This window comes from Sphingobium sp. S6 (assembly GCF_905120495.1).
Lineage (GTDB): Bacteria > Pseudomonadota > Alphaproteobacteria > Sphingomonadales > Sphingomonadaceae > Sphingobium > Sphingobium agri.
The window spans coordinates 1,300,270-1,357,940 of record NZ_CAJHOG010000001.1; the positions used below are offsets into that span (position 1 = coordinate 1,300,270).

The following is a 57,671-nucleotide window of genomic DNA, read 5'->3' on the forward strand; positions in this document are numbered from 1 at the left end:
CCAGGGTCGAACAAGGCGCAAGCCGCGCCGTCAACTGCCTCTGCATCAAGACGAGCTGTTTTCCCCGGCAAACTTCCCCATTGATACGTTATAACATTTAAGCTAGGCGCGACCCGCAAACCGTTTTAATCGAGGCTTTCCTTCATGAATTCCCCCCTGCCGCTCCTGCGAGCCAGCTGCGCCCTCGCCCCGATCTGCCTTGCTTTCCCCGCCATCTCCCAAACCACATCCCTGCAACAGTCCGCCTATCACGACCAGCAGGCTGATATCGTCGTCACCGCCATCATCCCCCGGCGTCAGGGCGACATATTGTCGGGAACGTCGATCCTCTCCGGCGCGGAACTGACCCGCGACCTGCGGCCCACCATCGGCGAGACGTTGGCGCGCCAGCCCGGCGTGTCCGCGACATCCTTCGGCCCCAACGCCTCCCGCCCCGTCCTCCGCGGCTTTCAGGGCGAACGCGTGCGCATCCTGACCGACGGCATCGGCAGTTTCGACGTGTCGAACACCTCGGTCGATCACGCCGTCGCGATCAATCCGCTGACCGCCGACCGAATCGAAATCCTGCGCGGCCCTTCGGCGCTGCTCTACGGCTCGTCCGCGATTGGCGGCGTGGTCAATGTGATCGACAGCCGCATTCCCCGCCGCGTCCCCGACGAACCGGTGCATGTGGACGGCATCGCCACCTATGGCAGCGCAGCCGACGAGCGGACTGTCGCTGGCGAGATCGAAGTGCCGATCGGCGGAGGCCTGGTCGCACATGCCGATGGCAGCTACACCAAGACCGGCGACTTGCGGACCGGCGGCTATATCCTCTCCGCTCCGCTGCGCGCGATCGCCGCCGCGTCTGACGAGGAGGAAATCCGGGAGGATGGCCGGCTGCGCGGCAAGCTGCCGAATACGGCGGCGGAAACCTGGGAAGTGGCAGGCGGCATCGCCTATGTCGGGGACCGAGGCAATCTGGGCTTCTCCGTCTCCCACAGTGAAAATCGATATGGCGTCCCATCGCGTATCGACGTGACGGAGGCGCACGACCATGACCATGATCATGACCATGATCATGGCGATGAGGATGATCATGATCACGGCCATTCCCACGAGGATGTGACGCTCGCCATGCGGCAGACGCGCGCCGACCTGCGCGGCGAAGTCGCGGTGAACGGCCCCTTCCTCGACAGCATCCGCCTGCGGGCGGGCTGGGCAACCTATCGGCATGATGAAATCGAGCCGACAGGCGAAATCGGCACGACCTTCCGCAACCAATCGATGGAAAGCCGACTGGAATTCATCCAGTCCCGCCGTGGCGTCTGGGATGGTGCGACCGGCGTGCAATATTTCACCCGCCGCTTTTCAGCAGATGGCGAGGAAAAGTTCCTGCCCCGGAACCAGACAGAGCAGCTGGGCTTCTTCACGCTCCAGTCGATCGATCTGGGTGATACCCGGCTCGAGGCTGGGGCACGCTATGAAAAGACGCGCCTGCGCTCGGACCCGGACGCCGACCTGTTCATCGCAGGGCAGCGCCGCAGCTTCGACGCGGTGTCCGCATCCATCGGCGCAAGCCAGCAGGTCGTCCCCGGCTGGCGGCTAGGCCTGAACCTCGCCCGCACCGAACGCGCCCCATCCGCCGAAGAACTGTTCGCGCGGGGCAATCACGCGGGCACGCAGGCATTCGAGCTTGGCAATCCCGACTTCGGCCTGGAAAAGAGCTGGGGCGTGGAAGGATCGCTGCGCGGTCAGGGCAACGGTTACACCCTCTCCCTGTCCGCCTATCACAACTGGTTCGACGGTTATATCTATGACGCGATCGTCGAAGACAGCGTGTGCCAGGCGGCCAATGGAGGCGCAGAGCTCGAATTCCCCTGCTTCCAATATGCCCAGGCTGACGCGCGCTATTGGGGCATCGAAGTGGAGGGGTCGGTGAAGCTGGCGCAGCTGGGCCGCTATGCCCTCAACCTCGATGGCGTAGCCGATTATGTCCGTGCAACCATCACCGGATCGGGGCCTGCGCCGCGCATCCCGCCGCTCCGCCTTCTCGGCGGGCTGCAGTTGCAGGACGATCGGCTGACACTGCGCGGCGAGGTGGAGCATAGTTTCGCGCAGGATCGCATCGCCTCATCGGAAACACGCACAGGCGGTTTCACGCTGGTCAACGCATCACTGTCATTCAAGCCGTTCAGCGGCAACGACCGCACCAGCATCACGGTTAGCGCCAACAATATCTTCGATGTGGAAGCGCGGCGCCATGCCAGCGTGCTCAAGGACTTCGCGCCGCTCGCCGGGCGAGACATCCGCGTGACGGCGCGCCTGGCCATCTGACCAACCTGGTTGATTGCGCAATGTGACGATTTCGTTACAAGGCGCGCATGAACCGGGAGCGGCCAGAAGCGCGGCGGGCGTTGGGAGGGGGTGACTGATGCGTCAGATCGCCGCCCTTCCCTACGCCACCGCCGATGACGGCTCCATGCGCATCCTGCTGATCACGTCGCGCGAAACCCGCCGGTGGGTGATCCCCAAGGGCAATCGTATCAAGGGCATGGCCTCGCACCGGGCCGCGGAGCTCGAAGCCTATGAAGAGGCGGGCATCCACGGCATCGCCTGCCCCGCCCCCCTGGGCCGCTACCGCTATGACAAACGCCGCCGCAAAGGTGGCTCGCGCGAAGCCACGGTGGAGGTTTTTCCGCTTGCGGTGACGGGCCAGTTGTCGCAATGGCCCGAACAGGGGCAGAGGGAACTGCGCTGGTTTCCGGTCGCCGAGGCCGCGAAGGCAGTCGACGAACCTGATCTTCAAACCATTATCGCGGCCTTTCGCGAACCGCCGCGTGATCCCGGCTTGTTCATCCGAATGCTGCTGCGGGTCAAGGAATGGCAAAGCGAAAGGACTGGAATGCTGCGGTGGTTTCACGCGCTGATGCCCAAGCAGGGGCGCTTCTTCGAACAGTTCGAAGATCATGCGGCAACCCTGGTTGCGGGGGCTGACGCGCTCGCCAAGCTGCTGAAGGGCGGGCCGGACATGGACGCGCATATTCAGGAGATTTCGGCGCGGGAACATGAAGCGGACGATATCATCCGCGAGGTCTTGCAGGACGTCCGCCGCATCTTCGTCACCCCGTTCGACCGCAGCGCCATAACTGGCCTGATCGGCGTGATGGACGACGCCATCGACCAGATGAACCAGACCGCCAAGGCGATCGCCCTGTTCGAGGTCAAGGATTTCGCTCCGCAGATGCAGGATATGAGCGCGCTGATCGTCGAATGCGCCCGCATCACCGCCGAAGCAATGCCACTGTTGCGCTCGCTCAGCCTCAACTCAGTGCGGCTCCACGATCTGACGGAGCGGCTGGTGAAGCTGGAAGGCCATGCCGACATATTGCACGAAGCGGGACTGAAGGCGCTCTACAATCAAGCGCGCCAAGGCAATCCCATGGACTTTGTCGTCGGCAATGAAATCTACGCCCATCTGGAAAAGGTGACTGATCGGTTTGAGGATGTCGCCAATGAAATCTCCGGCCTTGTGATCGATCACGCCTGACGCCTCTCGCTTCCTCCGCTTGAGCAGAGCCCGGAAAAAGGGCAGCACGCATATGCCGTTTCTCGATCACGCTCGAAGCGAACCGAAGTAGGACGCCTCCATCCATGCAGGACAAAGCATAACCCGCCATGGAAGCCCATCTCGCCTTTCCGCTGCTTGTCGCCCTTATCGGGGTGGCGCTTGCATTCGACTTCCTGAACGGCCTGCATGACGCGGCGAACTCGATCGCCACGATCGTATCGACGCGCGTGTTGAAGCCTCAATATGCCGTGGCCTGGGCGGCCTTTTTCAATTTCATCGCCTTCCTTTTCTTCGGCCTTCATGTCGCGGAGACGGTCGGCAAGGGCATTGTCGATGCGAGCATCATCGATCCGCAGGTGATCTTCGGGGCTTTGATGGGCGCGATCGCGTGGAACCTCATCACCTGGGGGCTGGGCATCCCCTCCTCCAGCAGCCACGCCCTGATCGGAGGCCTGCTGGGCGCGGGCACGGCCAAAGCGGGTTTGAGCGCAGTGGTCTGGAGCGGCGTGTTCAAGACCAGCGCCGCTATTGTGATGTCTCCCGCCATCGGCCTGCTGCTCGCGCTGCTACTGGTGCTGATCGTCAGTTGGATCTTCCGCCGCTTCACTCCGCAGGGCGCGGACCGCGTCTTCCGCAAGCTGCAACTCGTCTCCGCCTCGCTCTACTCGCTCGGCCATGGCGGCAACGACGCGCAAAAGACGATGGGGATCATCGCTGTCCTTCTTTATTCGCAGGGCATGCTTGAAGGCGGCTTCCACGTTCCTTTCTGGGTCGTGATTTCCTGTCAGGCCGCGATGGGCATCGGCACACTGCTGGGCGGATGGAAAATCGTGCACACCATGGGATCGAAGATCACGCGCCTCACTCCCGCCCAGGGCTTCTGCGCGGAAACCGGCGGCGCGATCACGCTGTTCATGGCGACGCATCTTGGCGTCCCGGTATCGACGACCCACACCATCACTGGTGCGATCGTCGGCGTTGGCGCTTCCCGCCGCCTGTCCGCAGTCCGCTGGAACGTCGCCTCAAGCATTGTCATCGCCTGGGTGGTGACTCTCCCGGCGGCGGCGCTGATCGGTGCGGGTTTTTACGAACTGACCAGGCTGTTCTGACGTTCGCCCCTTCACAAGCGGCCGCCTTGTCTCTATATGGCGTTTTGAAAATCCGGTCCTTGCAAGCTTTCCGGCAAGCGTGGACCGTCCCCTGGATCGCCCGGGGACCGGCTTCGAATAGCGCGCGAAACCGGCGGGATTGGGCGACATTAGTGGGTCACAAGGTGCTGACAGTGCGGATCGGACAGTCCCGGCCCGCACTTTTTTGCGTGGCGGCATAGGCGCGAATCAGCGCTTGGGCCCGTCTCGTCAGGCTGAATTTTCGCTGTGATGCGAATAAATGCGACGAACTACAGGCAGGAAACGCAATGGCGACCAAAGCTCTCCCCCCGATCAGCAATACCGGCGCGAAGAAGCGCATCAGAAAGGTATTCGGCGACATTCACGAAGTGGTGCAGATGCCGAACCTGATCGAGGTCCAGCGGGAGAGCTATGAACAGTTCCTCCGCTCCGATCCGAAGACCGGCTATGTCTCGGGCCTGGAAAAGACCCTGCGCTCGGTCTTTCCGATCCGCGATTTCGCGGGCACGGCCGAAATGGACTTCGTTCATTATGAACTGGAAGATCCGAAGTACGACGTCGAAGAATGCCGTCAGCGCGGCATCACCTACGCCGCCCCGATGCGCGTTACGCTGCGCCTGATCGTGTTCGAGGTCGACCAGGACACCGAAACCCGCTCCGTGCTCGATATCAAGGAGCAGGACGTCTACATGGGCGACATGCCGCTCATGACGCAGAACGGCACCTTTATCGTCAATGGTACAGAGCGCGTCATTGTGTCGCAGATGCACCGCTCGCCGGGCGTCCTGTTCGACCATGACCGTGGCAAGACCCACTCGTCGGGCAAATATCTGTTCGCTGCTCGCGTGATTCCGTATCGCGGTTCGTGGCTCGACTTCGAATTCGACGCCAAGGACATCGTCAACGTCCGTATCGACCGCAAGCGCAAACTGCCGGTTACGGCGCTGCTCTATGCGCTCGGCCTCAATGCCGAGGACATTCTCGGCTATTTCTACAACAAGGTGACCTTCCTGCGCGGCGAAGGCGGCTGGCAGATCCCCTATACCGCCGAAGCATGGCGCGGTCAGAAGCCGGCGTTCGACATTGTCGATGCAAAGTCGGGCGAAGTCGTGTTCGCCGCCGGTCACAAGATTTCCCCCCGCGCCGCCAACAAGGCGGAAAAGGACGGGCTCGAAACGCTGCTGATCCCGACCGAGGAAGTCTATGGCCGCTACAGCGCCTACGACCTCATTAACGAAAGCACTGGCGAAATCTACATCGAGGCTGGCGACGAAGTATCACCGGAAAATCTCGAAAAGCTCGACAAGGCGGGCATCGACCGCCTTGAACTGCTCGACATTGATCATGTCACCACCGGTCCCTGGATCCGCAACACGCTGAAAGCCGACAAGGCTGAAGAGCGCGACCAGGCGCTGTCCGATATCTATCGCGTCATGCGCCCCGGCGAACCGCCGACGAAGGAAACTGCCGAAGCCCTCTTCGCTGGCCTCTTCTTCGATCCCGAGCGCTATGACCTGTCGGCCGTGGGCCGCGTGAAGCTGAACATGCGCCTCGACCTCGATGCCGAGGACACCGTCACCACGCTCCGCACCGAGGACATTCTCGCCGTGGTAAAGGAACTGGTGAACCTGAAGGACGGCAAGGGCGAGATCGACGATATCGACAATCTCGGCAATCGCCGCGTCCGTTCGGTGGGCGAGTTGCTGGAAAACCAGTATCGCGTCGGCCTTCTCCGCATGGAGCGCGCCGTCAAGGAACGCATGTCGAGCGTCGATGTATCGACCGTGATGCCGAACGATCTCATCAACGCAAAGCCCGCCGTGGCTGCGGTGCGTGAATTCTTCGGCTCCTCGCAGCTCTCGCAATTCATGGACCAGACCAATCCGCTTTCGGAAGTCACCCACAAGCGCCGCGTGTCGGCACTTGGACCGGGCGGTCTGACGCGTGAGCGCGCAGGCTTCGAAGTCCGCGACGTTCACCCGACCCATTATGGCCGTATCTGCCCGATCGAAACGCCTGAAGGCCCGAACATCGGTCTGATCAACTCGCTGGCCACATTCAGCCGTGTCAACAAGTATGGCTTCATCGAAACGCCTTACCGCAAGGTGATCGACGGCAAGGTGACCAATGAGGTCGTCTATCTGTCGGCGATGGAAGAAGCCAAGCACACGATCGCACAGGCGAACGCTGAGCTGAACGCCGATGGCACGCTGGCCGAAGACCTGATCTCGGCGCGTGAAGCGGGCGAATTCCTGATGGCGCCCAAGGACCACATCACCCTGATGGACGTCAGCCCCAAGCAGCTGGTGTCGGTCGCGGCCTCGCTCATCCCGTTCCTGGAAAACGATGACGCCAACCGCGCGCTCATGGGATCGAACATGCAGCGTCAGGCCGTGCCGCTCGTCAATGCCGAGGCGCCGTTCGTCGGCACCGGCATGGAAGGTACGGTTGCGCGTGACTCCGGCGCAGCCATCGCGGCCAAACGTCCCGGCATCGTTGACCAGGTCGACGCGACCCGTATCGTTATCCGCGCGACCGGCGATATCGAACCCGGCCAGTCGGGCGTCGACATCTACACGCTCCAGAAGTTCCAGCGTTCGAACCAGGACACCTGCATCAACCAGCGTCCGCTGGTGAAGGTGGGCGACCTGATCGAGGGCGGCGACGTGATCGCCGACGGCCCGTCGACCGAGTTCGGCGAACTGGCGCTGGGCCGGAACACGCTGGTCGCGTTCATGCCTTGGAACGGCTACAACTACGAAGACTCCATCCTGATCTCCGAGCGGATCGTGAAGGATGACGTCTTCACCTCGATCCATATCGAGGAGTTCGAGGTCATGGCCCGCGATACCAAGCTCGGGCCGGAAGACATCACCCGCGACATTCCGAACGTCGGTGAAGAAGCGCTGCGCAACCTCGACGAAGCGGGCATCGTCTACATCGGCGCCGAAGTGGAGCCGGGCGACATTCTGGTCGGCAAGATCACCCCCAAGGGTGAATCGCCGATGACCCCGGAAGAAAAGCTGCTCCGTGCGATCTTCGGTGAAAAGGCGAGCGATGTGCGCGACACCTCGCTGCGTCTACCGCCGGGCGTTGCGGGTACGGTCGTGGAAGTCCGCGTCTTCAACCGCCACGGCATCGACAAGGACGAGCGCGCCATGGCGATCGAGCGGGAGGAAATCGACCGCCTCGCCAAGGACCGGGAAGACGAACGCGCTATCCTCAACCGCGCGACCTTCAACCGCCTCCAGGAAATGCTGCTTGGCCAGACCGCCACGGCTGCTCCCAAAGGCGTCAAGAAGGGCGTCGAGATCGACGAGGCTCTGCTGGGTGAAGTCGAGCGTCATGAATGGTGGAAGTTCGCGGTTGCGGACGACGCCCGCCAGGCCGGCATCGAAGCCGTCAAGGCGCAGTATGACGAAGCGGTGAAGCTGATCGTCGAGAAGTTCGAGGATCGCGTCGACAAGCTGCAGCGCGGCGACGAACTGCCCCCGGGCGTGCTGAAGATGGTCAAGGTCTTCGTCGCGGTGAAGCGCAAGCTGCAGCCGGGCGACAAGATGGCCGGCCGTCACGGCAACAAGGGTGTCATCTCTCGCATCCTGCCCATCGAGGACATGCCGTTCCTTGAGGACGGCACCCATGTCGACATCGTGCTCAACCCGCTGGGCGTGCCATCGCGCATGAACGTCGGGCAGATCTTCGAAACGCACCTCGGCTGGGCCGCGCGCGGCCTTGGCCAGCAGCTCAAGCATGCGCTGGAGGAATGGCGTGACGCCAATCCCAATGCGCAGGGCGGCGAGATGCCGGACGCGGTGAAGACCCGTCTGCTCGAAACCTACGGGCCGCAATATGCCGACCAGATCGAAGGCCGCACGGCCGAGCAGATCGTTGACTTGGCTCAACATCTTACACGCGGCGTGCCGATGGCGACCCCGGTGTTCGACGGTGCCCGCGAAGCCGACGTTTCGGCGATGCTGGAGCTGGCGGGCCTGCACTCGTCGGGTCAGTCGGACCTGTACGACGGCCGGACTGGCGATCGGTTCGACCGAAAGGTGACCGTCGGCATCATCTACATGCTGAAGCTGCACCACCTGGTCGACGACAAGATCCACGCACGTTCCATCGGCCCCTACTCGCTTGTTACCCAGCAGCCGCTGGGCGGTAAGGCGCAGTTTGGTGGCCAGCGCTTCGGTGAAATGGAGGTGTGGGCGCTCCAGGCCTATGGTGCCGCCTACACGCTGCAGGAAATGCTGACGGTGAAGTCCGACGACGTGGTCGGCCGTACCAAGGTCTATGAAGCGATCGTCAAGGGTGACGACACTTTCGAGGCCGGTATTCCCGAAAGCTTCAACGTGCTGGTCAAGGAAATGCGCTCGCTGGGCCTCAACGTCGAACTCGCGTCGATGGACGAGATCGAGGAAGACGGCGACGGCTTCGCGCAGGCGGCGGAATAAGGGAACCTCGGAGCGCTGTCTCCCGAAGGCAGCGCTCTCTCCCCTCTCCTCGCTCCGAAAATTTACCCTCTAGAGGGAATGAGAAATGAACGAACTGACGAACTTCGCGAACCCGGTCCAGAAGCCGGAAACCTTCGACCAGATCCAGATCGGCCTCGCCTCTCCCGAGCGCATCCGCAGCTGGTCGTTCGGCGAGATCAAGAAGCCGGAAACCATCAACTATCGTACGTTCAAGCCCGAGCGTGACGGCCTGTTCTGCGCGCGCATCTTTGGTCCGATCAAGGACTATGAGTGCCTGTGCGGCAAGTATAAGCGCATGAAGTACAAGGGCATCGTCTGCGAAAAGTGCGGTGTCGAAGTTACGGTGTCGAAGGTCCGCCGCGAGCGGATGGGCCATATCGAACTGGCAGCGCCCGTTGCGCACATCTGGTTCCTGAAGTCGCTGCCCTCGCGCATCGGCCTGCTCCTCGACATGCAGCTCAAGCAGCTTGAGCGCGTGCTGTATTTCGAAAGCTACATCGTCACCGAGCCGGGCCTGACCCCGCTCGAAAAGTTCCAGCTTCTGACTGAAGACGAACTGCTCGACGCGCAGGACGAATATGGCGAAGACGCCTTCTCCGCCGGGATTGGCGCCGAGGCCGTCAAGCAGATGCTGATGGACCTCGACCTTGAAGGTGAAAAGGTCGCGCTGCTGGACGAACTGGCGACCACCAAATCGGAACTGAAGCCAAAGAAGATCATCAAGCGCCTGAAGGTGGTTGAGAGCTTCCTGGAATCGGGCAACCGCCCCGAATGGATGATCCTGGACGTCGTTCCGGTCATCCCGCCGGAACTGCGTCCGCTGGTGCCGCTGGACGGCGGCCGCTTCGCCACGTCGGACCTCAACGACCTCTATCGCCGCGTCATCAACCGTAACAACCGGTTGAAGCGCCTGATGGAACTGCGCGCGCCGGACATCATCGTCCGCAACGAAAAGCGCATGTTGCAGGAGGCCGTCGACGCCCTGTTCGACAATGGCCGCCGCGGCCGTGTCATCACCGGCGCCAACAAGCGTCCGCTCAAGTCGCTGTCTGACATGCTCAAGGGTAAGCAGGGCCGCTTCCGTCAGAACCTGCTCGGCAAGCGCGTCGACTATTCGGGCCGTTCGGTGATCGTGACCGGTCCGGAACTCAAGCTGCACCAGTGCGGCTTGCCCAAGAAGATGGCGCTCGAACTGTTCAAGCCCTTCATCTACGCCCGCCTCGACGCCAAGGGTCTGTCCATGACCCTGAAGCAGGCCAAGAAGTGGGTCGAGAAGGAGCGCAAGGAAGTCTGGGACATTCTCGACGAAGTCATTCGCGAACACCCGGTCATGCTGAACCGCGCGCCGACGCTTCACCGCCTCGGCATCCAGGCGTTCGAACCCGTGCTGATCGAAGGCAAGGCGATCCAGCTGCACCCGCTCGTCTGCTCGGCCTTCAACGCCGACTTCGACGGTGACCAGATGGCCGTCCACGTGCCTCTCTCGCTGGAAGCCCAGCTCGAAGCGCGCGTGCTGATGATGTCGACCAACAACATCCTCTCGCCCGCGAACGGCAAGCCGATCATCGTTCCTTCGCAGGACATGGTTCTGGGTATCTATTACCTGTCCATGGAGCGCGAAGGCGAGCCGGGCGAAGGCATGCTGCTGGCCGACATGCAGGAGGTCCACCAGGCTCTCTATGCCAAGGCCGTGACGCTTCACTCGAAGATCATCAGCCGCGTGCCGCAGACAGACGAAGCCGGTCAGCAGTATATGAAGCGCTTCGAGACGACCCCGGGCCGCATGCTGCTCGGCGAATGTCTGCCCAAGTCGCACAAGGTGCCGTTCGACGTGGTCAACCGCCTTCTCACCAAGAAGGAAATCGGTGACGTCATCGACCAGGTCTATCGTCACACCGGTCAGAAGGACACGGTGCTGTTCGCCGACGCCATCATGGCGCTGGGCTTCCGCCACGCGTTCCAGGCCGGTATCTCGTTCGGCAAGGACGACATGGTGATCCCGGATTCGAAGACCGCGATGGTCGACGAAACCAAGGCGCTGGTGGCCGACTATGAGCAGCAATATCAGGACGGCCTGATCACCCAGCAGGAAAAGTACAACAAGGTGATCGACGCCTGGAGCCGTTGCGGCGACCAGGTCGCGAACGCCATGATGGACGAAATCCGCGCCCAGCCCAAGGACCCGCAGACCGGTCGCATGGCCCAGATCAACTCGATCTACATGATGGCGCACTCCGGTGCCCGTGGTTCGCAGGCCCAGATGAAGCAGCTTGCCGGTATGCGCGGCCTGATGGCCAAGCCGAGCGGCGAGATCATCGAAACGCCGATCATCTCGAACTTCAAGGAAGGTCTGACCGTCCTTGAGTACTTCAACTCAACCCACGGCGCGCGTAAGGGTCTGGCCGACACCGCGCTCAAGACGGCGAACTCGGGTTACCTGACCCGCCGTCTGGTCGATGTGTCGCAGGATTGCACGGTCGTCGAAGAGGATTGCGGCACCGAAAAGGCGCTGGAGATGAAGGCCATCGTTCAGGGTGGTTCGGTCATCGCCTCGCTTGGCGAGCGTATCCTGGGCCGCACCACGGCGCAGGACATCGTCGACAGCAAGGACGGTTCGGTCATCGTTCCGATCGGCACGCTGCTCGACGAAGCGCTGGTGGCGCAGATCGAGGCGATCGGCACGCAGGCCGTGAAGATCCGCTCACCCCTCATCTGCGAAAGCAAAATGGGTGTCTGCGGCAAGTGCTACGGCCGTGACCTCGCCCGTGGTACGCCGGTGAATATCGGTGAAGCGGTCGGCGTCATCGCGGCACAGTCCATCGGTGAACCGGGTACGCAGCTCACCATGCGTACCTTCCACATCGGCGGCGCGGCGAACTTCAACGAAACGTCGAACCTGGAAGCCCTGTCGGACGGCACGATCGAGCTGCGCGACATGCCAACCATCACCGACAAGAATGGCCGCCGCCTCAGCCTCGCCCGCAACGGCGAAATCGCGATCATCGACTCCGAAGGCCGCGAGCGCGAAACGCACCGCCTGCCTTACGGCGCCACCATCCTGTTCGCAGATGGCGATGCCGTGAAGAAGGGCGACCGCTTCGCTGAGTGGGATCCGTTCACCATGCCGGTGATCACGGAAAAGCCGGGCATCGTGAAGTATCAGGACCTGATCGACGGCAAGACGCTGACCGAGCAGACCGACGAAGCCACGGGCATCGCCCAGCGCGTCGTCACGGAGCATCGCGGTTCCGCCCGTACGAAGGAGGATCTGCGTCCCCGCCTCACCCTGCTCGACGATCAGTCGGGCGAAGCTGCCCGCTACATGCTGGCGGTGGGTGCGACCCTGTCGGTCGATGATGGTGCGCAGGTGCAGGCTGGTGACGTGCTGGCGCGTGTTTCTCGCGAAGCCGCGAAGACCCGCGACATCACCGGCGGTCTGCCGCGCGTCGCCGAACTGTTCGAAGCCCGCAAGCCCAAGGACAATGCGATCATTGCCAAGGTGTCGGGCCGCGTCCAGTTCCTCAAGGATTACAAGGCGAAGCGCAAGATCGCCATCAATCCCGAGGATGGCGGCGAGCCGGTCGAATATCTGATCCCCAAGAGCAAGGTGATCGACGTTCAGGAAGGCGACTTCGTGAAGCGCGGCGATAACCTGATCGGTGGTTCACCCGACCCGCATGACATCCTGGAAGTGCTCGGCATCGAGCCGCTGGCCGAATATCTGGTCGCGGAAATCCAGGAAGTTTATCGCTTGCAGGGCGTGAAGATCAACGACAAGCACATCGAAACGATCGTTCGTCAGATGCTGCAAAAAGTCGAGATCACCGTGTCCGGCGACACCACTTTGCTGGTGGGCGAGCAGGTCGATCGCGAGGAAATGGACGAGATCAACGCGAAGCTTCCGGCCGGCTACCAGCCTGCCGAAGGCAAGCCGGTACTGCTCGGCATCACCAAGGCCTCGCTGCAGACGCGTTCCTTCATCTCGGCGGCCTCCTTCCAGGAAACCACCCGCGTCCTCACGGAAGCGGCGGTTCAGGGCAAGAAGGACACGCTGGTTGGCCTTAAGGAAAACGTCATTGTCGGCCGCCTCATCCCGGCGGGCACCGGCGCTGGCATGAACCGCATGCGCGTTGCCGCCTCGTCGCGTGACGCGGCGATGCGGGCTGCTCTGCGGGCGTCGAGCCAGGTTGACCTGATCGCGCCCAAAACGGCCGCTGAAGAGCATGCCGCCGAACTGGCGCAGGGTCCGGAAGCCGCGATCGGAGACGATCCGCTGGCAGCTGTTCAGGGTGAAGACTTCACCACGCAGGACCTCGACTGACCTTTTGAAATGAGGAGAGCCGCTTCCTACATTGGAAGCGGCTCCCAAGCCCATCTACCCCACAAGGGATGATGAAAAGAGCCCGCCGGACGTGACAGCACGTCCGGCGGGCTTTTTCATGGCCGAAGTGCGCGGCATTTTTCCGGCGCAAGCCCCTTGACCAGCCGATCCAACCAGCCTATTTGCGCGCTTCCAATGCGGGCGACCCCCGCCTTGGTGCCCGATCCTCTAATGGTAAGAGAGCGGACTCTGACTCCGTCAATCAAGGTTCGAATCCTTGTCGGGCATCCACTAAACAAGATGCTGCCAGTTTCTTGCATTGGCCTATCGGAACGCTAACACTCCGGCAAACGTAGGGCACGGCGCGCTCCCCTGAGCTCAAGGTCACAGCACTCCTCCAGCGCTGTCAGCTTCGCAAGCTGGCTGCCATGACTGTATCCTTTAAAGCCAGGCGTAGCGGGACGCTAGATGATCATGCTGCGGGACGGAGCCCATTCACCTCTTCAGGGGTGATCGTCTTGGCGAGATGGATAAGGGATTTGACTGTAAAGGCCTTGAGCTGCGGCATCATGGCCTCCCACGGTCTGCCATAGCCTGCCAATATCGTTGATCCTTCGATCGACGTGTTGATAAACAGGGCCACGACGCTCACCTCCGCAGGCGACAGCGCGGGGTTCAGTTCGGCGATATAGGACGCCGTGAGGTCGTGCATATATTGATAGACCATCTCGATCCGTTCAGCCACGAACTGATTATGGTTCGCCATCGCCCACAATTCCGTAAACAGATGGGTCATCTTCTTGGTCTTGGTTTCATCGAGAGTGCCGCCGATGACGAGAGCCAGCGCTTCTTCAGCGGGTATGCCGCGGCTGGTAAGGCTGCTCCTCGCCTCCCCCACCGTCGGGGTGAGCAATTCTTCCAGCAACACCTGGACCAGCATTTCCTTGCGGGGAAAGTGCCGGCTGACATTTCCAACCTTCATGCCGCATTGAGCCGCGATGCGGCGGAGCGTGAAGGCTGATGCACCCTCTTCAACCAGGACCTGCAGCGCGGCCTTCAATATCGCGTCAACCGTGTCGGAGCCGCGCGAATATACGCCGGGACGCGGAGGAGCAACGAGCTTCGCCTTTTTCACCTTTTGATCAGTCATACCCCTCCCGTAGCGCTGATTTTGAATGATGAAAAGTTCAGGCAACATATCATCGGATCATGAAATGTTGACATCGTCCAATTTGCACTTGCCTAAGGTTGGAGGCAAAGGCTCAGATCACAACTCGCCCCCTGACGCCCAGCTTGGCTCGTACGAGATCAAAGCTTTACGAAGTTGACATACGACAACAATTAGTCAAGCCTTTTGGCGGCGGGACGGGAAGCCCGTCTGTGCACAAACTCTAGCAAAGGAACAAAAAAGACATGACGACCAATCGGCAGACTGACACGGCTTTGGACCCGATGTTCCTGCACCGCTGGTCACCGCGCGCTTTCGATGGCTCTGTCATGTCTGCCGAAGATTTGCGCACGATCCTGGATGCCGGACGCTGGGCTCCTTCCTCCTTCAACTATCAGCCTTGGCGCTTTCTTTACGCGACGCGCGACGACGCGGCGAATTGGGATCGTTTCCTTGATCTTCTCATCCCTTTCAACGCGGTTTGGGCCAAGGACGCATCCGCGCTGCTGTTCATCCTGAGCGAGACGACGATGGGAGCGCCCGACAAGCCTAGCCACTCGCATAGCTTCGATGCGGGCGCCGCCTGGGCGGCCATAGCACTGCAGGCGCATCTGCTCGGCTATCATGCCCACGGGATGGTCGGGATAGACATGGAAAAGACGCGGACTGAACTCGCCATCCCCGATGGCTTCCGCATTGAAGCAGCGGTGGCGATCGGGCGGATGGGCGATCCTGCAAATCTCCCTGAAAAACTTCAGGCGCGCGAACAGCCAAGCGACCGCAAACCCCTGGAAGAGCTGGCCTATCCCGGGAATTTCCGGAACTGATCCAGACTGAGGCGCCTGTCAGTTATCGAAGACGGCGCTCTGGGGAGGCGCAATGCACCTCCCCTTTCGCTTGGCTCAGAAACCCTCAGGCGCTGGAACTGACTGGACGGCCGTTCCACGCATGACGGCCAGGCGGCTCACATAAGCTGGACCACCTCGATCAGATTGCCTTCGACGTCCTTGACGAAGGCAACATGGACACCATGTTCAGGATCAGCTTGAACGGCCATCACCACAACGCCACCCGCAGCGACAGCATCTTCCACGAAGCGATGGATGTCATCCGCGATGAACCCCAGGATAAGTGACTCTGTGGGCGTTTTATCCACATCAAGGAACTTGGTCAGCGTGAAGTTCCCAGTCCCCGGCGGATTTGACTTGAAGTACAATTCCCGGATGGGACGGCCCGCAATATCTGCATCGGCCTGCGCCTCCTCCACCAACCCGCAGACCGCCCCGTAAAATGCCCCGACCTTGTCAAGGTCCTGCACGATAAGCTTAGTGAAGCCCAAGGGAATTACCTTATTCACATCATCCGACATATTTAACACTTTCCGGTTTCAACTTAGACATTCCCTCGGGCAACTTAACATTACCTCCCGAATGAATAGCGTAGACGAACCCCGTACATTCTGGGTTCTCCATATAGAGTCGCGGTGAACAGCTGACTATTGTAGGTATTGCTATTGCTCACCCGATACAGCTTGTTCGTCAGGTTGGTGGCGTAGAAGCCCACGTCCATACGGCTGCCCGCAACATTCCGCCAGTCGAGCGACAGGTTCAGCGTTCCGAAGGGTTCAAGCCGCTCACCCGGCTGATTTCCAGGAATGCTGGTCCCCGCCGTATGCTGCGCCGAGGTGTGCGAATAGTTGACGAACATCGCCAAGGTGCCGAGATCATTACCAAGGGGCTGCTCCGCCGATACATGGAAGCTGTAGATGTACGGCGACACATATTGGAACGGAATGCAGGCAAGGTTCACAGTCGCCGGATCGCTGATGACATTGCCGGTGCAGTCCTGGGTCGGGCTGCTCGGCACAAACTCATATTTTCTATACTTCGCATCGGTGTAGCTGAACGTACCGCCGATCTCGACACCAGGGATCGGTCGCAGCGATGCTTCCGCTTCCACGCCCTGAATACGTGCATCGGCCGACAGGACCCTGGCGCCAGATGCGAAGGTGTCGGGATTGAAGTCGCCTGTAGCGCGCTGAATACCCTTGTAGGTCAGATAATAATAGGTGCCGTTGAGGCGAAGCGGCATACCTGCCAATCGCACATCCGACTTGAACCCGGCTTCGTAGGAGGTGACAAACTCCGGTGGAAATGTCCGGGTACTCGTGAATACGGCGTTTGCGTTTATTCCCCCGGCCTTGTAGCCGCGGCTGATCTTCCCGTAAGCCAGCAGCTCGGGTGAGAATCTGTAGTCTACACCGATATTCCAAGTTGGCTCTTTGGTTTTCAGATTTGCTTCAAATTGGCAGCCAGTAGCTTCTGTCGCTATCGAATTGTCGCTGAAACAGAAGAATGCCCCTGGGGCGAGTACCTGATACAGGGCAGCCGAGCCACGAACCCTATCCCAAGTATATCGAACGCCGCCTGTGACCTTGAGGTTCTGCAGTGCAGGCGAAACCAACCCTAGATCCAGTGTCGACTGCGCGTATAGCGCTTTCGAAGTGTTGGTGATCGCGTATCTGATATCATACACACCGCAAACCAATGGATTGCCGGTGAACAAGGCTGGACAGAAGCCCGTCGCCCCCGCTCCCTGAGCCCCGGCTGGACGCTGATCATAATAGAACGCGCCTGCGGTAAAGGTGAGTTGCTTGTCGAACAAGTCGCCCTGGAGCTGCAGTTCCTCGGTGAACACCTTGATATCGTCGCGCGGCAGCCGCGTGGGCGAGGCGTTTTCATAAACCACCGGGGTGCCGTCACCAGGAAGCGTCACAACGCCAGGAGCCGGATAACTCCTCGGGTCACCATCATCGAACTGGAAGATGGTGCCGTCACTATCGACGGCATATGTCGTCTTGAAACGTTGATAGCTGATGATGTTACGCAGCGTCAGTTCTTCATTCAGATTGAGCGTCGAAGTATTGGTGACACCCCAGGTTTTTGTCCTTTGGAACGAATTGGTGCCATGCGCCGTCTGCCTTGGACCACGCGCGGCTGCTTCGGCGCTAGCCGCTCTGTACACGTCGCACGATGCACTGAAGCCAGGGATTGTAGGCCCTTCGACGCAGAAAGGAAGGCCGACCAGACTCGTGGCCGCGAGTCCCGGAACGTTGAGATAGGTGTTGACCGTACCAGTGCCATGCGTCCGGGAATTCGCCCCGTAGGCCATGGTGTAGTTTTCGAAATTCTCGGTCGGCCGCAGCGTCAATCCAACGCGGCCGGAATACCAATGCAAGTTGTCACGATCGGTGTTCCAGACCACATCCCGCGTGTAGCCATCTCGATCCTGATAGGCTCCGGCGACCCGTAGCAGGACTTTGTCATCCACGATCGGGATGTTGATCGCGCCTTCCAGCTCCTTGTTGTCATAGTTACCGAACTTGCCTTGGACATAGCCTTCAAAGTCGTTCGTCGGCTTCTTCGGTACGAGCAGGACCGCGCCGCCAGTCGTATTACGTCCGAATAATGTCCCTTGCGGCCCGTTTAGGACCTGGACATTTTCCAGATCTACGAAATTACCGGCACCGCCCTGTTGAGGGATGGAAATCGGCGCAGGCAGCGGCACTTCGTTCAAATAGACAACCACGCCCGGAGACGCCTGGAAAGTCGCACCCTGCCCCCGGATCGTAAAGCTTTGCGCTTCACGTGACGGATTGCCATTGTTGCCGACGACAAGCGAGGGGACGGTCGCCTGCAAATTCTGCGGCTGCGTAATGCCCTGCTGCTGAAGGCGCTCTGGCGAAAATGCCGTAATCGCGATGGGCACGTCCTGTGCACGCTCGTCGCGGCGTTGCGCGGTGACCACGATATCGGGCGAAGACTCCAGGTTCTCGTTCGAACCTGCGGACGATTGGGCCTGCGCATGCGCGGCTCCGGCGACCCACAACGCCGTCACCCCGGCTCCGCACAGAAGCTTCAAGCTGTTTTTCACTGTTCGCATCATTGCTACTCCCCATATGTAGCAATGCCCCCTCCATATGGGACATCGCGGCCCCCGGCAAAGTTGCCGGTTCCGATCGGCGACTGGGCATTTATATTCGTTCAGTCAGAAACTTAACCGACTGCGCACCGCTACATTCGCCACCTTCAATAGTTGACGTATTTCAACCGTTGTCAAGCTGAATTTATTTGCGCAGCTCGTTGTTCTACAAGTCTCCGCCGGTCCGGAAATGCTGTAATATTATTATCGTCGCCGACTCACATTTTCGGACAGACCAAAACGCAAATGGCGGGCCGTAAGGGCCCGCCATTCACTCGATCTTGCAATGTACCGTTTGCCGTAATCAGGCGGCGAGCGGCGCTTCGTCCATGTCGGCCGGAATGTTCGTCGGGCCATTCACAGCGAAAACCTGGGAAAGCATGCCGATAAAGGCGCGATCGGTCAGCGGATCAGTCGGCGTTTCGAACTGAGCGCCGCGCTTGCGGGCTTCGTCCATCAGCATGTTCAAAGCCTTGTCATGCGTGATGTCGTCAGTGTGATCGAACGTCCGCTTCAGGTCGGCCATATCCATGAACACCCTCGCACCCCAGTGGACGAGCAGGCGCACTTCGTCTGCCGGCAACTGCTGATTGACCACGCCGTTGGTCTCGATCCGCCAGCCGCCTTCGACCGTCGGATCAGGTGCCATCACGCTGCTGATATCGAGGCCTTCGGAACGACGCATCGCAAGCGGACCGGTCGCCTGAGCATGATGGAACATCATCTCGTTTTCGGCAACGACAGCGCGGCCCCACATAGGCGCGGTGATCTGCTTGGGTTCGCCGCGCGGACCGTCCGGCCAATAGTTGAAACCGCCACCGATATTGCCCTTATAATACCAGCCGGTAACCTGCATCTTCTTGCTGCGCCAGTGTTCGAACAGGCGAGACTTCGCCATCGTCAGGAGAAGCCAAATCGGCGTATTTTCCATGGTCATGCCGCGGAACACCGTGCCGTCCAGATGCGGCGGTCCACCGATGATGGTCGGCCCCTGAATGTTGATCAGGAACGTCTCCGGCTCCGCATATTGGGCGCCCCAATAGTTGCGCGCCATTTCGAGGAACTTGGAATTATAATAGCAGTCGTTCAGTTCAGGATAGAAGCAGACACCCTGCCGGGCGATATACCCTCGAAACGTCCCGCTACCCTGCAGGATCATGTCCCAGGTAAGGGTCATGCCTTCAGGAATGGTGCCGCCGACCGCAGCAATGACTTCTTCCGGCGACTTGAAGTTCTCGGCGAGAATAAGCGGCCAGGGGCCATTCTCCCGCACGACCTTGAATATCCGCTGACGCTGATCTTCCGTATACGCGTTTTCGATCACATAAGGCGGCGCAAACGGGCGAAACTGGTCGGCAATGTCGGTGGTCATCAGGCACTCCATTGATTAAGCACGTTTCGCTCAAATCGTCCGCGCAAAGCGGCTCGGCCCGTCGCGATTCGAGCGGATGCGGACGGAATTTTGGACCATAAGTTGACGGTCGTCAACTGTAGCCAAAATGGGAGAATTTTCATGGTTTCGGCCTTGTTCCGAGTGAACGGAACTCTCGCAAAATCGTTGACGATGGTCAACTTTAATCCCACCGTGGTCGGATGAGGATGGCCGAGCGCCACTAGCAATCGGAGCGAAGACAAGAGCTATGGGGCTGCAGATATTGGATCCTGACTGCACCGTGGAGGAGATCGTCGCCGCCATGGACCGTGACGGCGCGTGCATCATAAGGGACATATTGTCGCCGGGCCGACTGAAAACTCTTCAGGAGGATGTCGCGCCATGGATCGCTCAGACCCCGGACGGGCTGGATGATTGGTCCGGTCGTAAGACCAAGCGCACTGGCGGATTGATCGCCCGATGCGCGAGCGTGCGCGAGATCGCGGTCGAACCGCTGATCCTGAGCACGGCAAATGCGACGCTTGGGCGTTTCTGCTCGAAGATTCAACTCAACATCACGCAACTGATCACCATCATGCCCGGTCAAGGCGTGCAGCCGCTGCATCGCGACAGGTTCGTATGGGGCGGCGACGATAGCGGCGGCGTCATTCCCGAAGGCATTGAGCCTCAGTGCAACGGCATCTGGGCCGTGGAAGATTTCACGGAGGATAATGGCGCGACGCATATCGTGCCAGGCAGCCATAAATGGCCGTTCAACCGCCAGGCGCGCAGGGACGAAAGCATTCAGGCCGTCATGAAAGCTGGCTCCGTCCTGCTCTACAATGGCAGCGTCATTCACGGCGGCGGGGAAAATCGGAGCGACAAGCCCCGCAAGGCCCTCAACGTCACATATACTCTGGGCTGGTTGCGGCAGGAGGAAAATCAATATCTGTCCTGCCCGCCCGAGATCGCGCGGAATTTCGACCAGGAGTTGACCGACCTGATCGGCTACAGTTTCGGCAACTATTCGCTGGGCTTCTACACCGATCCGCTGAAAGCACCCGAGCGTAGCGACATCGTACCGCCTGAGGCGGCGCTTGGCCGCTTCCCTCGAGAAATTCCCAAGATGGCGACAACGGACGCCGTGGCGGAGCCAAGCTGATCAACTCCTGAAGCCGTTTTCAACGGCTCCGGGGTCCGGTGGAACGCGGGCTGAGGGCGTCGCGCATCGCCACGCTCGAGTTGATCCGAGCGACGCCAGGCATACGCGACAAAACCTCGCTGTGAATGATCTCATAAGCGGCCACACTTTCCGTTTCGACACGCAACCAATAATCGGTGCCGCCCGTCATCAGGAAACACTCGCGGATTTCCGGACATTGCCGCACAGCATGTTCGAAGCGCGCGAGATAATCCTCCGTCTGCCTGTCCAACGTCACTTGAACCAATATGTTCACGCTGGTCTCACCGACCCGCAAAGGGCTGGTCAGCACTGTATAGCCGCGGATGACGCCTGCATCTTCCAGCAATTTGATCCTGCGGTGGCAACTTGATGGCGACAGGCCCACCTCTTCGGCGATCTCGGAATTCGGCCGCCTCGCGTTCAGCCTCAGCAAACGCAGGATCGCACGGTCAATCTGATCCAAGCCAATGGCCATTCTATTCAAAAACCTCGAACATCCTTCCGCAATCCGCACCATCTTAGAACAAATCACGACAATTTGGTGAAAAAAGCTGCGTCGCCCCGGTTAGAAAAACAGATGAAGGGGTATCGGCATGACACCGGTGGATTGCGCAGGCGCACTGTTAAGCATCGATTTGAACACGCTGGTGGAAAATTACCGGCTGATCGCCCGTCAGGTTGCGCCTGCCGAGGTCGCCGGAGTGGTCAAGGCCGATGCCTATGGCACCGGCGCTTCCGCCGTGGCAGCCGCCCTGCTGGAAGCTGGCTGCCGCCGCTTCTTCGTGGCGCAGCTGGAAGAAGCCATCGCGCTCAAGCCGGAACTGCCCGACTCCATCCAGCTCTTTGTCCTGAACGGCCTTCAACCGGGGGCGGAGCGGCACTGCCGGGATGCGGGCGCCATCCCGGTTCTCAATTCGCTCGACCAGATCAGGCGCTGGTCCCAGCTGGCGCAGGCTTCGGGCCGCACCCTGCCCGCCGCGCTTCAGGTGGACAGCGGCATGGCGCGGCTCGGCCTATCGCCGGACGAGGTCCGGGCACTCCTAGCCGACCGGTCGCTTTTGGACGGCATCGAACTGGTGCTCATCCTAAGCCACCTCGCCTGCGCCGATGATCCTTCGTCCGCGTTCAATGACAAGCAGGTTGCTGCCTTCAACGATTTTACGCGCCATTTCCCTGGCGTCTCGCGCTCTCTCGATAACAGCGGCGGCAGTTTCCTCAACCACCCGCATTATGAGGTCGTGCGCGCCGGGATCGCCCTTTATGGCGGCGCGCCGCAGGACAGCGCCAACCCCATGCATCCCGTCGTCTCGCTTGAGGCGCGGATTGCGCAGCTCCGCACGGTCGGTCCTGGCACGGGCGTTGGATATGGCCTCAGCCACCTGGCGGAGGAGACCTCTCACATCGCGACGATCCCGGTCGGCTACGCGGACGGATGGCCGCGGCACCTCAGCAATCGCGGCTCCGCTTTCATCGGCGGCATCCGGGTGCCGATCGTTGGCCGGGTGTCGATGGACAGCATGACCCTCGACGTGACGCATGTCCCCGACATGCTGCTCTATCCCGGCGCGCCTGTCGAACTGCTCGGCCCGCATCAGTCGATCGACGATGTCGCGGCTGATGCGGGGACCATTTCCTACGAAATCCTCACCCAGCTCGGCCACCGGTATCGTCGTGAGTACCGCCTTGCCGAGCCTGCAGAGCAAAAGCGGAGTATGACAGCATGAAGGTCGCGATTCTCGGCAGCGGGGTCATCGGCGTGACGTCGGCCTGGTATCTGGCAAAGGCTGGGCATGAGGTGGTTGTGATCGATCGCCAGTCGGGCCCGGCCCTGGAAACCAGCTTCGCGAACGCGGGAGAGATTTCCCCGGGTTATGCCTCGCCCTGGGCAGCGCCAGGCATTCCGATGAAGGCGATGCGCTGGCTGTTCATGCAGCATGCGCCGCTCATCCTCCGCCCCACCTTCGACGCTGCCATGTTGCGCTGGATCGTGGCCATGCTCGGCAATTGCACGGAAAAGGCCTATGCGGTGAACAAGAGCCGCATGGTTCGCCTGGCCGAGTTCAGCCGCGATCAGCTTATCGCGCTGCGACAGGAAACCGGCATCTCCTATGACGAGCGCAGCCAGGGCACGCTCCAGCTGTTCCGCGAGCAGAAGCAGCTCGACGGCATCGGCAAGGACGTCGCCGTGCTGCAGGCTGACGGCGTGCCGTTCGAGATACTCGACAAGGCCGGTTGTATTGCCGCCGAGCCGGGCCTCGCCAACAGCCAGTCGCCGATCGTCGGCGGCCTGCGCCTGCCCAATGACGAGACCGGGGATTGCTTCAAATTCACCAACGCGCTCGCCGATATGGCGAAGGCCGCCGGTGTCACCTTCCTCCACGATCATAAGATCAAACGCCTCGTCCAGGGCAAGGGCAGCATCGATCATGTCGAGACGGACAAGGGGCCGGTCGACGCAGACGCCTTCATCATTGCCCTCGGCAGCTATTCGCCCCTGCTGGTGGCGCCGCTGGGGATCAAGCTGCCCGTCTACCCGGTAAAGGGCTATTCGATCACCGTTCCCATCACCGCAGCAGAGCGCGCCCCTGTGTCCACGCTGCTTGATGAAAGCTTCAAGGTTGCGATCACCTGCCTGGGCGACCGCATCCGCGTCGGAGGCATGGCGGAACTCTCGGGCTTCTCGACCAACCTGCCTGGCAAACGGCGCGACACGCTGGAATATTCGGTAGGCTCGCTGTTCCCCGCGGCCGGAGACCTTGGCAAGGCGAGCTTCTGGTCCGGCCTGCGCCCCATGACGCCAGACAGCACGCCTGTCATCGGCTCTACGCACATCCCAAACCTCTACCTCAACACAGGTCATGGCACGCTTGGCTGGACCATGGCCTGTGGCTCGGGCCATGTGATCGCCGACATCGTCTCCAACCGGAAACCGGCGATTGAAACGGGCGATCTATCGATTGCGCGCTATCGTTAAACAGGACTGCCGTTAGCCGACATTGATCCGGCGGGCGGTTCGTCAGCCGACACGGCACCATTTGCCATGTCGGTCGTTCGACTGCGATGGCGACCATTTCCCGACATGCTGCGGCCCCTCACCTCCCCGCGCTGGAGAGTGCCGGACCGGCGCAGAGGCGGAGAACCGCAAATAGATTGCTGGAAACAGCCTGGTCGAAAGGATGGCTCGATCGCCCCACACTCGATCCTGACGAACTGATCGTGGCAGCCTGCAAAGCAAGCAAGACGGGAAATCTGCACGATGGCTGCTGGCGCGACCGGCTGAACATCCTGGCGTCGGCTTTGGAGAGAGAGGCATCGCTCAACAATTTGGGCCGCGTGATCGCACATGGCCAGATCACCGCCGCGCTGCTTAACAGGGCACGGATGCAAGCCTTATGGGCGCGCCATCCGGAAATCGGCGACATCAAATTGCAGCCGCCGATCCTGATTGTCGGCCAGATGAGATCCGGCAGCACGCGCATCCAGCGCCTCCTCGCCTGCGACCCCCGGCTCACCTTCACACGATTTTACGAAAGCTGGAATCCGCTTCCCCGCTTTTGGGGACTGGCGCATGCCGATCGCGTGATCCGCGCGGCAGTGGCGCTCTCCTGCGCCCACTTCTTCAATCCCGCGTTCCGCCATATCCATCCGACCGGCGTCCATCATGCGGAGGAGGAGATGGGCCTTCAGAACATCTCCATGTTCGGCTCTGCCTTTGAAGCGCAATGGCGCGTCCCAAGCTTCACCGCCGCCGTCGAAGATGCCGATCCGGCGGCTGCCTATGCGGAGTTCAAGCGGCTTCTGCAGACCATCGCCTGGTTCCGGCGGCGCGCGCCTTCCCGGCCGTGGCTGCTCAAACTGCCGCAATTCGCGCAGGATATGGACGCAGTGCTGGCCACATTCCCCGGAGCGCGCGTCATCCGCTTGCATCGCGACCCCGAGCCCCTCATCGCCTCATCCGCGTCCCTGGTGCACAACCAGATGAGTCTGCAATCGGATGATGCTGACGCTCGATGGATTGGCCAGGAATGGCTCCGCAAGACCGCCCTGCGGGAACGCCGCCTCAACGCAGCCCTTCGCCGAGCAGCCGTGCCGAGTGTGGACGTACATTATGATGCCGTGAACCAGGATTGGCGCAGGCAGATTGGACGGATCTACAAGTTTCTCGACATGCCTTTTCGGCCAAGCATAGGGCAAGGCATGAGCCGCTTCATAAAAGGGAAGCGTCACAAAGAGCTTCGTCGCCACAATTATGATCTCGGCCAGTTCGGTCTCAGCCGCATGGACATCCACCAAGCCATGACGGAAGGAGGTTAGGCCGGTCGGCTGCTCCATAGCATCAGATCAGCCATACCCGCTAATCGAACGTTTATGTTCTGTTTCACAAGCGTTATACCTGCCTTCCGGAGAGAGGCGGAACCCATGCGCAAAAATCTGCTGACGTTTAAACTGTGCCTCATTCTGGGTGCTAGCTGGGCCATTCCCGCCGCTGCTCAGCATGCAGGCGGAGCGCCCACCCTCGACCTACAGCTGTTCCGCGATCCGCCCGCGTCTGTCCGTCCGCTATACCGCTGGTGGCTTCCCCTCGCGGCGGTGGAGGAGGAAGAGCTTCGCCGTGAAATCGACCAGATGGTGGATGCGGGTGCAGGCGGAGTCGAAATCGCCGCCATGCCCGTTCCCGGCGCCATCGGCAGCGATCCGGAGTTTCTGCGCGACAATGGCTTTGGCAGCAGCCGCTGGTCCCAAGCCCTGGAGACGATATTCGATCATGCAGGCAGCAAGGGGCTGCGCGTCGATATGATGGCGGGCCCGCACTGGCCCACCGGCGTTCCAAGCGTGTCCAGCCTCGACAATCCAGCGGCACAGCAGCAGCTTGTCGCTGGCTACGCACGGATCGCGCCCGGACAGAGTTGGACTGCTGCGCTTCCGCTACCTGCAAGATCCCTCACCGCTCCTGATACGCGCCCTACCCTTGTGGCCGTCCTCGCAGCGCGCTGCGCGACGGATGCCTGTCCTGAAACCGGCGGCACCCGGATGATTGACCGGCGGTCGGTAAAGGACCTGACGGCAAAGGTTGCAAAGGACGGTAGTCTCACATGGACAGCCCCTTCGGGGCCCAATCCATGGTGGGTGATTGCCTTCTATCAGATCGCCGATGGACAGAAGCTCGAGAATCTGAGCGCGAGTACGCCCAATTATGTGATCGATCATATCGGCCCGGCGGGTGCTCGTGCGGTCACCGATTTCTACGACCGCTCTATCCTGACGCCCCGCCTGCGTTCCCTTATCCGCACCAACAAAAGCTCGCTCTTCGAAGACAGCTTCGAACCGTCGGAAGGTCTCAAATGGACATCGACCTTCCTGCCCGAGTTCAAGCGGCGCAGGGGCTATTCGCTCACACCCTATCTTCCCCTTCTGGTCGGCGGCGGCGTGGGCGCGCGCAAGGGCTTCTTCGACTATGCCGATGCCGGGGAACGGGTACGTGAGGATTATCGCCAGACCTTTTCCGACCTTTATGGCGACAATCATATGAAGCCCTATGCGCGCTGGGCGCACGGCCTAGGCATGACCACGCGCCTTCAGGTGGAGGGCGGGCCTATGGAGATCGCCGACCTTGCCGCTCTGCCGGACATTCCCGAAGGCGAGAATCGCAATTTCCTCAACAATCCCGAACTGTTCAAGGTCATCGGCACCGGCGCTCAACTCAGGCTGATGGAAGCGCCCTTGTCAACCGAATGCTGTCCAATCCAGGGTGGCAGCTGGGCGACCACAGCGGGCGGCAAGTCCTTCACCATCGCGCAGGGGACGGGCGCGCCATTTGGGCAGGCAGGCAATGATGCGAACCTGAACTGGGTGTACAAGGCATATGCAGGCGGCGTGAACCAGTTGGTCTGGCACGGCTTTCCCTACATCACGACGCCAAGCGGCAGCGGCGTGCGCTCCCGCTGGCCCGGCAACAGCTTCGATGGCAACACGCAATTTTCCGAAGCCTTCGGACCCAGGATGCCGCAATGGCCGGACTATCGGCTGATCAACGATCATCTCGCGCGGCTGCAACTTGTCATGCGTCAAGGCCGCCCGAGATATGACGTCGCGGTCTTCTGGCATGACTTCGGCGTGAAAGGGATCGCGCCCAATGTGACGGCCTTCACCGGTTATCCCGGCCTGTCGAAGATGCCATCCACCACGTCTCCGCTGGCCGCCGCAGGCTTTACCCATCAATATGTCAGCCCGGCTTATCTGACGGCCAAGTCCGCCCGCGACGTGCGAGAGGCCGTCTGGATGCCCGACCGCATGGGCTTCAAGGCGATCCTGCTGAACGATCGGACGGTGATGCCCGTCGAAAGCCTGCGCCGCATTCGCGATCTGGCGCGCAGGGGCGTACCGCTCGTCATCCTGGGGCAGGTGCCCAAGCGTACACCCGGACTGGCAGGCGAGCGCGGCGGCGATGCGGAGCTTGCCCGCATCGTTACGGAACTGAAGACGATGTCGCAGCGGCCAAGTACGCGCGTTCGCTTCGTTGCCGATGAAGCGCAGGCGGCCGCGGCACTGGCGACGATGGGCATCATACCAGCGGCGGCCCGCGCGGATGGCGCTGGCTCATCCGATATCCTGACCGTGCGTAGGCGCACCGTCGACACCGACTATTATCTGCTGTTCAACCAAAGCACCCAGACGGCGGCCCGGACGCTCAGCTTCACGGGATCCGGCGTCCCGTTCGAACTGAACAGCTGGACAGGCGAAATCCTGCCCTTGGCGCTGTACGAGCAGGCGGGCGGCGCAGTGCGCATCCCTATCACCTTGGCCGCGAACGACATCCAGCTGATCGCGATCGGCCGACCGGCTGGGGTGGAAGTCGGCACCGGCGTTCATGCCATTGCTACCGATGCTGACATGATCCGCCGCGATGGCGCAGGCCTCATCCTGCGCACTGGCCGGGCAGGCGACTTCCAGACCAAGCTGTCAAACGGCAAGATCATCCGCACTCATATCGAAACGCTCGCCGCGCACATCCCGCTCGATCGCTGGACACTCGGCATCGAAAGCTGGACTGCGGACGATACGGGGCTGCCCGGCCTCGATCACAGCCGGCGCCAGCGCTTGCCGGAAATTGCGGTGAAGGCGGGCGCCGATCACACCCTGCCGGGCTGGGGCGCGCTCGGACATCCGGACAAGGCGGGCCGCGGCTTCTACGCCACCGGCATCCAACTGGCCCCATCCTGGAGCGAGCCCGACGGAGCCTGGCTCGACCTCGGGATGGTCGTCGACACATTCCGCCTGACCATCAATGGCGCAGACGTCCCGCCGAGCAGCTATCAGGACACGTCCCGGATCGACATCGGCCCCTTCCTGCACGCGGGCGCGAACCGCATCGAAGTCCGCGTAGCCACGCCGTTACGCAATGCGGTGGAAAAAGCCACGAAAGAAGGCGCCAAGATGCTGAAGCAGACAGGGCTGATCGGCCCCGTGATCCTCCACCCCTACCGCGACGTGCGGTTGAAATTGAATTGAGGAGACCCGGAGCAGTCATGGTGATACGCGAAGGCTGCCTCATGGGGGAACAATCCTCGGGCAGGCCGCACGTCGCACTCGGCGGGTTCGACCATCGCTGGCTGCTGCCGGGACAAACGCACTTCCCCCAAGAACTGAAGCTCGAACAGATTTCGCCGTTTTTTTTAACCTGATTCGGATGCTGGCGGAGGGGGTAATGGCGCTTACGATACTCGAATAGGTGCGTGTTCAAGTCACAATTCACCATAAAACAAGGAAGCACCTGCCCCCCTGATTCGTGCAAGCCTTGTCCAAGGTGGAGCCTATTGGCAGGCGCTCAATGTCCTCTGCTGATAGGGGAATGTCCCGTTATGAATGAAGACATTTGGAAAGCTGCCGTTCGCACGGCGCCGGCTCCCGACCTTTAGCCGCCGACCATATATGTGTCGGCGGCTGCGGGTAACCAACAGCTCCGACGGTGTTCAGGATGCGGAACTTGCAACCACCAAGCGTACGAGTCTTGGCGAAATGGCAGGCCCGCGTGCATCGGGTACTCAGGACGCAGGCGAATGCATGACCCGTCGTTGAGCCACAGACGCCAGCGCTTTGCTGGGTTGCGGGACTTGAGCCCCTCGCCGCCTTGTCCGCCCGCTTATGGCTCCCATCCATCCTGCATTGAACAACAAGACGACCAGCCGACAATAGCCGTAGCGATCATGTTGCTTCCTCCGTTAGCGCCTGATCGCCACCGCCCCGCATGGCACTTTGCGCTGCGCTGATCGATGCTGACCCAGCACCCGGCAGATTGTCATTGGACACCTGAAGCTTTCCTCGCGCGTGATCAATACAGCGCCGCCGCTTCGGGGGGGCCCTGAAGTTTTCCTTCGCCATCTCCTGAAGTGTCAGCTTGTACAATGTCAGACCGGAAGTCGCCCGGCGAAGTCCATGGGCCGCTCAGAGAGAGAGAGAGAGAGAGGTAAATTATAACATGCTACCCGGCCGCCCCAGTGTAGCGAGGTCGCTTAGTCGCTTTCGTTGTTGTCCCATTCACGCCTTCAGCAGACCCTATCGTACCAGCCAATCCGTTTCGATCGAGAAGCGAAATCAGATCATCACCTGTGCGCCCGATATGATAGCGGGTGAAATCAACCGCCTGATTAACCAGTCCCTGCCGACAGAGATCCAGCAGCGCGCCATGATCGTCTTGTGCACGCTGCACACTGTCACCGACCGTCAGCACAAGCCGCGTATAACGATCGGAATTGACGAGCAATTCACGCACGATCCTCAAAGTTTTGAGGCGCCCGGACGGGTTATAGAGCGTCATGTGAAAGCGCCGGTTGAATTCCCCCCAACTCACCACGTCGCCCGAAGCGATGGCGGCATCATATTCCTCGATGACCGTCTCAGCGGCCGCAATATCTTCGGGAGTCAGGCGGGGAATGGAATAGCGCAGCAATTCAGGCTCCAGGAGTGCCCGCAAATCGAATAATTCCTGGATATCATCACGTGACAGGCCGGTAACAACATAGCCGCGGTGAGGATAGCTTGCGACCAACCCTTCGCCCTCCAAGCGTGACAGTGCCTCACGGACAGGTATCCGGCTCGTGCCCATTTCCTCGGCAAGCGCGTCTTGGCGAAGCGGCATACCGTCGGCAATTTCGCCGGACAGGATCAGCGCTCGCAGTTGATTGGTCACCCCATCCGCTATCGTACTGCGGAAAACGCTTCCAGATTTACGTGGTGCTGGCATCGCGACTGTTAGTATCCCATTTTTCTTCAACCGTGAACAACCACGGTTCCCCGACTTGAACATATTTGAAATCCATAACAATGGAGATATGCGCCACCGCACCAACGCCAGCTGGCCGGATCGCCTCGGATAGATGGGATTTTTGCCTACATCCTGCGACGGAGAGACAACGCGTCCCCCACGAGCTTCGGCCGTCGCAATCGCGCTGATCGTCCGCTCTCTGCAAAGCCGATCCAGGCAAAAGCGGCATGTGACGCCCCGATTGCGGCAGCGCATCGGGCACAGCAATGCACGCATTGCAGGAAACGGAATACCCGTGCCGGATCACTTCTGGATATTTATGCAGCCTTCTGCTGAGGGCCGGGCGCCTCAGCCGGATAGATGCTTGGAAGACCCGGATCATAGACTTCGGTCAGCAAATGCATGAAATCTCGATCATGAAGCGGATCGGAAGGCGTTTCAAACGCGCGGCCGCGGTTCTGAATATCCTTGATGAACGTATCGATGACTTGGTCATGCGTCAGGTCATCGGTATGATCCACAACCTGTATGAGCTCGGTCAAATCCGTAAAAATGTCAGCACGCCAGTGCACCAGCATCCGCATTTCGCGTGCCGAAATCTTTTGGATCACCTCACCATCGGTAGTGATCTGCCATCCATCGACGGTATCGGGGTCCGAACCAAATCGGGAGTCGATCGTTAGCCCTTTGGTCTGCCTTTGCTCCAACGGCCCGTTCGCTTCGCCACGATGATACATTCTTTCAACTTCAGCCACGATCCCGCGGTTCCAGACCGGAGCGGCAATACGCTCAGGTGTGGCATGCGGACCCTTCGGCCAATAGGTAAAGCCCCCACCGACTGAACCACGATAAAACCAGGCAATCACCTGAGCCTTCTTCATCTGCCATTTTTTGAACAGATCCGACCTGATCATAGAGTTTAGGAGCCAATTTGGCGTATTTTTCAAGTTTAATCCTCGAAACTCCGCTCCGTCGAGATGCCCTCCGTCGAAGTTATTGGTCGGACCATTGATGTTAAAGATCATATTCTCTGGCCTGGCATATTCCGCGTTCCAATAGCGTCTGCCGAAGTCCAAAAATTTCCTGTTCAGGAAAGTGTCTTCGATTTCCGGATACAGGCAAACACCGCCCTTGGCGAGATAACCGGTGAAATAGGGTAACAAGAAATCTTCCCACGCCGGCGCTGCGTCCTTCAGGTCCTTTCCTAAGGTGGTGTCGGCAATTCCCTCTGGCGAAGAGTAGAACTGGCGCAGTGTCAGCTCCCACGGTCCTTTGCTCCGCGCTACTTCCACAAGCCGCCGGTACTGATCTTCGCTGTAGATATCGTCGATAAGCATCGGTGGCGCTATCGGCCTGACGAGGTCTGAAGGCATGCTGCATCTCTCCGATTTTATTTATTATCCAATAATACCGGATACCGAGCGTCGTTCAAGGATTCGTTGGTGCCGCCTGAAAGGGGTCGAGTGATGATAACGGGCGGCGCGTTCCGAGATGTCGGCGCCCTTCTTGCCGTCCCCCTTTTTACGATCGGCAGATAAGAGCGTCCCCCTCGCCAGGCGTATCCAAAGCACTGACAGCACCGTCTATGAGATTGGCATTCGCCAGCCGGGCGCTGAGATCCAGCGGTTGCAGGAGCAATCCATAATATTGCTCGCGCGCACGTCGCTCGGCCAGATATGCGTGTCGGGCCGCCACGACATCCAAAGCCACGATCTGGAAGGCCCTGCCAATCGGGAGTTGCGCGACGTGATCGGCGTCAGCCCCTAACATCATTGCGATTTTGGGATAGCCACCGGCTGTCTGGTGATCGGCTTGGAGCAAGGTCGTGCGCCCCTCTCCGTTCACCTGCAAAGCGCCCCTTAATAGCGGTTCGCTGGGCATATCGGTCGCGATGGGCGGGATCGCGGGACCATCAAGCACAAGCCCCATCCGATCGAAGGATGCGGATGGACGAAAGGAGGTGCTAAGCAGCGTTTCCACCGCCGCTGAGTCAAAAAAGCGCTGCTGAGGTCCAAGGACAACCCGTGCCCGTGAGATCGGGTCATCCACGCCCGCTGGACGCGGCACCGCGCGAGCATCCCCCACGCTACCCTCCAACTGTCGGCAACTTGCGATCGTCAGCACGTCCCCTGCGACGAGACGCTGGCCGCCCAACTCTGCCTGGGCATGCCTGGAGATGCTGCCGAGCCATGCGGGAGCCACAATGTTTCCGGCGAAGGAAAGATAGCTCCAGTTGCCCGCGCCGGGGCGTACCCGCAACGTCATTCCAGCACAGATGCGCGCGGCCACCCAACTGCCCAGTTGCACTCCATCCAGTTCGACGGTGAACCCCCCGCCGCAGACCGCGAATGAGGCTTCACCCTGCGTGCATCGCAGCATGATGCCGCCGAATGACAGTTCGACCGCCCCATTTACGACCGGCGCACCAAAGCAATGTACCGCTGCCTCATAACTCAAACGGTCTACCGGGCCGGATCGAGGTATGCCGAAACGCAGCAGGCCGGGACGCCCGCTATCCTGCGTGGTTGTCAGAGGGCCAGCCTGTTCGACGACGAAGGTAGCTAGCCGGGTCACTTCGTTGCCAACCGCGCGAACTGCTCTGAATCGATCCGCTGGAACTGCACCGTATCGCCCGGCTGGAAGACGGGAGGCTCTTCGGAATCGCGATCGAGTATCGTCAAGGGCGTGCGCCCGATCACCCACCAGCCGGTGGGCATCGGCAAAGTCGAGATGAGACATTGCGGCCCCGCGATTAGCACGCTGCCGACAGGATATCCGCGCACGGCTGCGGGCTTGCGAGGTTGGTGCAGCGCAGGCGGCACGCCGCCCATATAAGCATAGCCCGGCGCGAACCCGTACATGTACACGCGATAGCGTGCCTTAAGAAATTGCCTTGTTACCACTTCCGGAGTCAGTCCGACGCGGCTCGCTATCTCATCAAGATCGGGTGCATAGGAGTCATCGAAGCAGACGGGAACGACATGGCATCTTCCGGCACGATCCGCCGTGCGGGGCTGAGACATTAATGGCTCGCAAAGAAGCCGCAACTCCTCGAAACTTGTCAAATCGGGATCGTAGCGAACCATGACCGACGTGTATGCGGGCGCCGTCTCACAAATGGCGGCAATGCCAGCGGCGTGCAGCGCGCTGTCCAGGTCCAGCACGGCACTATGGGTTTCCTCGCACACCACGCTCCCAAGTTCGATCAGCAGCGCGTCCTCGCCCACGGGACGGATGACATAAGGGCTCATCTATAGGGCAGGAAGGGGGCTATGGCGAAGCCCCGCTCGGTAAGCTCATCCCGCACGGTTCGTGCCATGGCGACTGCATCCGGGCTGTCGCCATGGACGCAGATCGAATGCGCTTCCAGCGCGACCGGGTCGTGAGAAACCGTCGGCATCATACCGCTTTCGAGGAACGCAACGATGCGGCGCGCCGCAAACGCCCCGTCGTGGATCAAGGCCCCCGGCTCGCTGCGAGGGACGAGATTTCCCGCCGCTGTATATCCCCGGTCGGCGAAGATCTCGCTGAACACCTGCATGCCGCTGTCGCGGGCGACCTGCTCCAGCATGGTCCCCGATATGGCAAGCATCGCAAGACCCGGATCGACGGCACGGACCGCCGCCACGATCGCAGCCGCTACCGGCTTCTCGACCGTGGCCACGTTACCCAGTGCGCCATGCGGCTTCACATAGGCAACGGGTTGCCCGACAAGCGCGCCGATCGCCATCAGTGCGCCGACCTGCGCGGCCACGAACCGCTCGATCTCGTCCGGGCTGTGCGGCATCCGACGGCGGCCAAAGCCTTCTTTGTCAGGATAGCTCGGATGCGCGCCGGTAACCACCTTATGCTGGCGTGCTAGGCTTAGCGTGCGGAACATGGTGTCGGGGTCGCTGGCATGTCCTCCACAGGCGACGTTTGCGCTGCTGACCAGCGCGAACATGGCTTCGTCGTCGCCCATCAACCACGGGCCGAACCCTTCGCCCATATCGGCGTTCAGGTCGATCGAGGGCAGCGATCCTGCTGCGGAGGGAGGGCTTTCTTCTGATCGTTCGGTCATGCTTCTTCCACCGGGACCACATAGTTGAGCACCATCCGTCCCCCGTCCGGATAGATGGTCTGCCCGGTCATGTAGGACGCATCGTCACTCGCCAGAAAGGCGGCGACTGACGCAACTTCAGCCGGATCACCCAATCGCCCGCTGGGCGTGCGCGAAAGGATCATGCGACGTTGATCGTCATTCGTCAAAATGCCTTCTTTCAGCATTTCGGTGGCAATCGTGCCAGGGCCGACGCCGACCACGCGGATCCCGTGCGGGGCGAGCGCCACGGCGCCGGTAGCCGTCAACTGATTCATGCCCCCCTTCGAAATGGCGTAGGTGGCGATGGAGGGGTTCGCCAATCGCGCGTTGATGGAAGACATGTTGATGATGACCCCGCCGCGCCCCTGTTCGACCATCTGCTTCCCGGCGATCTGGAGGCCCAGGAACGCGCCTTTGAGATTGACACCCAGGACCTGATCATATTCCTCGTCGGTGATCGACAAGATGTCCTTGCTGATGGCGATGCCCGCATTATTCAGCATGATGTCGATCCCGCCGAACGCATCCAGTGCAGTCCCGACCAGCCGCTCGACATCGGCGCGGGCGCTGACATCGGTACGACAGCCCCGAACCGCGAACCCCTCCGCAGCCAGCATGTCGACCGCCCGGTCAAGATGATCGCCGTCGACATCGCCCAGCACCACCTGCGCGCCGTCCGCCGCGAACCGGCGCGCGCAAGCGAAACCTATGCCGCGCGCCGCTCCGGTTACAACAGCGATCCTCTTGCTCTGCATTGTATGTCGTCCTCTTAATAGATGGTAGATTCGATGTAGGGACGCCCTTGCGCGATCCTGTCGAACGCGAGCGGCGATATGTCGATCGTGCGGTGACCGCCATGCACGATCATCTCGGCTACCGCTCGGCCCGCGCCGGGTGCGTGCATCACGCCATGCCCGGAAAAACCGCATGCGAACATCAGGTTTTCGATCTCCGGATGAGCGCCCAGCACTGCATTATGATCGAACATGTTCATGTCATAATGGCCTGCCCAAGCATGCAGCAGCCTCAGTTGCTCCAGCGACGGGATGCGTGCGGCCAATGCTGGCCAGACCCGCTCTTCAAACAGCGACATGTCGGGTTCGAAGTCACCATAGGCGTCGGGATCACAGGATGAATCGGGAGAGATGCCGCAGATGAAACCCTCCCCTTCAGGCCGAAGCCAGGCGCCGGAAGTGTCGAAGACCATGGGAACGTCTGTGTTGTCGAGCGGAGCCTTGAAATGATAGATGCTCCGCTTCTTGGGCACTACGGGCAGATCAATGCCCAGAGATGCCGTCAGCCGTCCAGAATGGGCGCCAGCGGCGCACACCACCCAGTCGGGTTTAAGCTCTGTGCCATCGGCCAGACGGACATTCACGATCCGGCCACCCGCTTCGCGCAGTCCGTCGGCCTCCGCCCGGCAGAAACGGACATCTTTATCGATCGCTGCGGCCCGCATTGCCGCGAGCAACGACCATGCGTCGAACCATCCCTCCTCACGCAGCCCGAATGTCCCGACACCCACGCCCTCGACCGCGAGCCATGGGAACCGCGCAGCGAGCGCAGCTGGTTCAAAGCGCTCTACCATGCATCCTTGCGCGCGTTGGATATCAAGCAGCCGGTCGGCTTCAGCAACCCCCGCCGGGGGCGACAGGATCAGATAGCCGCGCTCCACATAGCCGATATCAGCCTGGCGCCCTAGGATGCCGGACAGGTCCCGCAGGAAGTCGGCGCCGAACAGGCTTAACGCCACATTGACGGGGCTGCCGAACTGGACACGAATGGAGGCGGCCGAGAGGGTCGTGGAAGATTGTTGATAGCTGGGATCACGTTCGATGACGACGACCTCGCCCGTGAACCCCTCATGGCGAAGAAACCAGGCGACGGAGCATCCTATTATGCCGCCGCCGATGATGACAACCTGCTGCGGCATCACCGGCTTTCCGCCAGCCGCATGATGCAATGCCGCAGTTCCGATATCCTCTTCATGGCGGTTCAACATCCTGATATTGGATAAAGTCTACGCATTGCACCAGCGTTGAGCCGCATGCAAGCGGCAGAAGCGCTCCCTTAGACCTTCAAATTTCCGTCGGCGGTGCGGGACGATGAGCGAGCCCACGCGCCATCGCCAGGAAAACCATCGTCACTATGGCGCAACCCCCGATCACAATGACCGCAACCGGAGTATAACTCCCCATTTTGTCTCTCAACACGCCCGCAAGTGGCGGCAAGAAGAAGGTCAGCGGCAAAGTGACGGGACTATAAAGGCCAATGATGCGCGGAAGCGATTGCTGACCGAAAAGACGCCCCGACAACATGCTCACCGCCGGAAATATACCTGCGCCGCCAGCGCCCAGCGTCAGCGCGGCCAACGCCATGATGGGAAAGGACAGGGTCGATAGCAGAACGAACCAGCTGATCGCCATGCCTGCACCGATAAGGGCAAGTGTTGCGGGCGCTCCCAGCCGGTTGGAAAGGATGCCGACCGCGATAGAACCGATGATGGCGGCGCCGCCCAGAATCGACAACAGGCCCGCAGCCTCCTCGGCGCCCACGCCGCGTTCGGCGGCAAAGGCCGCAAGGTGCGACACGCCGGTTATCCCAACCGCGTTCAGATAGCCCGCGAACACGCTCATCACCCAAAAGGACGGGCTGCTTAGAACCGGCCGGATCGATCTCATCGCACCACTATCGTTGCGTAGAGAACCCTCGGTGTGTTCGACGCCATGCGTCGCTGCATCCGAGACTCCGATCATCAACGGCAACAGGGCCAAATGTAGGGCCGCCAGGGTGAGATAAAAGGCAGGAAGCCCATGATCTCGTATGATGATCAGGCCTGCCATCGGCATCAACGCAACGAACAACGGCATGTTCGCTATGCCGAGCGCCAGACCCGGATTATGCCTGAACCAGTTGCTGGCAAGAACGCTGGCGGGGAACGGGCCAAACATCGACAGACCCGCGCCGATCGGCACGGCATAGAGCAGCAGCACTACCTGCATGTTGGGCGCTACAGCCAGCAGGCCATAGCCGCAGCCCGAAATCAGCGCGCCGATCGTCATCGTCCAACGCAGTCCAAGTCGCGCAATCAGGGCGGCGACGAACGGGCTTACCAATCCCATCCCGAGTACCGACAAGGACAATGCCAACGCCGTTTCGCCGCGGCTCGCTCCATGCAATTCCTGCAACGACAGCACAGAAACGCCAAATCCGCCAAAGGCGCTGCCCACCGCAACATTCTGAGCGAGGAAGGCGCGGAACACCATCATCCAGGCTCTTCCGTCAGGGCTGCTCGCGGCAGGTGTGGCAGCGATGATTTCGCCTGTCGTCCCGTTCATTCACCAGTCTCCTGCTGCGCTTGGCGGCCACGCCAGTTCAACTCCCTGGCATGGCCGCTCTGTCATTTTTCGAATATGCCGTGCCCCGACCCGCTCTCATCCAAACCGCGTCCTTTCAGCCTGAGAGCTGTTGTGGGTCGTGGCCTTCCCGATGGCAGACGGCAGTCTTCGTCGCTTGCCCGCTTATTCACCGCCGAAGCTGTACTTCAGGCGAAGGCCATACATGCGCGGCTCGCCATAGAGGGTGGATGAAAAGAGGAAGCTTCCATTGCTGTTGGTGCTGGAAACGCGGTGCAGCTTGTTCGCCAGATTGGTGCCGAATAGCCCCAGATCAAATCCCGATCCCGCCACATTGCGCCAGTCGATCGATACCGAGAGTAAACCGAACGGTTCCAGCATGGAGCCAGGCTCCCGACCGGGAATATCGACGGCATTGGTATATTGCTTCGACGTATGCGAATAGTTCGCGAAGAACGACAAGGTCCCCAAGTCGTTGCCCAAAGCTTGTTCGGCGGCAACATGAGCGCTCCAGATATAGGGTGCCACATATTGCAGGTCGATACAGGATGCATCGGCCACACCACCTGGAGCGACCGCGCCGTTACAAGCGATCGTGCCCGAGGCGGATATATATTGATATTTCTTGTACTTGGCATCGGTATAGCTGAAATTACCGCCCAGTTCGACGCCGGGGAAAGGACGCATCGACGCTTCGATCTCGATCCCTTTGATGCGGGCGTCCGCGTTCAAAGTGCGCGCGCCAGCCGCTCCCGTCGTCGGATTATAATCCCCCGCCGTGCGTTGGATATCCTTGTAATCCGTGGAATAGGCCGCAATATTGAAACGCAGCGGCACCGATCCCAGCCGAAAATCGGACTTCATACCGATCTCGTAAGCCGTCACTTTTTCCGGCAGGAAGGTACGCGTATCAGGATCGGTGCCCTGGCCGAAATATACCGCATAGGTATTGAAGCCTCCGGCTTTGTAGCCATGGCTGACCTTTCCGTAGACCAGGATGTTCGACGATATTCTGTAATCCAGGCCGATCAGCCATGACGGCGAGTTGGTCCGTTGAGATCCGCCAAACTTGCACGCGTCCAGCGCCGTGGCTTCCGGAACGATCAGCGCGCTATCCTTGGAGCAGACGACAAATCCCGGCTGCGAGCCGTCGTCATTGAACTGCGTCGAAAAACCTTCGATATGATCCCACGTATGGCGATAGCCGCCGGTCAGCCGCAGGCCATTGAGCGATGGCGAAAGCGCCGCCAGATCCAGCGTAGCCTGCCCATATAGCGCCTTCGATACTGTGCTGACACCATATCGCGCATGCGAAGCCGTGCAGGATTCTGATCCCGTCGACACTGCCGGGCAATAGGAGATCGATCGTGACCCCTGAGGCCCGTCGGGCTTCTGATCATAATAGAAGGCACCCACAGTCCAGTTCAGATTGCCGTCCAGCATCTTGCCCTGCAACTGAAGTTCTTCGGTCCATGCCCGCAGATTGTCGGGTATCAGGGAGGTATGTTCGGTCTCGTTCAAATATATGATGGGAATGTCCGTTCCTGGCAGGTTGACGGCCCCGGGGCGGGGCAGTCTGCCGGGATTGACATCATGCTGCTGAAGAACGGTAGCATCATTATCATAGCGATAGTCGAGCTTCATTTTCTGGTAACTGGCGATATTGCGCAAGGTGATCTGGTCTGACAACTCGATGTCTGTCGTGTTGCTCGCTCCCCAGGTTTCGATCTTGCTGAACACATCGACCGAAAACGCCGTTTTGCGGGGCCCAAGCGCCTTTGCCTGTTCGGACGCAGCGCGATAGACATCGCAGGAATATCCTCCCACGAAACCAACCGGCAAATTGGCGCACATGGAAATGCCGGCCAGTCCATCCACATTATAGCCCTGGTGGATCAGGCCCGCACCGTTATTCTTGGAATACGACCCGTAAGCCATGGTATAGTTGGTGATGGTTTCGGTAGGTTTGAACAGGATGCCGATGCGACCTGAATACCAGTGCTCATTGTCGCGATCCTTGTTCCAAACCACATCGCGCGTGTAACCGTCGCGGTCATGATAGGCCCCGACCACGCGCACGGCCAACTTCTCGTTCACCGGTAGATTGAGCGCACCTTCGGCATTGGTTCGATTGTAATTGCCGATTTCCCCCTTCACCCAGCCGCCAAATCTATCCGTGGGTTTCTTGAGCACCAGCAGAACCGCGCCGCCCGTCGTATTCCGTCCAAATAGCGTGCCTTGCGGCCCCGCCAACACCTGCAGATTTTCGAGATCCACGAAATTGCCCTGCCCTCCCTGCTGGCTAAGCGAGATTCCGGATGGCAGCGGTACTTCGTTCAGATAGACGACAACACCGGGAGAAGCCTGAAACGTCGCACCCTGACCGCGGAGCGTGATGGAGTTGGATTCGCGTGATCCCTGACCATTCTGCCCGACGACCAAGGACGGGACGCTGGCTTGCAGGTCCTGCTCCTTGTTGATCCCCTGCTGTTCCAGTCGCGCGGGGGACATGGCGGTGATGGCGATCGGCACGTCCTGGCCACGCTCTTCACGCCGGTTAGCAGTGACGATGATCTCGGGAATTGTAATCTGACCTTGATCATCAGACGTGGCCAACTGGGCTAAAGCCTCCGTCGGAATGACAACGGCCAAAATGCCGGACAACAAAGCCGTACCGCAAGCAAATATATGGCTATCCTTATAGCGCATTTATACCTCCCCTGATTGTGTAGACTTTTTATCCAGCATGCTGCTGGCATTTCACTGCAATCTTCGGTTTTCTATTTCAGGTGGTGATATACCTGACATTATCAACGGACATGCAGGGCGTGCCTGACTTGTTCAAATTCTTCTATTGATCACTATGCGTGATACCCGTGTCCGCGCGTAGGACCGGCCAGGATCAGATCTCGCGGAGTCATCTATCCCGCGCCGACGATTTCAACACTCTTCCAATCAGGTCCGAGACTGCCGAAAACTTGCAAGGAGCAAGTCCTCGACAGGCTCAATCCCGTTTTCAGTTCACCGGCTTAGGCTTTGCTATCATCCTCAGACACCTGCACGATGATCTTGCCACCGGCATATGCGCCGGACAGGGATGCAGCGAGCGCGTCCGGCGCGCTTTCCAGGCCGTTGTACATATGGTGCTTGTAGGTGATCTTGCCTTCGCGCCACATCTTGGAGACATCTGCGCGGAAGGCGTCGTTTTCGCTCTCATAGTCCGTTACCACGAAGCCCTGAATTCGCAGCCTCTTGCCCAGGATCATGCCGGTGGAAATGCTGCTCTGCTCAAAGCCGTTATACTCGGCCGCCATGCCGCACACGATCAGCCGGCCAAAGGGCTTGAGCCGATCGAATACCGGCGTCATCAGATTTCCGGCGACATTGTCGAAATAGATATCGATGCCCTTAGGCGCGAGCCTGTCGAGTTCGGCACCAACATCGGCCGTTAGACGGTCGATACACGCGTCCGCCCCAAGTTCTTCCGTCACAAAGCGGCATTTCTCAGCGCCGCTGGCGATGCCGATCACCTGCAACCCCTCCGCCTTGGCCATCTGGATCACCATCATGCCCACCGCACCCGCAGCGGCGGAGATCACCATGGTTTCACCCGGTTTCGCCTCGCAGAAGCGTCGATATCCCACCCAGCCGGTAAAGGCGGACAGGCCGACCATCCCAAGATTGGCTTCGATCGGCAGGTCTTCGGGGTCCACACGCAGCGTGGCGTCGCCATCGACCACTTCGAAATCCTGCCAGAATCGGCCTCCAAAGACATAGTCTCCCGCCTTGAAGCCTGGGTGCCGCGATTCAATCACGCGCCCCACATTGCCGCCCGTGTGGGGGGACATCGAAGGCACCATCCCGGAACGCATGCGATCACCGACCGTCATGTGACTCATCAGAATTTCGTCATCCGATGCATCAACGCGGCCTTTCGATGGCTGGTTGGATACTTCGGGCTCAAACCCCGCATAGGGCATGATGGGGCGTATGCCCGGTGCGATCGCGATGTAGATATTCCGGATCAGCAACTGCCCCTCTCCGGGCTGGGGGACAGAAGCTTCCTCCAGTCGATAGTCATCAACGGTAGGAATTCCCGCCATCGGGCGTCCAATCCGCCAGATGCGATTGACGCCATCCTTCAGGCGCCATGTGCCTTTCCGTTCTACAGCCTGCTGCTCGCTCATGTCATGCTCTCCAATGGTTGGCCAATATTGTCGCGCCCGCCGAAGCTTCATGCAGAGTGCGGGCATCAATTCCGAATCCTGTTTACAAAGTGTATATCGTATACAATTAGACGCAAGCGGTAAGTTGATGTTTGCACGCCGTTGTACGTTCAGCTCATCGGCCTCGACCTGCCAGCATCTGGCGAGAGGATCGCTTCGGGCTAGGGAAAATCTTTACGGTCGACTGAACGGAAAAATTTTAGCGGTCATTTCACCTTCGTGCCCCTGTTTCACGCCTATCTAGTTGACAGCACTGTCAACTGGCGGTGGAATGGAAAATGCTCCGTGCGCCAAACCCGCCGCACCCTAAATAGCTGCTTGCTGGCCGCCCAGCGACAAGTGGCGCGTCTCAGGGTCACTTGGCCCATTACGACGATCAGCACCCCGCTGATCGCCAAGTGACTCCCACACAAGAGAGGCTGCCGCAAGGTCGGCGACGGCGCTGCCCACTGCCTTGAACAACGTTATCTCCTCCGGCGTGCAGCGGGCCACGCCAGATGCGAGCGCTTTCATATCCCCTTTGATCGCCTCGGGGCCGATAACCCCCTTGTTGATTGGCATGATCAAATCGCCCGCTTCGCAGAGCGCCGTGTCCACATTATCCACGAAGATCCGGGCGGCCTGTACGCCAGCATCATCCAGCTCGCGCATGTCGGGGCGGTAACTGCCAATAAGGTCGATATGCGTACCAGGGCGTAAGCATGTGCCACGAATAATAGGTTCGATGGCACTCGTCGCTGCCGAGATGATGTCGTTGCAACCAACCGCCTGATCCAAGTCGGATACGACTTCCACATCAATATCCGGCACGCACAGCTGCACCCGTTCCGCTGCATCCTTCCCCTTTGCCAAGTCGCGTGCCCAAACTGAGATGCGTTTGATCGGCCGCACCGCAGCATGAGCTTCGGCGAGGTAAGGGATCATATGGCCGGAGCCGCACAGCAGAAGGCTGCTGGATTCTCGTCGCGACAATTGCCTGGACGCAAAAGCGGAAACAGCCGCCGTCCGCCGCCCAGTGAGTTCGCCCACGTCCATCGTCGCCAGCGCACGTCCATCCTCGGTCGAAAACAAGATGTAGGAGCCTCCGATCACTGGCAGCCCCTTGGCCGCATTGGCTTGCACCACCGTGAGAAGCTTGAGGCCGGCATAACACTGACCGACGGCAGGCATGGCCAACAATTCCACCCCGGTCTCTCCATTGGCCCTTAAGCGCTGTGGAGCGACGACATCATTCCGTACGACCATCCCGACGCGATCGATCAAAGGCGGGTAAGGCAGCGCCGCTCTGATGGCGGCAGCCGTAAAATGCCGCGTCGCTGAATCCACTATCATCCACCTTTCCCAAAAGGGGCCACGATCCGTATCATGGTAGCCCAATCGACGGCAGTAGCATTTTTGGATATTGAATCCAGTGTAACGTTAGAGCCGAACTAGTGATCCATCGATATCGTGGCTCAATATGCTCACCCCTTCCTCTCCGGAATCTGCGTTGCCCCAATCCACTTGGCCCCTGGACCAGTAGGCTGACCGACCGCGGGGAGACCGGGCGGTGGATCGATACGAATATATACACTGACCGAAAGACAACATGAGAGGACCGTCATGGTTGCAGACCTTAGATCCTTGATCCGACCTGTTGCGCCGCCACGGATAATCGATGACACATACACCGATGACCAGTTCCAACGGCTCGTCAATGTGATGCGGACCGAGGGTCCGTGGGAATTGATCCTGGCTCAGCATTTCGATTCGCCTGAAGAGGTTATGGCCACTACTACCGGGTCAGTTCCGGAAGGGGTGGAACTGACTTGGCACATGTTCCTCACACCCTATTTCAGTGGGTGCCTCGCGAAGAACGGCGTCTGCCTTTTCCCCGAGATCGAAGATTGCTTCCTCAACCTGCCATTTCTCGACATGGCCCGCAGCGTCTGGAAAGCGGATTACGCCAAGGCGGCGCACATGCTCTTCAACATCAACGGCCCAGCCGCGAACAATGATCCGGCGCACCTTGACGGGACCGAGTTTCGCGGGATCGATTTGCAGAACGCGCCCGTGTGGCTTCTGAATACGATGGCGAAGTCGGGCCTGTTCAGATCATGGCAGTTGAAGAAAGCCCAGGTCATCGCTTGGTTCTACCGCGGCGCGATCGGGGGTGGCTTCACCTATTGGCCGGACGGTCCAGCTGCTCTGCCGCAGCGCATAGCCGCGCCAATGTGGAATAAAGGTGTCGTTGCCGAAAACGAGATGATGTACCACAGGGCTGAAGCCAATGGTCCTGTAGATCAGCGCATGCCCAAGGGGCTGGCATTCAATTCGTTGTTACAGGCGGACCCTGCCGTCCCGGATGGTTGGCAGATCACGTCCGATGGTGAGGTAATCCAGGCAATTCCGGCTCAGGAGGCACGCATCCTGGTGCATTGGGGGGCTGAACTGTACATCGATCTGACAGAGCTTAAACAGGTCCTTGATCATACAGACGATCTGACGCACGATCATGTCTTCGACCTGTTCATCAGCGATCTGCGCGCCAGGGGCCATAGCTTCGAAGTGCCGACTGACCCGATGCATGATCGCGAATTTATCGGGCTATTGACCCGGGCATATGACACTGGCCCGCCCAGTATCTATCCGGCGGAAGCACAAGGCCCGGAGCAGCGGGCCGCTTGACCGATCGATGGCGGGTTCGATGCAAGGCCCGCCCGTACCGACATCGTGGATGACCATATTCGGCAGAGACTGCACCTCACCGGCAATTCCCATTCCACTCGCAGGATAAGAGCATGATTACTCTTGAAGACAAGTTCGCTATTCATGAATTGCTCGCGCGTTTTGCCCATTGCTCAGATTATGGCGACTGGGCAGGCCTTGAAAGGCTGTATGTCCCTGAAGTGGTAACAGAAATTGAGCATCTCCCAATAAAATATGAAGGGGTCGCCGCACAGATTGAACATGCGAAGGAATCCGATCATCAGACTGGCGGAAAGAACCGACACTACCACCTCAACATCTATATCGAGGAGGAAGGCGACGCTGTGATCGCTCATTATTCCTTCTTGAACATCAATGCAGGCGGAACGCCGATGGCGCCCAAACTGGTGGTTACCGGACGCATGCGCGATACCGTGGTGAAGAGACCGGATGGTTGGAAATTCGCACACCGCCACGTTTTGTACGACCAATCCTTCGGCCTGGATTTTTGAGTCATCATCGGCAGGGGAAGCTGACGCCTCCCACCGGCGATCGCGAGGCGTCGATGGATGTAGGTCCTGCCGATGCTGTCGTCGAAGCCGGTGCGGCTGTCGGTCAGCGCATCCAGCTTCACCGACAGGTCGTCGGGAAGATAGAATTGATCGCGGGTCTTGAAGGTTTTCAAGGCTGAACTCATGCGCCTTCTCGATCACGGCATAGCGCTGGTCCCCGACATGACGGCGCGGCGGTAGACGCCCTCGACCATCTCGCCAGGTCGCGGCGTGACATGCCTCAGCCCGGTTTCCTGTTCGATCTGCTGGCTGGTCCGGCTGAGTTCGCGCTGCTGGAGAACCACAAGCAAGTCGCGGCGGAGGCGGACAGCCTGTCCCTCCTGCTCTACCAGCCCTTGTTCGACGGGCCATGCCTGGCGTTGGACCAGACCCTTCCTGACGTCCGCCCCGAACCCACCGGACATTCGCATCATCCGATCCAGAGAACACTGGATGACGGCAATGCGCCAGTATCGACTCTACCGTATCTCACCGCGGAGTTCCGTCGAAGTTTCGATCGCAACGCAGCGCCCGAAATCATTCGAGCGCTGCGGGCTCCTCGATTAAAAGCGGTAGTTCATCGTTATGCCGAATTCGCGCGGCGGATTGACGGACAAGTTAGTATAGCCCGACCGGAACGGGGTGGGATTGCCCGCTGGCCCTGGAACCAGGAAGCGCGTTGCAATCTGCAATTCCGCGGTGGTGGCATTGGTAATCTGTGTCGAATTGAACAGATTTTTGACGAACGCCGTCAATTCCCATCCGGCGTCGGCTGACCGAATGCCAGCGAACAGATTGACGTTGGTGATGGCATTGTACCTATAGTTTGCGGTCTGTGCATAGAAGCCTGGCCGATAGGTCAGTAACCCACGAATGAAGGGTTCCACTGATCCAGCCGAAAAGCGCAGTTCACTGTTGGCGCTCAACGCGAAGCGGGGGATGTTGGCCAAACGGTCATTGGTGGTGCAGAACGCCACCTGCTGGCCCACAGGGACCGCAGGCTGTCCTGCAGTATCCGGCACGCCGTCGCCGTTGGAATCCCGGCAGGGAACCGTCGCATTGTCATAATGTGAGTTGGCGTAGGACGCGTTAACCGAAATATCCCATTCATCGATCGGACGTGCATCCAGCTGCATTTCCACACCTTTGGAAATAGCGTCGCCATTAAAGCTGATTGAGGCGTTCGATCCGTCGATGACGCCGTTTCTAGCTGATGCAGTCGGCGCGGTCACCAGCCCGATGAAGCCATCGAACTTCTGGTAGAAGGCCGCGAGATTTAACGACACGCGCCTGTCGAACATCTGCGCTTTCAAGCCAATCTCGATCGCATCCGACCGTTCGGGGTCGAGCACCAGCAGGTCGGAATCCAGCGGAGAATTGACGCCGAGCTGTGCCGATCCACGGCGGTAAGAACGGCCATAGGTGGCGTAGGTGGTGATGTCGGGCGTCCAATCATAGCTGATACTGGCCGTGCCTGTCAGCGGATGATTGACCTGCCGCACGAAATCGGGATCGACCGTTGCCACGCGGGGCACGACAATGCCTGCGGGTACGGGTATCCCGACGCCGCCCGTGGTCGTCACCTCAAGGAAGCTCTGCGCCGTAGCCACGGTGCGCGTGTAACGCGCGCCCAGTTCTACCCTTAGCTTATCGGTCAGCTTCAAGCGCGTCTGGCCGAAGAAGGCGAGGTCGCTGGTCTTGTTGGTGATGTCGACTTCCGCCAGCAGCGGCAGGGCAAACATGCTCGCCGGGAAGGGCGTGTTTGGCACTCGGTTGGCAAAGAAGCTGTCGACGCGAATGGAAGACAGGCCGCCCGCCTTGGTCTCATTGTAGAACACGCCAAGCGTATAGTTGAAAATTCCTTCGAACGCGGAGGCTATGCGGGCTTCGGCCGTGTATACTCGAGTTGGATCCGCCACAGTTAGCACCTGATCGTACCCCTGCACCGCATTGCCCACATCCTGGTCGGTGCGTGAATGGAGCGACGTGTCCTGGAAGCCACCCAGCACTGAGATCAGATGACTGCCCAGGTCATAGGAGGCGTCCGCCGTCACCAGATGTGTGCGATTGGTGTAAAATGACAATCCTTCATGTACCGCCAGCCGGTCGGATGCGCTGATTGCAGGCCCGCTGACGAAGGGTGAGAACAGACTGGGGCGGTTGCCCGGGCCTTGAACCGCCCTATTCTGTAGCAGGTCGCTTTCCAAATATTGGTACACGATGTTTCCCCGCAGCTGCTCCGTCGGCGCGAAGGAGAGAGTGGCGCGAACGCTTTCGGTTTCCTGGTTGGACCATTCGTCACGATTGATGTTGTAGACATGGTTGGCTCGGTTCCGATCGAGAACCGCTGCGACGCGGATCGCCAACTTGTCTTGGATCAGCGGTGTGGACGCCGCGATCTGAAAGTTTCGCGCATGTTTGTTGGTGACGGTTGCCTGCAAATAGCCCTCCGGCTCGCTCAAGTCGGCGCGCCGTGTCGTCACCGTGATCGCTCCCGCAGGCGCGGTGCGTCCGCGCAGCGTGCCCTGCGGTCCACGCAGCACTTCCACCTGACGAATATCGTAAATCGCGGTGGTTACGGTCTGTATATCGACCGGCACTTCGTTATAATAGACCGCGACGGCAGCTGGTCCGCCGATGTCGGGGTTGAACGAAATGCCACGCAGCGTGGCGACGCTGACCCGCCCTGACGTGTTGGCGATCTGAAGCCCCGGCGCAAGTGCGGGAACGTCCTTGAAATCGAACAAGTTGAACTTTTCGATCTGTTCGCCCGTGGCGACGTCGACCGCCATCGGAACGTCCTTCAACCGTTCCTCTCGCTTGCCTGCCGTGACGATGATGTCGGCTGGCCTCGCTTCACTTTCGCCCGACGGCGCCGTTTGCGCCCATGCACCGCTCCCTGAGCAAAGGGCCGTACCCGCCATCAACATGCCGATCATTTTACCGGAACAAAGTCCCCGCATCCCTACCCCCTAATTTCAGACATTCTCATCTTTGTGGATTGTCGGCCGAGGAGAACGTTGGTCAACGCCGGAACGATCTACGCGCTTTCAATCCCGCACCATTGTGGATGTTCATTTCAAGGAGACAAAGACGCGGCCGATTATTTTCACGATGCGGAACAATTGGGGTCAATCGCGTCACCCGTCGACCAGATCCTTGCATCCTCTCGAAGATCAAGAACCGAATATCCCCCGCGACAATCGAGCATCACACTGGAACGGGTGCGCACTTCTCAACGGGATCGACGAGCCGCTCGTGGTTAGCTAGGTATCGTTTTTAGAATTCCTTGTACGTTGCTTCGACCAGACTATTCGCAATCTTCCGTCAAAACCTTTCCCCATGGGAGCAAAGAGATTGGCGGCGAGGAGAAAACGGGCTTTTGGAGGCCCCATCTTGCTGCGAGCTTGACTCTCAGATTAGTCAGCCTGGCTTAGTCGGGAAATTCCGCCGCCGCCAGTGCGCCAAAACGCCCGGTCAGCACTCAAAATTCTCTGAGCCGAGCATTCCATATGGCGAACCGCCGCAGCGCGAGCCTGATCGGGATCGCCGGCGGCGATCGCATCCCGAATAGCGCCATGCTCTTCGTCCACGGCGCGAACGAGATCGCCGCTGAGCGCCTCGTTCGACCGTGTTACTCCGATCGCTACCTCGATGGGCCGTGCGAGGGCATGGACGACCTTACGCCAATAATCATTGCCGCACGCGTCGGCGATGCTGGCATGGAACGCGCGGTCTTCGATGACGCCGAGTTCCCCGGCCTGCTGGACTCGCCGCAGTCGATCCAATGCCCGGTCAATTGCCGCCATGGCCTCGCGCGTTCTTTCCGCTGCCGCGATCGCTGCAATCTCGCTCTCGACCACACGTCGCACGCCGATAAGATCGATCAACGACTTCACAGAAGACTGCGTCAGCGTGTCCAGTTCGGGCCCTCCGGCATCAGGAAGACGGACGAAGGCACCGCTGCCCTGAACCGTCTCCACGCGCCCTTCAGCGCGGAGCATGGCGATCGCCTCCCGAATGACCGAACGGCTCACGCTGAAACGCTGCGCGAGGGCATTTTCCGACGGCAACTTGGCACCGGGAACGAGATCGTGGCTCTCGATATGCTCAATTATTAGGCGCGCTATCCACTGCGAACGGCGTCCGCTGTGATGATCAGAACCTGTAAGGGGGAGAGCGGGACCGCGATCCAATTCACGCATCATGGGTTGACCAAAAGCAATCTTCCATCACGCCAACTGCAAGAAACGAACAATCGGGCTTTCCTATCATCGCGAACCGAGCGCAGCTTTGGCCGGTGATCGCGATCCGGCGAATACGGCGATGGCGGCGACGATCAATATAAGTGCGAGTACCGCCGTCGCGGTTGCCCGGCTGCCCGTCGTTCCGCTGATCCATCCGATCAGCAGCGGACTGGCAAAGCCTGCCAGGTTGCCAACCGAATTGATCGCGGCGATCCCCACAGCAGCGGCGCTGCCGCGCAGGAACGCCGTTGGGAGGTTCCAGAAAAGTGGACTGGCGGTGAGCGTCGATGCCGCAGCAAGGCACAGGAGGGCGATAGCTGGTAAGGGGTTTTGCGCCATTGGCGTCACGATAAGCGCGGCCGCGCCCACCAGCAAGGGCAGAATAAGGTGCCAACGGCGTTCGCCGGTGCGATCCGAACTGCGTCCAACCAGCAGCATCACGACGGCTGCACAAGCATATGGGAGCACCGAAAACAGCCCGACAACCAACGGCGAACCGCCCGAAATGTCATCGATCATCGTCGGTAGCCAGAAGGTGAAGCCATATTGGCCCATGATGCAGCCGAAGTAGATCAGGGCCAATCGCATGATCTGCGGGTCGCCGAACACATCGCGGATGCGCGCGTGATGGCGCACGCCTTCGGGTTCATCGGCGGCAAGATCCCGTTCGATCCATGCACATTCGCTGTCATCGAGCCAATCCGCCTCGGCAGGCCGCGAAGGCAGCATCCGCGGTACGAGACAGCCCAGAACGACAGCGGGCAGAGCCTCGATCACGAACATCCAGCGCCAGCCGCCCCAACCGCCAATTCCGTCCATCCCCTCCATGATCAAACCGGATAACGGCCCGCCGACGATGCCGGCTAGCGGAATAGAGACCATGAAGAGCGCGATGACTTCACCCCGGCGGGATGACGGAAACCAATAGCTCAGATAGAGGATGATGCCGGGGAAGAAACCGGCTTCGGCCACGCCCAGCAGGAAGCGCAGGATATAGAAGGACATTTCGCCTTCTATAAAGGCGCAGCCAGCCGATACGACGGCCCAGCTGATCATGATCCTGGCGATCCAGCGCCGCGCGCCGAACCGGTGGAGCGCCATGTTGCTCGGAATTTCGAACAGGAAATAGCCGATGAAGAAGATGCCCGCGCCAAGTCCGTATGCAGCTTCGCTGATGCCGAGCTCGCCCGACATTCCTAACTTTGCAAATCCGACATTCACCCGGTCGAGATAAGCGACGACGTAGCAGGCCATGAGGAACGGAACGAGCCGCCACTTGACCTTGCGATAGACAGCATCTGCCTGCGCCGGAGCAGCGCCCTCCCCTACGATACCGTTCGTATTTTCCATGCCTGTCTGGTTGTCAGACAAGTTTGTATGTGTCAATGCGGCCGCTGAAGGAGCCGCCATGCGACTGGGATGTATCGCCGACGACTTTACCGGGGCAACCGACTTGGCCAACGAACTGGCGAGCCGGGGATTAAGAACGTCGCTGCTGTTCGGAATACCCGCTGATCTTGACCTTGCCGAGATTGACGCCGTCGTGATTGCGCTCAAGTCGCGCTCGATTGCGCCCGATGCGGCGGCCGAACAATCGCTTGCAGCCCTGCGCTGGCTGAAGCAGGCTGGGTGCGAGCGCTTATACTTCAAATATTGTTCGACCTTTGATTCGACCGATGCGGGCAATATCGGGCCCGTGCTCGAAGCCATGGCGGCGGACCTGGGTGTTGAAGCAGTGATCGCCTGCCCGGCCTTCCCAGCGACAGGCCGGACCGTTTATCAGGGACATCTGTTTGTCGGCGATCGGCTGCTGAATGAATCGACCATGCGCGATCATCCGCTCAATCCGATGCTGGATGCCGATCTGGTTCGGGTTTTGCAACGCCAGACGCGCGGTACAGTCGGCCTTCTGCCGCGTGAAATCCTTGCAGCAGGAGCGGCCGCCGAAGCGATGGCGGAACACTGTGGCGCGGGCATGATTGCCGTCATCGCGGATGCCATCTGCGACGAGGACCTCGCGCTGCTTGGACAATATTGCGCAGGAGTGCCGCTGGCATCGGGCGCTTCTGGCCTTGCTTCGGGCATCGCCCGCGCGCTGGCGCCGCCTGACGCTTGCCGCGCATCGGCGCCGTTGCCCGAAGCTGGCGCGTCCCGGCGCGCAATCCTTGCCGGCAGTTGCTCCGCCGCCACGCGACGCCAGGTCGAGCTGGCTGCCGAGCGATATCCATCCCTTCGGCTGTCGCTGCGTGCAGGAGAGACACCGCAACAAGTCGTCGCCGGTGCGAAGGACTGGATCGACAAGCAGGCGCTCGATCGGCCGCTGCTGATCTATTCGACCGCAACGCCCGACATGGTGGAAGCGCAGCGCCGCGCGTGGCCCGATGGAGCCAGCGCCGCATTCGAAGCTATCCTCGCGGAGATGGCCGCCTATCTGTTTGAGGATGGCGGTGGCGCGCTGATCGTCGCGGGCGGCGAAACATCGGGGGCTGTGGTCAGTCGGCTGGGGCTCGGCCGGATTGACATCGGACCAGAAATCGATCCCGGCGTGCCGTGGACCATTGCAGCGCGGGACGAGGGTCCGCCACTGCTGCTGACGCTGAAATCAGGAAATTTCGGCAGCGACGACTTCTTCCTGAAAGCCTGGGAGCACTTATGATGACTGATGATCCTGCGCTTGCCATCCGTACGGATATCGTGCGCCTGGGGTACCGCCTGTGCGACCTCGGCCTGGCGCCGGGCAGCAGCGGCAACATCAGCGCCAGGCTGGCGGACGGACGCATCATCATGACGCCTACCAATTCGCGTCTGGGTGACCTGGACGTCGAGCGTCTTTCAGTGCTCGCACCAGATGGCGGCAGGATAGCGGGCGATCCGCCGTCAAAGGAGGAATTTCTGCATCGGGCGGTCTACGACGCCCGACCGGGCGCTCATGCGATAGTCCATCTTCACGCCACACATTCGGCAGCCGTGTCGTGTATGGACGGCCTCGATCCGTCCGATTGCCTGCCACCGCTGACCGCCTATCATGTGATGAAGGTCGGTCGATTGCCGCTGATCCCCTATCATCGCCCCGGGGACCCAGCGCTTGCGGACCAGATCGGCAGCATGGCATCGGCCAACGCTGCCATATTGCTGGCCAATCATGGTCCCATCGTCGCGGGCAAATCGCTGGCCGAAGCGGCTAACGCGATCGAGGAGCTGGAGGAGACGGCCAAGCTGTTCCTGTTGCTGCGCGGTACGCCAACCCGGCCGTTGAATGCCACGCAGATCGAAGAACTTCATCGCGTGTTCGGCGCGCCAGGCGGTGCGCAATGAACATCGTCATCACCGGCGGCTCCGGTTTCCTGGGTCAGAAGCTGGCCCACGCGCTGCTGGCGCAGGACGGCTTCACAAAGGGCCGCTCACATCTTCTGCTGGCTGACCGCGTGGCGGGCCCTGATTTTGATGACGCGAGGGTCCATTATGCTGTCGGAGACGCGTGCGACCGTACCTTCGTCGCGCGCCTCGTAGCTGAGGCTGATGTCATCTACCATCTCGCCGCCGTGGTCAGCAGCGAAGCCGAGGCCAATTTCGACCTTGGCATGCGTGTCAACATCGACGCTGCGCGGCTGTTGCTGGATGAATGCCGCGCAGCCGGCCGGTGTCCGCGGGTGATCTTCACCAGCTCAGTCGCGGTCTTCGGGCCATCCGATCCCAGCGCGCCCATCAATGACGAGAGCGCGGTCGATCCGCGCTCATCCTACGGGATGGAGAAAGCGGTCGTGGAACTGCTGGTAGCCGAATACAGTCGGCGCGGCTTTATCGAAGGGCTGACCCTGCGCCTGCCCACGATCAGCGTTCGTCCCGGCCTGCCCAACAGGGCTGCATCTTCTTTCGCTAGCAGCATCATCCGCGAACCGATGTCCGGACAGGCGGCGATCTGCCCAGTACCGCACGATACCGCTCTCTGGCTGCTGTCGCCGCGGAGAGCGATCGCCGCGCTGGTGCACGCCGGTGCCTTGGACACCTCCAGTTTGGGCGCGCGGCGGATTGTAAACTTGCCCGGATTGTCCGTCACCGTGGGTGAGATACTAGACGCGTTGGAGATCATCGGAGGCCAGACGGCACGGCAGATGGTGAGCGACGTACCGGATGCCGCGATCGAGAAGATTGTCGCGAGTTGGCCAGCGGCCTGGGATGACGCGACGGCCCGGGCGCTGGGGTTCGAGGGTGACACAACGATCGCGCAGATCATCGACGCATTTGTGTCAGACGATCTCCCATCGCAACGAATATTGCGGCGGGAGCTTGCGGGATAGGACTGAAAGACGGCGGCCATGGCTCCAGCATTTGGCAGCAGGCCTCGACCGCGTAGATCGCAGCCACATCGATACCAATCATTGGAGAGATACGCATGATCCGCCATCTTGCTCTCTTGCTGACCCTTGCCACGACCACGTGCGCGCCTCTTCCGATGAAAGGCGAAACGGCTCAGTTGCCCATGCCATCATTCCGGTTCGATACGCAGTGGCTCAAAATGCCCGTGGACCTCGCAACCGGAGAGATGGTGGCGGTCGCCGTGGACAAGAACGATCACCTGTGGGTCCTGCACCGTCCCCAAACAGTTACCGGCCGCACTCCAGCGAACGTCGCGCCGCCGATCATGGAATTCGACAGGGACGGCAGATATGTTCGTGGCTTTGGAGGGCCGGGCCCAGGCTATGAGTGGCCGGGCAAAGAGCATAGTCTGGCGATAGCGGCCAATGGCGATATCTGGATCAGCGGCAGTCGGGTGGAGGCGGAGGGCGACGACATGCTTCTCGTCTTTGACGCGCAGGGGCGTTTCGTCCGGCAGATCGGGCAGCGCGGAAAAAGCACCGGCAATGAGGACCGGCGGAATGTGCACGCAGCGGCTGACATCTTCATCGATGACCGCGAACAGGCCGCCTATGTTGCGGACGGATACGGCAATCAACGGCTGGTCGTGTTCGGCAAGGACGACGGCGCGTTCCGGCGCATGTGGGGCGCTTATGGGAAAGCCCCGCCCGATCCGCGCCCTGCGCCACCCCCGGCAGATTTCCATGCGGATGGGCTCGCGCCGGAATATTTTTACGGTGTGCACGGGGTAGAAAAAGCGCGCGACGGAACCGTTTATGTATCGGACCGCATGCACCAGCGCATCCAGGCCTTCTCGGCCCACGGACGCTATCTGCGGCAAGTCTTCATAAATCGGGATGCACCTTCGCCCACGACAGCCTCGGGCATCACCTTTTCACGCGATCCCCAGCAGAAATACATGTTCGTCGCCGATTGGGGCAATCACATGATTGTTGTGGTGGACCGCAGGAACATGTCCGTGATCGGCACTACCGGGCATCGCGGAGAGGCAGCGGGCGAGTTTCGCGGCCCCCACCTGATTGACACCGACAGCAACGGCGTCATCTATGTGGCCGAAGTGCAGGGGCGCCGCGTGCAGCGCCTTATCCCGTCAGGTAGGCCATATCAGGAGAAAAGCAACGAGCGCAGTCAGCCGTTGTCGGGGCCTTAATCTTACTGAGCTGGGGTTCAGCAACACAGAATGGCAGATATTGTCGTCTACCTTATCGCCAAAGTTTTACTCAAGCCAAGGGTGATGAGCTATAATGAATAGCTGCCCTTCCGGATCTGGGTTTCGATATTTTGTCACTGTAAGGCAAGAACGGGGCGACCTTCCTTCGAGCGTTCTTCTCCCGGGCCATTGTGGCCCGAGGAGAAGTATCATGGGATTAAGAATTTGATGCCACCGCACGCGAGCGAGTATCATGGAACGCGGGACGCAAAGTCGCGCGGAGCGCGCTAAAGCCCCGTCAGATCTGGGCAATCCGATTCTTTCTTGATCAGCATGGGCGCACTAGGGATCAGGCGCTTTTTTGACCTCGCATCGACAGTAAGCTGCGCGGCGGTGGCCTGGTGAAGATCAAGATCGGCGACATTGTTTGTGACCGAAAGGTTCGTGCCCGGGCGATCGTCGTTCAGCAGAAGACCGGGCGGCCGGTTCAGTTCGCGCTGATGGACAATGCTAGGATCAGCTTCGTTCGGTGGTTGGAACTGCGGGGCGGATCGTTGGAGGAGTATGCGTTCCCGAGCCGCACCCTGGCGCATTCGCAACTCGGTGCAAGAAGGAGGCCATAATCTATTTCCGGGCGGCGCCATCCCGCGATGACGCGAGTGGCGCATTGGCGGGAAGAGTGCAGTCGGCATAAGAACTACCGCCGCTCGGCAGCCGAAGAGTGAGCGACGGAAAAGAGAATTTGGCCTCGTAAAAGCAAAACTTGGATTGACCACAACTCTATTCTTTTAGTAGAGATAAACCAGATGGTGCACTTGGCAACGCATCCATGCTTAACAGCATGCAAGCCCGCGGCTTTTGAAGGGATGCAGCTTGCTCCGCGTCAACAACGGCTAAAGCGCACGATGCTAAGGCGACCACGCCAGGGATCGTGTTCCCCCCGTTTCAAGGGGTAATGACGATGCTACCGACTTCGAGTTTCGTAAAAATCAAGATGATCCGCAGGCTGGAGCGCGCGGTCGGAAGCTGATCCCCGCCCATCGCTACGCCGATCCTTCCTTAGCCACTGGCTGATGGGAGCGACCGGACATGTCCGTCCAACAAAGCCCCGATGGTGCTCAGCGGAGGATGAATCATGCCCGTATCAACCGACAGCGCCCCGCGCCCCCTCCCGTGTCCCGCTCAGCGCTACTCAATATCCCTATGCCAGGCCGCAGCTGCGGTGTTCGGAGCGCCTGCCGCCGCCGATCTCAGTTCCCCGCCATCTCGCCAAGATAATAAATTCAAGGAAAATCAGTGATCTACCTGCCGCACAACAACAATAAAGCGCATTTGCATTTCCGCCTGTTCGCCTCAACCGCGGTCTTGGCTCTATCCATCGCCTCCCACGCGATCGCTGCGCCTGCCCCTGCGGAGGCAGATGTAGCCAGTGCAGAAGCGGACGCGGGCGAGATATTTGTTACTGCCCGCCGCCGGGACGAAGACGCGCAGGATGTGCCCATCGCCCTCAACGTCGTCAGTGCCGAGACCTTGGACAAGACAGGTAATTTTACGCTGGGACAAGTCCAGCAGCTTGTTCCCAGTCTTCAAGTTTTCAGCTTCAATCCACGCAACACAAATGTCAATATTCGCGGCCTCGGCGCCAATGTCTCTCTGACAAATGACGGCCTCGAAAATGGCGTCGGATTTTATCTCGATAATGTCTACTACGGCCGCCCCGGCCAGTCGCAATTTGACCTCGTCGACCTTCAACAGATAGAAGTGCTGCGCGGTCCGCAAGGAACTTTATTTGGCAAGAACACGACATCAGGCGCGATTAATATTACCAGTCGTGCGCCGAGTTTCGATCCTGAATTCTTTGGCGAGATCACCGGTGGCGACTATGGCTATCACCAACTCCGTGCTTCCGCGTCGGCACCGATCATCGCTGACAAAGCCGCGTTCCGCTTGTCCTTGGCCGATACCCATCGGGACGGCTTCCTCACCAATCTCCATGACGGATCAAAAGCGCAGGATTATGACAATTTCTCGATCCGTGGCCAGTTGTTGGTCACTCCGACCGAAGCCGTTTCGATACGTCTGATCGGTGACTATTCACACCAAAAGCAGCATTATGTGCTGAACATTCCGGTCACCTATTTCGGCACCTATGACAGCGGCGCGCCGATTGCCAACAACTTCCTCAATCGTACCACCCGTGCCGGATACACACCGCTGGCCGCCGATCCCTTCGCTCGTCAAGGGGACTCAGATGGTCACTATCAAGCGGAGATGGAAAGCTATGGCGGGTCGGCTCAGGTTGATTGGGACCTGGGCAAGGTTGCTCTGACGTCCGTGACAGCCTATCGCTGGTGGGATTGGAACCCGGCGAATGACGGAGATTCCACGTCCCTCCCGGTCGTAACAAAGGCGCAGCAAGCCAATCGCCAACGCCAGTTCAGTCAGGAATTGCGCCTCGGATCGACCGGAAACAACAGGATCGATTGGACGCTGGGCGCCTATTACTTCTGGCAAACCGTCCGCGGATATGGCGCGTCTGCTTATGGAAGCGCA

General features: G+C 60.1%; 41 protein-coding genes and 1 tRNA gene (1 of these 42 running past the window's edge). 21 read left to right on the top strand and 21 right to left on the bottom strand.

Translation table 11 applies throughout. The features are described from left to right. Positions 1–144 precede the first annotated feature (144 nt). The 6 genes from SPHS8_RS06700 to SPHS8_RS06725 all read left to right on the top strand — a co-directional run bounded on the left by SPHS8_RS06700 (position 145) and on the right by SPHS8_RS06725 (position 13,767). Positions 145–2,316 carry a TonB-dependent receptor domain-containing protein gene (locus SPHS8_RS06700; RefSeq protein WP_201514760.1) on the top strand — a complete coding sequence of 724 codons (2,172 nt, stop codon included), beginning with the start codon at positions 145–147 and terminating at the stop codon, positions 2,314–2,316. A 97-nt stretch (positions 2,317–2,413) separates the two neighbouring features. Then, positions 2,414–3,529, top strand: a complete 1,116-nt coding sequence (locus SPHS8_RS06705; protein ID WP_201514761.1) for a DUF47 family protein — start codon at positions 2,414–2,416, stop codon at positions 3,527–3,529. A 128-nt stretch (positions 3,530–3,657) separates the two neighbouring features. After that, on the top strand, positions 3,658–4,659 hold the full coding sequence (locus tag SPHS8_RS06710; protein WP_097092194.1) for an inorganic phosphate transporter: 1,002 nt from the start codon (positions 3,658–3,660) through the stop codon (positions 4,657–4,659). A gap of 308 nt (positions 4,660–4,967) precedes the next feature. Beyond that, positions 4,968–9,134: a DNA-directed RNA polymerase subunit beta gene (gene rpoB / locus SPHS8_RS06715; protein ID WP_201514762.1), complete on the top strand. Its 4,167-nt coding sequence runs from the start codon at positions 4,968–4,970 to the stop codon at positions 9,132–9,134. A gap of 85 nt (positions 9,135–9,219) precedes the next feature. Then, complete coding sequence (gene rpoC / locus SPHS8_RS06720) at positions 9,220–13,476, top strand: DNA-directed RNA polymerase subunit beta' (RefSeq protein WP_097092196.1); 4,257 nt, start codon at positions 9,220–9,222, stop codon at positions 13,474–13,476. A 217-nt stretch (positions 13,477–13,693) separates the two neighbouring features. After that, positions 13,694–13,767, top strand: a tRNA-Gln gene (locus SPHS8_RS06725). A 181-nt stretch (positions 13,768–13,948) separates the two neighbouring features. Here the strand turns inward: SPHS8_RS06725 and SPHS8_RS06730 are convergent. After that, positions 13,949–14,626 (bottom strand): TetR/AcrR family transcriptional regulator, encoded by a 678-nt coding sequence (locus SPHS8_RS06730; RefSeq protein WP_201514763.1) that lies wholly within the window; start codon positions 14,624–14,626, stop codon positions 13,949–13,951. A 263-nt stretch (positions 14,627–14,889) separates the two neighbouring features. Between SPHS8_RS06730 and SPHS8_RS06735 the strand changes: the two genes are divergently transcribed. Beyond that, positions 14,890–15,471 carry a nitroreductase family protein gene (locus SPHS8_RS06735; RefSeq protein ID WP_201514764.1) on the top strand — a complete coding sequence of 194 codons (582 nt, stop codon included), beginning with the start codon at positions 14,890–14,892 and terminating at the stop codon, positions 15,469–15,471. A 137-nt stretch (positions 15,472–15,608) separates the two neighbouring features. Here SPHS8_RS06735 and SPHS8_RS06740 read toward each other — a convergent pair whose 3' ends face one another. The 3 genes from SPHS8_RS06740 to SPHS8_RS06750 all read right to left on the bottom strand — a co-directional run bounded on the left by SPHS8_RS06740 (position 15,609) and on the right by SPHS8_RS06750 (position 19,997). After that, positions 15,609–16,013, bottom strand: coding sequence for a VOC family protein (locus SPHS8_RS06740; protein ID WP_201514765.1), 405 nt, complete (start codon positions 16,011–16,013; stop codon positions 15,609–15,611). Between the two features lie 50 nt (positions 16,014–16,063). Continuing rightward, on the bottom strand, positions 16,064–18,589 hold the full coding sequence (locus tag SPHS8_RS06745; RefSeq protein WP_201514766.1) for a TonB-dependent receptor: 2,526 nt from the start codon (positions 18,587–18,589) through the stop codon (positions 16,064–16,066). A gap of 340 nt (positions 18,590–18,929) precedes the next feature. Further along, positions 18,930–19,997, bottom strand: a complete 1,068-nt coding sequence (locus SPHS8_RS06750) for a hypothetical protein (protein WP_097092880.1) — start codon at positions 19,995–19,997, stop codon at positions 18,930–18,932. 268 nt (positions 19,998–20,265) lie between these two features. Between SPHS8_RS06750 and SPHS8_RS06755 the strand changes: the two genes are divergently transcribed. Next, positions 20,266–21,159, top strand: coding sequence for a phytanoyl-CoA dioxygenase family protein (locus SPHS8_RS06755; RefSeq protein ID WP_201514767.1), 894 nt, complete (start codon positions 20,266–20,268; stop codon positions 21,157–21,159). A gap of 19 nt (positions 21,160–21,178) precedes the next feature. On the opposite strand, the gene SPHS8_RS06760 is transcribed toward SPHS8_RS06755, so the two are convergent. Next, on the bottom strand, positions 21,179–21,655 hold the full coding sequence (locus SPHS8_RS06760; RefSeq protein ID WP_097092202.1) for an Lrp/AsnC family transcriptional regulator: 477 nt from the start codon (positions 21,653–21,655) through the stop codon (positions 21,179–21,181). 118 nt (positions 21,656–21,773) lie between these two features. On the opposite strand from SPHS8_RS06760, the gene alr reads away from it, so the two are divergent. The 5 genes from alr (at position 21,774) to SPHS8_RS06785 (ending at position 28,862) form a co-directional block, all read left to right on the top strand. Continuing rightward, entirely contained in the window at positions 21,774–22,904 is a 1,131-nt protein-coding gene (alr, locus tag SPHS8_RS06765) for an alanine racemase (RefSeq protein WP_201514768.1), read from the top strand. Continuing rightward, the gene (locus tag SPHS8_RS06770; protein ID WP_201514769.1) at positions 22,901–24,154 is read left to right on the top strand and encodes a D-amino acid dehydrogenase; all 1,254 of its coding nucleotides are present in this window, start codon (positions 22,901–22,903) and stop codon (positions 24,152–24,154) included. Before alr ends, SPHS8_RS06770 begins: the two co-directional genes overlap by 4 nt. A gap of 176 nt (positions 24,155–24,330) precedes the next feature. Next, on the top strand, positions 24,331–25,494 hold the full coding sequence (locus tag SPHS8_RS06775; RefSeq protein ID WP_201514770.1) for a sulfotransferase family protein: 1,164 nt from the start codon (positions 24,331–24,333) through the stop codon (positions 25,492–25,494). 105 nt (positions 25,495–25,599) lie between these two features. Then, on the top strand, positions 25,600–28,689 hold the full coding sequence (locus SPHS8_RS06780; RefSeq protein ID WP_201514771.1) for a glycosyl hydrolase: 3,090 nt from the start codon (positions 25,600–25,602) through the stop codon (positions 28,687–28,689). Between the two features lie 17 nt (positions 28,690–28,706). Beyond that, entirely contained in the window at positions 28,707–28,862 is a 156-nt protein-coding gene (locus SPHS8_RS06785; RefSeq protein ID WP_201514772.1) for a hypothetical protein, read from the top strand. Between the two features lie 797 nt (positions 28,863–29,659). Here the strand turns inward: SPHS8_RS06785 and SPHS8_RS06790 are convergent. The 11 genes from SPHS8_RS06790 to SPHS8_RS06840 form a co-directional block, all read right to left on the bottom strand. Then, complete coding sequence (locus SPHS8_RS06790) at positions 29,660–30,367, bottom strand: GntR family transcriptional regulator (RefSeq protein WP_201514773.1); 708 nt, start codon at positions 30,365–30,367, stop codon at positions 29,660–29,662. Positions 30,368–30,759: 392 nt separating this feature from the next. Then, on the bottom strand, positions 30,760–31,779 hold the full coding sequence (locus SPHS8_RS06795) for a hypothetical protein (RefSeq protein WP_236574994.1): 1,020 nt from the start codon (positions 31,777–31,779) through the stop codon (positions 30,760–30,762). A 184-nt stretch (positions 31,780–31,963) separates the two neighbouring features. Further along, the gene (locus SPHS8_RS06800; protein WP_201514775.1) at positions 31,964–33,016 is read right to left on the bottom strand and encodes a biotin-dependent carboxyltransferase family protein; all 1,053 of its coding nucleotides are present in this window, start codon (positions 33,014–33,016) and stop codon (positions 31,964–31,966) included. Further along, on the bottom strand, positions 33,013–33,693 hold the full coding sequence (locus SPHS8_RS06805) for a 5-oxoprolinase subunit B family protein (protein ID WP_201514776.1): 681 nt from the start codon (positions 33,691–33,693) through the stop codon (positions 33,013–33,015). Before SPHS8_RS06805 ends, SPHS8_RS06800 begins: the two co-directional genes overlap by 4 nt. Next, on the bottom strand, positions 33,690–34,502 hold the full coding sequence (locus SPHS8_RS06810; RefSeq protein WP_201514777.1) for a LamB/YcsF family protein: 813 nt from the start codon (positions 34,500–34,502) through the stop codon (positions 33,690–33,692). The genes SPHS8_RS06805 and SPHS8_RS06810 overlap by 4 nt, the downstream gene beginning before the upstream one ends. Beyond that, positions 34,499–35,278, bottom strand: a complete 780-nt coding sequence (locus SPHS8_RS06815; protein ID WP_201514778.1) for an SDR family NAD(P)-dependent oxidoreductase — start codon at positions 35,276–35,278, stop codon at positions 34,499–34,501. The genes SPHS8_RS06810 and SPHS8_RS06815 overlap by 4 nt, the downstream gene beginning before the upstream one ends. A gap of 14 nt (positions 35,279–35,292) precedes the next feature. Next, positions 35,293–36,525, bottom strand: coding sequence for an NAD(P)/FAD-dependent oxidoreductase (locus SPHS8_RS06820; protein ID WP_201514779.1), 1,233 nt, complete (start codon positions 36,523–36,525; stop codon positions 35,293–35,295). A 76-nt stretch (positions 36,526–36,601) separates the two neighbouring features. Beyond that, the gene (locus tag SPHS8_RS06825; protein WP_201514780.1) at positions 36,602–37,861 is read right to left on the bottom strand and encodes an MFS transporter; all 1,260 of its coding nucleotides are present in this window, start codon (positions 37,859–37,861) and stop codon (positions 36,602–36,604) included. Between the two features lie 183 nt (positions 37,862–38,044). Continuing rightward, complete coding sequence (locus tag SPHS8_RS06830) at positions 38,045–40,588, bottom strand: TonB-dependent receptor (RefSeq protein WP_201514781.1); 2,544 nt, start codon at positions 40,586–40,588, stop codon at positions 38,045–38,047. Positions 40,589–40,908: 320 nt separating this feature from the next. Further along, complete coding sequence (locus tag SPHS8_RS06835; RefSeq protein ID WP_201514782.1) at positions 40,909–42,066, bottom strand: MDR family NADP-dependent oxidoreductase; 1,158 nt, start codon at positions 42,064–42,066, stop codon at positions 40,909–40,911. A 345-nt stretch (positions 42,067–42,411) separates the two neighbouring features. Beyond that, the gene (locus SPHS8_RS06840; RefSeq protein WP_201514783.1) at positions 42,412–43,290 is read right to left on the bottom strand and encodes a hypothetical protein; all 879 of its coding nucleotides are present in this window, start codon (positions 43,288–43,290) and stop codon (positions 42,412–42,414) included. Positions 43,291–44,019: 729 nt separating this feature from the next. Between SPHS8_RS06840 and SPHS8_RS06845 the strand changes: the two genes are divergently transcribed. The 3 genes from SPHS8_RS06845 to SPHS8_RS06855 all read left to right on the top strand — a co-directional run bounded on the left by SPHS8_RS06845 (position 44,020) and on the right by SPHS8_RS06855 (position 45,484). Next, positions 44,020–44,772 carry a hypothetical protein gene (locus SPHS8_RS06845; protein ID WP_236574995.1) on the top strand — a complete coding sequence of 251 codons (753 nt, stop codon included), beginning with the start codon at positions 44,020–44,022 and terminating at the stop codon, positions 44,770–44,772. A gap of 113 nt (positions 44,773–44,885) precedes the next feature. After that, positions 44,886–45,305 (top strand): nuclear transport factor 2 family protein, encoded by a 420-nt coding sequence (locus tag SPHS8_RS06850; RefSeq protein WP_201514785.1) that lies wholly within the window; start codon positions 44,886–44,888, stop codon positions 45,303–45,305. Continuing rightward, positions 45,302–45,484 carry a hypothetical protein gene (locus tag SPHS8_RS06855; RefSeq protein WP_201514786.1) on the top strand — a complete coding sequence of 61 codons (183 nt, stop codon included), beginning with the start codon at positions 45,302–45,304 and terminating at the stop codon, positions 45,482–45,484. The genes SPHS8_RS06850 and SPHS8_RS06855 overlap by 4 nt, the downstream gene beginning before the upstream one ends. A gap of 18 nt (positions 45,485–45,502) precedes the next feature. Here the strand turns inward: SPHS8_RS06855 and SPHS8_RS06860 are convergent, their stop codons facing one another. From SPHS8_RS06860 to SPHS8_RS06875, 4 genes are all read right to left on the bottom strand, one after another. Next, the gene (locus SPHS8_RS06860; RefSeq protein ID WP_201514787.1) at positions 45,503–45,769 is read right to left on the bottom strand and encodes a DUF3363 domain-containing protein; all 267 of its coding nucleotides are present in this window, start codon (positions 45,767–45,769) and stop codon (positions 45,503–45,505) included. Positions 45,770–45,907: 138 nt separating this feature from the next. After that, positions 45,908–48,268, bottom strand: a complete 2,361-nt coding sequence (locus SPHS8_RS06865; RefSeq protein ID WP_201514788.1) for a TonB-dependent receptor — start codon at positions 48,266–48,268, stop codon at positions 45,908–45,910. Between the two features lie 495 nt (positions 48,269–48,763). Then, a complete protein-coding gene (locus tag SPHS8_RS06870) occupies positions 48,764–49,552 on the bottom strand; it encodes a FadR/GntR family transcriptional regulator (protein WP_201514789.1) in 789 nt (262 codons plus the stop codon). A 63-nt stretch (positions 49,553–49,615) separates the two neighbouring features. After that, positions 49,616–50,941: an MFS transporter gene (locus SPHS8_RS06875; RefSeq protein WP_201514790.1), complete on the bottom strand. Its 1,326-nt coding sequence runs from the start codon at positions 50,939–50,941 to the stop codon at positions 49,616–49,618. A gap of 58 nt (positions 50,942–50,999) precedes the next feature. On the opposite strand from SPHS8_RS06875, the gene otnK reads away from it, so the two are divergent. The 4 genes from otnK (at position 51,000) to SPHS8_RS06895 (ending at position 55,118) form a co-directional block, all read left to right on the top strand. Next, positions 51,000–52,247 (top strand): 3-oxo-tetronate kinase, encoded by a 1,248-nt coding sequence (gene otnK / locus SPHS8_RS06880; protein ID WP_201514791.1) that lies wholly within the window; start codon positions 51,000–51,002, stop codon positions 52,245–52,247. Continuing rightward, complete coding sequence (gene otnC / locus SPHS8_RS06885; RefSeq protein ID WP_236574996.1) at positions 52,244–52,906, top strand: 3-oxo-tetronate 4-phosphate decarboxylase; 663 nt, start codon at positions 52,244–52,246, stop codon at positions 52,904–52,906. Before otnK ends, otnC begins: the two co-directional genes overlap by 4 nt. Further along, positions 52,903–53,889 (top strand): D-erythronate dehydrogenase, encoded by a 987-nt coding sequence (gene denD, locus SPHS8_RS06890; protein ID WP_201514793.1) that lies wholly within the window; start codon positions 52,903–52,905, stop codon positions 53,887–53,889. The genes otnC and denD overlap by 4 nt, the downstream gene beginning before the upstream one ends. 95 nt (positions 53,890–53,984) lie before the next feature. Further along, positions 53,985–55,118 carry a hypothetical protein gene (locus SPHS8_RS06895; RefSeq protein WP_201514794.1) on the top strand — a complete coding sequence of 378 codons (1,134 nt, stop codon included), beginning with the start codon at positions 53,985–53,987 and terminating at the stop codon, positions 55,116–55,118. Between the two features lie 287 nt (positions 55,119–55,405). Here the strand turns inward: SPHS8_RS06895 and SPHS8_RS06900 are convergent, their stop codons facing one another. Then, positions 55,406–55,711, bottom strand: a complete 306-nt coding sequence (locus SPHS8_RS06900; protein WP_201514795.1) for a hypothetical protein — start codon at positions 55,709–55,711, stop codon at positions 55,406–55,408. Between the two features lie 703 nt (positions 55,712–56,414). On the opposite strand from SPHS8_RS06900, the gene SPHS8_RS06905 reads away from it, so the two are divergent. Next, positions 56,415–57,671 carry the 5' portion of a TonB-dependent receptor gene (locus tag SPHS8_RS06905; protein WP_236574997.1) on the top strand. Its footprint extends 1,134 nt past the window's final position, so 1,257 of the gene's 2,391 nt are visible here — the first part of the coding sequence; the start codon lies at positions 56,415–56,417; its stop codon lies beyond the right edge, outside the window.

Bases quoted from the DNA above. Each gene is read 5' to 3' on its own strand.
- SPHS8_RS06825 (WP_201514780.1), bottom strand. From the start codon at position 37,861: ATGAACGGGACGACAGGCGAAATCATCGCTGCCACACCTGCCGCGAGC.
- SPHS8_RS06705 (WP_201514761.1), top strand. From the start codon at position 2,414: ATGCGTCAGATCGCCGCCCTTCCCTACGCCACCGCCGATGACGGCTCC.
- SPHS8_RS06865 (WP_201514788.1), bottom strand. From the start codon at position 48,268: ATGGCGGGTACGGCCCTTTGCTCAGGGAGCGGTGCATGGGCGCAAACG.
- SPHS8_RS06845 (WP_236574995.1), top strand. From the start codon at position 44,020: ATGGCCCGCAGCGTCTGGAAAGCGGATTACGCCAAGGCGGCGCACATG.
- SPHS8_RS06830 (WP_201514781.1), bottom strand. From the start codon at position 40,588: ATGCGCTATAAGGATAGCCATATATTTGCTTGCGGTACGGCTTTGTTG.
- SPHS8_RS06895 (WP_201514794.1), top strand. From the start codon at position 53,985: ATGATCCGCCATCTTGCTCTCTTGCTGACCCTTGCCACGACCACGTGC.
- SPHS8_RS06755 (WP_201514767.1), top strand. From the start codon at position 20,266: ATGGGGCTGCAGATATTGGATCCTGACTGCACCGTGGAGGAGATCGTC.
- SPHS8_RS06700 (WP_201514760.1), top strand. From the start codon at position 145: ATGAATTCCCCCCTGCCGCTCCTGCGAGCCAGCTGCGCCCTCGCCCCG.
- SPHS8_RS06875 (WP_201514790.1), bottom strand. From the start codon at position 50,941: ATGGAAAATACGAACGGTATCGTAGGGGAGGGCGCTGCTCCGGCGCAG.
- SPHS8_RS06850 (WP_201514785.1), top strand. From the start codon at position 44,886: ATGATTACTCTTGAAGACAAGTTCGCTATTCATGAATTGCTCGCGCGT.
- alr (WP_201514768.1), top strand. From the start codon at position 21,774: ATGACACCGGTGGATTGCGCAGGCGCACTGTTAAGCATCGATTTGAAC.
- SPHS8_RS06815 (WP_201514778.1), bottom strand. From the start codon at position 35,278: ATGCAGAGCAAGAGGATCGCTGTTGTAACCGGAGCGGCGCGCGGCATA.
- SPHS8_RS06785 (WP_201514772.1), top strand. From the start codon at position 28,707: ATGGTGATACGCGAAGGCTGCCTCATGGGGGAACAATCCTCGGGCAGG.
- SPHS8_RS06735 (WP_201514764.1), top strand. From the start codon at position 14,890: ATGACGACCAATCGGCAGACTGACACGGCTTTGGACCCGATGTTCCTG.
- SPHS8_RS06745 (WP_201514766.1), bottom strand. From the start codon at position 18,589: ATGATGCGAACAGTGAAAAACAGCTTGAAGCTTCTGTGCGGAGCCGGG.
- SPHS8_RS06710 (WP_097092194.1), top strand. From the start codon at position 3,658: ATGGAAGCCCATCTCGCCTTTCCGCTGCTTGTCGCCCTTATCGGGGTG.
- SPHS8_RS06810 (WP_201514777.1), bottom strand. From the start codon at position 34,502: ATGACCGAACGATCAGAAGAAAGCCCTCCCTCCGCAGCAGGATCGCTG.
- SPHS8_RS06760 (WP_097092202.1), bottom strand. From the start codon at position 21,655: ATGGCCATTGGCTTGGATCAGATTGACCGTGCGATCCTGCGTTTGCTG.
- SPHS8_RS06820 (WP_201514779.1), bottom strand. From the start codon at position 36,525: ATGTTGAACCGCCATGAAGAGGATATCGGAACTGCGGCATTGCATCAT.
- SPHS8_RS06805 (WP_201514776.1), bottom strand. From the start codon at position 33,693: ATGAGCCCTTATGTCATCCGTCCCGTGGGCGAGGACGCGCTGCTGATC.
- SPHS8_RS06870 (WP_201514789.1), bottom strand. From the start codon at position 49,552: ATGATGCGTGAATTGGATCGCGGTCCCGCTCTCCCCCTTACAGGTTCT.
- SPHS8_RS06770 (WP_201514769.1), top strand. From the start codon at position 22,901: ATGAAGGTCGCGATTCTCGGCAGCGGGGTCATCGGCGTGACGTCGGCC.
- SPHS8_RS06795 (WP_236574994.1), bottom strand. From the start codon at position 31,779: ATGCTTATCGACGATATCTACAGCGAAGATCAGTACCGGCGGCTTGTG.
- otnC (WP_236574996.1), top strand. From the start codon at position 52,244: ATGATGACTGATGATCCTGCGCTTGCCATCCGTACGGATATCGTGCGC.
- SPHS8_RS06780 (WP_201514771.1), top strand. From the start codon at position 25,600: ATGCGCAAAAATCTGCTGACGTTTAAACTGTGCCTCATTCTGGGTGCT.
- SPHS8_RS06740 (WP_201514765.1), bottom strand. From the start codon at position 16,013: ATGTCGGATGATGTGAATAAGGTAATTCCCTTGGGCTTCACTAAGCTT.
- rpoB (WP_201514762.1), top strand. From the start codon at position 4,968: ATGGCGACCAAAGCTCTCCCCCCGATCAGCAATACCGGCGCGAAGAAG.
- denD (WP_201514793.1), top strand. From the start codon at position 52,903: ATGAACATCGTCATCACCGGCGGCTCCGGTTTCCTGGGTCAGAAGCTG.
- SPHS8_RS06860 (WP_201514787.1), bottom strand. From the start codon at position 45,769: ATGTCCGGTGGGTTCGGGGCGGACGTCAGGAAGGGTCTGGTCCAACGC.
- SPHS8_RS06835 (WP_201514782.1), bottom strand. From the start codon at position 42,066: ATGAGCGAGCAGCAGGCTGTAGAACGGAAAGGCACATGGCGCCTGAAG.
- SPHS8_RS06900 (WP_201514795.1), bottom strand. From the start codon at position 55,711: ATGCGCCAGGGTGCGGCTCGGGAACGCATACTCCTCCAACGATCCGCC.
- SPHS8_RS06750 (WP_097092880.1), bottom strand. From the start codon at position 19,997: ATGACCACCGACATTGCCGACCAGTTTCGCCCGTTTGCGCCGCCTTAT.
- SPHS8_RS06730 (WP_201514763.1), bottom strand. From the start codon at position 14,626: ATGACTGATCAAAAGGTGAAAAAGGCGAAGCTCGTTGCTCCTCCGCGT.
- rpoC (WP_097092196.1), top strand. From the start codon at position 9,220: ATGAACGAACTGACGAACTTCGCGAACCCGGTCCAGAAGCCGGAAACC.
- otnK (WP_201514791.1), top strand. From the start codon at position 51,000: ATGCGACTGGGATGTATCGCCGACGACTTTACCGGGGCAACCGACTTG.